51 protein-coding genes (2 of these 51 only partly in view) are annotated in these 55,864 nt (G+C 68.0%); 23 read left to right on the forward strand and 28 right to left on the reverse strand.

Going from position 1 to position 55,864, the window contains the following annotated elements; all coding sequences use genetic code 11:
- The 7 genes from argC to Hhyl6_RS08730 all read right to left on the reverse strand — a co-directional run.
- Window positions 1-636: the 5' portion of an N-acetyl-gamma-glutamyl-phosphate reductase gene (gene argC / locus Hhyl6_RS08700; protein WP_483738816.1), read on the reverse strand. The gene continues 402 nt to the left of window position 1, outside the view; the window shows 636 of its 1,038 coding nt (coding positions 1-636); its start codon is at window positions 634-636; its stop codon lies beyond the left edge, outside the window.
- Window positions 633-1,529 (reverse strand): lysine biosynthesis protein LysX, encoded by an 897-nt coding sequence (gene lysX / locus Hhyl6_RS08705; RefSeq protein WP_483738817.1) that lies wholly within the window; start codon window positions 1,527-1,529, stop codon window positions 633-635. The genes argC and lysX overlap by 4 nt, the downstream gene beginning before the upstream one ends.
- 84 nt (window positions 1,530-1,613) lie before the next feature.
- The gene (gene lysW, locus Hhyl6_RS08710; protein WP_483738818.1) at window positions 1,614-1,778 is read right to left on the reverse strand and encodes a lysine biosynthesis protein LysW; all 165 of its coding nucleotides are present in this window, start codon (window positions 1,776-1,778) and stop codon (window positions 1,614-1,616) included.
- Window positions 1,779-1,943: 165 nt separating this feature from the next.
- Window positions 1,944-3,440 carry an argininosuccinate lyase gene (gene argH / locus Hhyl6_RS08715; RefSeq protein WP_483738819.1) on the reverse strand — a complete coding sequence of 499 codons (1,497 nt, stop codon included), beginning with the start codon at window positions 3,438-3,440 and terminating at the stop codon, window positions 1,944-1,946.
- Between the two features lie 4 nt (window positions 3,441-3,444).
- Window positions 3,445-4,707, reverse strand: a complete 1,263-nt coding sequence (locus tag Hhyl6_RS08720; protein ID WP_483738820.1) for an argininosuccinate synthase — start codon at window positions 4,705-4,707, stop codon at window positions 3,445-3,447.
- Between the two features lie 353 nt (window positions 4,708-5,060).
- Window positions 5,061-5,864, reverse strand: a complete 804-nt coding sequence (locus Hhyl6_RS08725) for a DUF7096 domain-containing protein (protein ID WP_483738821.1) — start codon at window positions 5,862-5,864, stop codon at window positions 5,061-5,063.
- Between the two features lie 149 nt (window positions 5,865-6,013).
- Window positions 6,014-7,120: a DUF7345 domain-containing protein gene (locus tag Hhyl6_RS08730; protein WP_483738822.1), complete on the reverse strand. Its 1,107-nt coding sequence runs from the start codon at window positions 7,118-7,120 to the stop codon at window positions 6,014-6,016.
- Window positions 7,121-7,209: 89 nt separating this feature from the next.
- On the opposite strand from Hhyl6_RS08730, the gene Hhyl6_RS08735 reads away from it, so the two are divergent.
- The 5 genes from Hhyl6_RS08735 to Hhyl6_RS08755 all read left to right on the forward strand — a co-directional run bounded on the left by Hhyl6_RS08735 (window position 7,210) and on the right by Hhyl6_RS08755 (window position 12,363).
- Complete coding sequence (locus Hhyl6_RS08735) at window positions 7,210-7,398, forward strand: DUF7554 family protein (RefSeq protein WP_483739689.1); 189 nt, start codon at window positions 7,210-7,212, stop codon at window positions 7,396-7,398.
- A 46-nt stretch (window positions 7,399-7,444) separates the two neighbouring features.
- The gene (locus Hhyl6_RS08740) at window positions 7,445-7,954 is read left to right on the forward strand and encodes a 2'-5' RNA ligase family protein (protein WP_483738823.1); all 510 of its coding nucleotides are present in this window, start codon (window positions 7,445-7,447) and stop codon (window positions 7,952-7,954) included.
- A 57-nt stretch (window positions 7,955-8,011) separates the two neighbouring features.
- Window positions 8,012-8,434: a PPC domain-containing DNA-binding protein gene (locus Hhyl6_RS08745; RefSeq protein ID WP_483738824.1), complete on the forward strand. Its 423-nt coding sequence runs from the start codon at window positions 8,012-8,014 to the stop codon at window positions 8,432-8,434.
- A gap of 1 nt (window position 8,435) precedes the next feature.
- Complete coding sequence (locus Hhyl6_RS08750) at window positions 8,436-12,062, forward strand: DNA polymerase II large subunit (RefSeq protein ID WP_483738825.1); 3,627 nt, start codon at window positions 8,436-8,438, stop codon at window positions 12,060-12,062.
- A gap of 94 nt (window positions 12,063-12,156) precedes the next feature.
- Window positions 12,157-12,363: a hypothetical protein gene (locus Hhyl6_RS08755; RefSeq protein ID WP_483738826.1), complete on the forward strand. Its 207-nt coding sequence runs from the start codon at window positions 12,157-12,159 to the stop codon at window positions 12,361-12,363.
- Here Hhyl6_RS08755 and Hhyl6_RS08760 read toward each other — a convergent pair whose 3' ends face one another.
- From Hhyl6_RS08760 to serA, 3 genes are all read right to left on the reverse strand, one after another.
- Window positions 12,364-14,262, reverse strand: a complete 1,899-nt coding sequence (locus Hhyl6_RS08760; RefSeq protein ID WP_483738827.1) for a PAS domain-containing sensor histidine kinase — start codon at window positions 14,260-14,262, stop codon at window positions 12,364-12,366. It lies immediately after the preceding gene.
- A 22-nt stretch (window positions 14,263-14,284) separates the two neighbouring features.
- A complete protein-coding gene (locus Hhyl6_RS08765) occupies window positions 14,285-16,123 on the reverse strand; it encodes a sensor histidine kinase (protein ID WP_483738828.1) in 1,839 nt (612 codons plus the stop codon).
- 78 nt (window positions 16,124-16,201) lie between these two features.
- Window positions 16,202-17,788 carry a phosphoglycerate dehydrogenase gene (gene serA / locus Hhyl6_RS08770; RefSeq protein WP_483738829.1) on the reverse strand — a complete coding sequence of 529 codons (1,587 nt, stop codon included), beginning with the start codon at window positions 17,786-17,788 and terminating at the stop codon, window positions 16,202-16,204.
- Window positions 17,789-17,989: 201 nt separating this feature from the next.
- On the opposite strand from serA, the gene Hhyl6_RS08775 reads away from it, so the two are divergent.
- Window positions 17,990-21,301 carry an alpha-amylase family glycosyl hydrolase gene (locus Hhyl6_RS08775; protein WP_483738830.1) on the forward strand — a complete coding sequence of 1,104 codons (3,312 nt, stop codon included), beginning with the start codon at window positions 17,990-17,992 and terminating at the stop codon, window positions 21,299-21,301.
- Window positions 21,302-21,307: 6 nt separating this feature from the next.
- On the opposite strand, the gene Hhyl6_RS08780 is transcribed toward Hhyl6_RS08775, so the two are convergent.
- On the reverse strand, window positions 21,308-21,886 hold the full coding sequence (locus Hhyl6_RS08780; protein ID WP_483738831.1) for a hypothetical protein: 579 nt from the start codon (window positions 21,884-21,886) through the stop codon (window positions 21,308-21,310).
- A 134-nt stretch (window positions 21,887-22,020) separates the two neighbouring features.
- On the opposite strand from Hhyl6_RS08780, the gene Hhyl6_RS08785 reads away from it, so the two are divergent.
- A complete protein-coding gene (locus Hhyl6_RS08785; protein ID WP_483738832.1) occupies window positions 22,021-22,884 on the forward strand; it encodes an HFX_2341 family transcriptional regulator domain-containing protein in 864 nt (287 codons plus the stop codon).
- A 13-nt stretch (window positions 22,885-22,897) separates the two neighbouring features.
- Here the strand turns inward: Hhyl6_RS08785 and Hhyl6_RS08790 are convergent, their stop codons facing one another.
- A complete protein-coding gene (locus Hhyl6_RS08790) occupies window positions 22,898-23,065 on the reverse strand; it encodes a DUF7556 family protein (RefSeq protein WP_483738833.1) in 168 nt (55 codons plus the stop codon).
- Window positions 23,066-23,449: 384 nt separating this feature from the next.
- Here Hhyl6_RS08790 and Hhyl6_RS08795 point away from each other — a divergent pair, with 384 nt between their 5' ends.
- Genes Hhyl6_RS08795 through Hhyl6_RS08805 form a run of 3 tightly spaced genes read left to right on the forward strand, consistent with a single transcriptional unit; the run spans window position 23,450 to window position 26,611 of the window.
- Window positions 23,450-24,295 (forward strand): CBS domain-containing protein, encoded by an 846-nt coding sequence (locus Hhyl6_RS08795; protein ID WP_483738834.1) that lies wholly within the window; start codon window positions 23,450-23,452, stop codon window positions 24,293-24,295.
- A complete protein-coding gene (gene glyS / locus Hhyl6_RS08800; protein ID WP_483738835.1) occupies window positions 24,292-26,028 on the forward strand; it encodes a glycine--tRNA ligase in 1,737 nt (578 codons plus the stop codon). Before Hhyl6_RS08795 ends, glyS begins: the two co-directional genes overlap by 4 nt.
- 1 nt (window position 26,029) lies before the next feature.
- Window positions 26,030-26,611 carry a dolichol kinase gene (locus Hhyl6_RS08805; RefSeq protein WP_483738836.1) on the forward strand — a complete coding sequence of 194 codons (582 nt, stop codon included), beginning with the start codon at window positions 26,030-26,032 and terminating at the stop codon, window positions 26,609-26,611.
- Here the strand turns inward: Hhyl6_RS08805 and Hhyl6_RS08810 are convergent.
- Both Hhyl6_RS08810 and Hhyl6_RS08815 read right to left on the reverse strand, forming a co-directional pair.
- The gene (locus Hhyl6_RS08810) at window positions 26,608-27,486 is read right to left on the reverse strand and encodes a UbiA family prenyltransferase (protein ID WP_483738837.1); all 879 of its coding nucleotides are present in this window, start codon (window positions 27,484-27,486) and stop codon (window positions 26,608-26,610) included. The two genes, Hhyl6_RS08805 and Hhyl6_RS08810, sit on opposite strands and share 4 nt — an antisense overlap.
- 58 nt (window positions 27,487-27,544) lie before the next feature.
- Window positions 27,545-29,224, reverse strand: coding sequence for a histidine kinase N-terminal 7TM domain-containing protein (locus Hhyl6_RS08815; protein WP_483738838.1), 1,680 nt, complete (start codon window positions 29,222-29,224; stop codon window positions 27,545-27,547).
- 104 nt (window positions 29,225-29,328) lie between these two features.
- Here Hhyl6_RS08815 and Hhyl6_RS08820 point away from each other — a divergent pair, with 104 nt between their 5' ends.
- Together Hhyl6_RS08820 and Hhyl6_RS08825 are read left to right on the forward strand one after the other, a co-directional pair.
- Window positions 29,329-31,821 carry a DEAD/DEAH box helicase gene (locus Hhyl6_RS08820; protein WP_483738839.1) on the forward strand — a complete coding sequence of 831 codons (2,493 nt, stop codon included), beginning with the start codon at window positions 29,329-29,331 and terminating at the stop codon, window positions 31,819-31,821.
- A gap of 91 nt (window positions 31,822-31,912) precedes the next feature.
- Window positions 31,913-32,473, forward strand: a complete 561-nt coding sequence (locus Hhyl6_RS08825) for a redoxin domain-containing protein (RefSeq protein WP_483738840.1) — start codon at window positions 31,913-31,915, stop codon at window positions 32,471-32,473.
- Between the two features lie 3 nt (window positions 32,474-32,476).
- On the opposite strand, the gene Hhyl6_RS08830 is transcribed toward Hhyl6_RS08825, so the two are convergent.
- On the reverse strand, window positions 32,477-33,283 hold the full coding sequence (locus tag Hhyl6_RS08830; RefSeq protein ID WP_483738841.1) for an Sjogren's syndrome/scleroderma autoantigen 1 family protein: 807 nt from the start codon (window positions 33,281-33,283) through the stop codon (window positions 32,477-32,479).
- Window positions 33,284-33,401: 118 nt separating this feature from the next.
- Here Hhyl6_RS08830 and mdh point away from each other — a divergent pair, with 118 nt between their 5' ends.
- Entirely contained in the window at window positions 33,402-34,313 is a 912-nt protein-coding gene (gene mdh / locus Hhyl6_RS08835; RefSeq protein ID WP_483738842.1) for a malate dehydrogenase, read from the forward strand.
- A 36-nt stretch (window positions 34,314-34,349) separates the two neighbouring features.
- Here the strand turns inward: mdh and Hhyl6_RS08840 are convergent, their stop codons facing one another.
- From Hhyl6_RS08840 to Hhyl6_RS08855, 4 genes are all read right to left on the reverse strand, one after another.
- Window positions 34,350-34,484, reverse strand: a complete 135-nt coding sequence (locus Hhyl6_RS08840; protein WP_483738843.1) for a hypothetical protein — start codon at window positions 34,482-34,484, stop codon at window positions 34,350-34,352.
- Window positions 34,485-34,554: 70 nt separating this feature from the next.
- Window positions 34,555-35,256 (reverse strand): OapC/ArvC family zinc-ribbon domain-containing protein, encoded by a 702-nt coding sequence (locus tag Hhyl6_RS08845; protein ID WP_483738844.1) that lies wholly within the window; start codon window positions 35,254-35,256, stop codon window positions 34,555-34,557.
- On the reverse strand, window positions 35,256-35,639 hold the full coding sequence (locus Hhyl6_RS08850; protein WP_483738845.1) for a DUF2073 domain-containing protein: 384 nt from the start codon (window positions 35,637-35,639) through the stop codon (window positions 35,256-35,258). The genes Hhyl6_RS08845 and Hhyl6_RS08850 overlap by 1 nt, the downstream gene beginning before the upstream one ends.
- A gap of 6 nt (window positions 35,640-35,645) precedes the next feature.
- The gene (locus tag Hhyl6_RS08855; RefSeq protein WP_262179172.1) at window positions 35,646-36,287 is read right to left on the reverse strand and encodes an Era-like GTP-binding protein; all 642 of its coding nucleotides are present in this window, start codon (window positions 36,285-36,287) and stop codon (window positions 35,646-35,648) included.
- A 1,128-nt stretch (window positions 36,288-37,415) separates the two neighbouring features.
- On the opposite strand from Hhyl6_RS08855, the gene Hhyl6_RS08860 reads away from it, so the two are divergent.
- Entirely contained in the window at window positions 37,416-38,966 is a 1,551-nt protein-coding gene (locus Hhyl6_RS08860) for a Cdc6/Cdc18 family protein (RefSeq protein ID WP_483738846.1), read from the forward strand.
- 61 nt (window positions 38,967-39,027) lie between these two features.
- Here the strand turns inward: Hhyl6_RS08860 and Hhyl6_RS08865 are convergent, their stop codons facing one another.
- Both Hhyl6_RS08865 and Hhyl6_RS08870 read right to left on the reverse strand, forming a co-directional pair.
- The gene (locus Hhyl6_RS08865; RefSeq protein ID WP_483738847.1) at window positions 39,028-39,711 is read right to left on the reverse strand and encodes a S26 family signal peptidase; all 684 of its coding nucleotides are present in this window, start codon (window positions 39,709-39,711) and stop codon (window positions 39,028-39,030) included.
- 50 nt (window positions 39,712-39,761) lie between these two features.
- Window positions 39,762-40,454, reverse strand: coding sequence for a S26 family signal peptidase (locus Hhyl6_RS08870; RefSeq protein WP_483738848.1), 693 nt, complete (start codon window positions 40,452-40,454; stop codon window positions 39,762-39,764).
- Between the two features lie 97 nt (window positions 40,455-40,551).
- Between Hhyl6_RS08870 and Hhyl6_RS08875 the strand changes: the two genes are divergently transcribed.
- Window positions 40,552-42,120, forward strand: a complete 1,569-nt coding sequence (locus Hhyl6_RS08875; protein WP_483738849.1) for a DNA-directed DNA polymerase II small subunit — start codon at window positions 40,552-40,554, stop codon at window positions 42,118-42,120.
- A gap of 275 nt (window positions 42,121-42,395) precedes the next feature.
- Complete coding sequence (locus Hhyl6_RS08880; protein ID WP_483738850.1) at window positions 42,396-42,866, forward strand: pyridoxamine 5'-phosphate oxidase family protein; 471 nt, start codon at window positions 42,396-42,398, stop codon at window positions 42,864-42,866.
- Here Hhyl6_RS08880 and Hhyl6_RS08885 read toward each other — a convergent pair.
- The gene (locus tag Hhyl6_RS08885) at window positions 42,858-44,738 is read right to left on the reverse strand and encodes a PAS domain S-box protein (RefSeq protein WP_483738851.1); all 1,881 of its coding nucleotides are present in this window, start codon (window positions 44,736-44,738) and stop codon (window positions 42,858-42,860) included. The genes Hhyl6_RS08880 and Hhyl6_RS08885 overlap by 9 nt on opposite strands.
- Before the next feature lie 168 nt (window positions 44,739-44,906).
- Between Hhyl6_RS08885 and Hhyl6_RS08890 the strand changes: the two genes are divergently transcribed.
- The 3 genes from Hhyl6_RS08890 (at window position 44,907) to Hhyl6_RS08900 (ending at window position 47,333) form a co-directional block, all read left to right on the forward strand.
- On the forward strand, window positions 44,907-46,202 hold the full coding sequence (locus tag Hhyl6_RS08890; protein WP_483738852.1) for an O-acetylhomoserine aminocarboxypropyltransferase/cysteine synthase family protein: 1,296 nt from the start codon (window positions 44,907-44,909) through the stop codon (window positions 46,200-46,202).
- Between the two features lie 167 nt (window positions 46,203-46,369).
- The gene (locus Hhyl6_RS08895; protein ID WP_483738853.1) at window positions 46,370-46,945 is read left to right on the forward strand and encodes a DoxX family membrane protein; all 576 of its coding nucleotides are present in this window, start codon (window positions 46,370-46,372) and stop codon (window positions 46,943-46,945) included.
- 82 nt (window positions 46,946-47,027) lie between these two features.
- Entirely contained in the window at window positions 47,028-47,333 is a 306-nt protein-coding gene (locus Hhyl6_RS08900) for a DUF7521 family protein (RefSeq protein ID WP_483738854.1), read from the forward strand.
- 1 nt (window position 47,334) lies between these two features.
- Here the strand turns inward: Hhyl6_RS08900 and serB are convergent, their stop codons facing one another.
- From serB to Hhyl6_RS08915, 3 genes are read right to left on the reverse strand one after another with little or no spacing between them, the layout of a single operon-like run.
- A complete protein-coding gene (gene serB, locus Hhyl6_RS08905) occupies window positions 47,335-47,967 on the reverse strand; it encodes a phosphoserine phosphatase SerB (RefSeq protein WP_483738855.1) in 633 nt (210 codons plus the stop codon).
- Between the two features lie 50 nt (window positions 47,968-48,017).
- Window positions 48,018-48,650, reverse strand: a complete 633-nt coding sequence (locus Hhyl6_RS08910) for an HD domain-containing protein (protein WP_483738856.1) — start codon at window positions 48,648-48,650, stop codon at window positions 48,018-48,020.
- 40 nt (window positions 48,651-48,690) lie between these two features.
- Window positions 48,691-50,895: an ATP-dependent DNA helicase gene (locus tag Hhyl6_RS08915; protein WP_483738857.1), complete on the reverse strand. Its 2,205-nt coding sequence runs from the start codon at window positions 50,893-50,895 to the stop codon at window positions 48,691-48,693.
- Between the two features lie 77 nt (window positions 50,896-50,972).
- Between Hhyl6_RS08915 and Hhyl6_RS08920 the strand changes: the two genes are divergently transcribed.
- Window positions 50,973-51,716 (forward strand): hypothetical protein, encoded by a 744-nt coding sequence (locus Hhyl6_RS08920; protein ID WP_483738858.1) that lies wholly within the window; start codon window positions 50,973-50,975, stop codon window positions 51,714-51,716.
- Between the two features lies 1 nt (window position 51,717).
- Here the strand turns inward: Hhyl6_RS08920 and Hhyl6_RS08925 are convergent, their stop codons facing one another.
- Entirely contained in the window at window positions 51,718-52,692 is a 975-nt protein-coding gene (locus tag Hhyl6_RS08925) for a cation diffusion facilitator family transporter (RefSeq protein ID WP_483738859.1), read from the reverse strand.
- A gap of 66 nt (window positions 52,693-52,758) precedes the next feature.
- Between Hhyl6_RS08925 and Hhyl6_RS08930 the strand changes: the two genes are divergently transcribed.
- Window positions 52,759-53,268 (forward strand): metallophosphoesterase, encoded by a 510-nt coding sequence (locus Hhyl6_RS08930; protein WP_483738860.1) that lies wholly within the window; start codon window positions 52,759-52,761, stop codon window positions 53,266-53,268.
- 152 nt (window positions 53,269-53,420) lie between these two features.
- Here the strand turns inward: Hhyl6_RS08930 and Hhyl6_RS08935 are convergent, their stop codons facing one another.
- Window positions 53,421-54,098: an ArsR/SmtB family transcription factor gene (locus Hhyl6_RS08935; protein ID WP_483738861.1), complete on the reverse strand. Its 678-nt coding sequence runs from the start codon at window positions 54,096-54,098 to the stop codon at window positions 53,421-53,423.
- A gap of 160 nt (window positions 54,099-54,258) precedes the next feature.
- Between Hhyl6_RS08935 and Hhyl6_RS08940 the strand changes: the two genes are divergently transcribed.
- Window positions 54,259-54,384, forward strand: coding sequence for a DUF7859 family protein (locus tag Hhyl6_RS08940; RefSeq protein WP_483738862.1), 126 nt, complete (start codon window positions 54,259-54,261; stop codon window positions 54,382-54,384).
- 43 nt (window positions 54,385-54,427) lie between these two features.
- Window positions 54,428-55,519, forward strand: a complete 1,092-nt coding sequence (locus Hhyl6_RS08945) for an aminopeptidase (RefSeq protein WP_483738863.1) — start codon at window positions 54,428-54,430, stop codon at window positions 55,517-55,519.
- A 48-nt stretch (window positions 55,520-55,567) separates the two neighbouring features.
- On the opposite strand, the gene Hhyl6_RS08950 is transcribed toward Hhyl6_RS08945, so the two are convergent.
- On the reverse strand, window positions 55,568-55,864 hold the 3' end of the coding sequence (locus tag Hhyl6_RS08950; protein WP_483738864.1) for a class I SAM-dependent methyltransferase. The gene runs 432 nt beyond the window's last position; 297 of the gene's 729 nt are visible here — the last part of the coding sequence; its start codon lies off the right edge, out of view; it ends in the stop codon at window positions 55,568-55,570.

A 55,864-nucleotide genomic window follows, 5' to 3' on the forward strand; every position in this document is an offset into this window, starting at 1 on the left:
AATCTCGGCCTCGTGACGGTGGCCCGTCGGGGCGTAGGGGCGGACGACGCCCGAACGCTCGGGATGCGAGGAGGCCTCGCCGCCGCCGGCCCCGCCCTCGCTGGACCCGACCTTCACGTCGACGACGATTTGCTCGTCGCCCGAGAGTACGCCGTGTTCGAACAGCGGGAGCAACCCCAGAATCGTCGCCGTGGCGTTACAGCCGCCCGAAGCGACGAGGTCCGCGCCTTCGAGGTTGTCGCGGTTGAGTTCGGGCAGGGCGTACTCCGACTCGGCGAGCAGTTCGGGGCGCGTGTGGCCGTCGTACCACTCGTCGTACTGTTCCTCGGTGTCCAGACGGAAGTCCGCCGAGAGGTCGACGACCGTCCCGGCGGCGTCCTGGAACTGGTCTATCTGCTCCATCGAGACGCCGTGGGGCGTCGCGGCGAACAGCACGTCCACCGACTCCAGTTCCTCCGGCGAGGAGAAGCGCAGGTCCGAGTGGCGGAGGTTGGGGTGCTGGTGGCCGACGGTCTTGTTCTCCTTCGACCGGCTCGTGGCCTGTTCGAGTGCGAACTCGGGGTGGCCGTCGAGGAGGCGCAGGAGTTCGCCGCCGGTGAACCCGGACCCGCCGACGACCGATGCGGAGTACGTCATGCGGTGACCTCCGCGTCCGTCTCGCTCGCTGCCTTCGATTCCAGCCAGTCGACGACCTTCGCGGGCACGTCGACGTCGCTGACCTCGTTCAGCGCCTTGAACTCGACGGTGTGGTTGACCTCGTGGACCGTGTAGTCCGCGAACTCGCCGGTCTCCTCGTCGACGCCGACCTCCATCAGGTCGATGCCGAGCAAGCCGCCGCCGACGGCGTCGGAGGCCTTCTCGACCAGTTCGAGCGCGCGGTCGTCCAGTTCGAAGGTGTTCGTCTCGGCGCCCTTCGCCGCGTTGGTGAGCCAGTGGTCCGAGGAGCGGACCATCGCCGCGATGGGTTCGCCGTCGACGGCCAGCACGCGGATGTCGCGGCCGGGCTTGTCGACGAACTCCTGGACGTAGAATATCTTGTGCTCGTAGTGGCCGAGCGTCTCCTTGTGTTCGAGGATGGCTTCGGCCGCCGACCGGGAGTCTATCTTGGCCATCAGGCGGCCCCACGACCCGACGACGGGTTTCAGCACGCAGGGGTAGCCGAAGTCCTCGATGGACTCTAAGGCGGCGTCCTTCGTGAACGCGACGTCGGTGTCGGGCGTCGGGACGCCCGCCTCGACCAACGCGAGGCTGTTCTTGACCTTGTCCGAACAGACCTCCGCCACGTCGGGGCCGTTGACGACCGGCACGTCGTAGGCCGCGGCGAACTTCGTCGCGTAGACGCTCCGAGAGGTCGCCAGACAGCGGTCGATAACGATGTCGAGGTCCTGGAACGCCTCGGGGGCCTCGCTGATGTTGAACTGCTGTTTGCGGACGTCTATCTTCTCTATCTCGTGGTCACGGTCGCGCAACTCCGAGAGCAGGAGCTTCTCGTCCCGGCGGATGCGCGAGTAGAGCATTCCGACCTTCATGCTGTGGCCTCCGTGTGTTCGCGGGTCGCGGCGTCACGGGTCACAGTCGTACACGACGCAACGCGCCGCGCCACCGCGAACACCTCACTCACCCCAGTCCTCTTCGAGCTCGGGTGCGCTGTCGAGCTCGACGGGGTCCGTGCCGACGACTTCGAGTTCGGCACCGCAGGTGGAACAGTCGACTATCTCTCCGACTTCGAGGTTGTCGTGCAGGGTCACGTCGGCCCCGCACTCGATGCAGTCTGCCATTGTACCTCTGTCTCGCGCACGTACCCACTTAAAGCCTTCGAACTTATCAGAATAGAATAGTAAGCTACACTACCGTCTAACGGCGTCTTGAAGCGAATTAGCGCACGTGTCCGAAACCCGTATCAGATTTATGGTATAATCACCCCTCGCGGGGCTGGTCGTCGGTCACACATAGCGGTCCACCTCCGTGAGACGGCGGTCGTGTGCCCGCTCGACGGCGTCGGCGGCCGCCTCGACCGCCTCGGCGTGGCCCGCGAGCACCTCTTCGGCGACCGACAGTTGGTCCGCGACGGCCTCTGGGGCCGGTCCCCCCCGGGAGTCGCGCGTGGCGACGCTCTCGGTGGGGTCCAGTGCCCCCTCGACGGCCTCGCGGTCGACGTACTCGGAGAGGGGGTCCCCGAGGACGTCCTCGGCGACGGCCGAGATGGCTTCGTAGTCCGGCGCGTCCTCGTCGGCGTCGAGGCCGGCCGCCGCTTCGGCCACGACTTCGTGGGCCGTGCGGAACGGCACCCCGGCCATCGCCAACAGGTCGGCGACGCCCGTCGCGGTGGCGAACCCCTCGGTGGCCGCCGCCTCCAGCGTCTCGGCGGGCCAATCCGCCGTCGCCACCGCGCCCGCGGCGACTTCGACGCTCTCGGTGACGCTGTCGATGGCGTCCCACGCGTGCCGGCCCGCCCGTTGCAGGTCGCGGTTGTACGCGCGGGGTTGGCCCTTCAGGTTCGTCAGCAGGCCGTTCAGCCCCGCCGTCGCGTCGCCGGTGCGACCCCGCACCAGTTCCAGCGTGTCGGGGTTCTTCTTCTGGGGCATTATCGAGGAGGTGGAGGCGTAGTCGTCGTCGAGTTCGACGTGGCCCTTGCTGGCCATCACGACGACGTCCTCGGCCAGACCGGAGAGCGTCGTCGCCAGCGTCGCGACAGCGCTCGTGACCTCCACGAGGAAGTCCCGGGTGGCGGAGGCGTCCATCGAGTTCTCCGCCACCGAGTCGAACCCGAGCAGTTCCGCGGTGCGCTCGCGGTCCACGTCGAACGGCGTGCCCGCGAACGCGGCCGACCCAAGCGGGTTCTGGTTGACGCGCTCGTAGGCGTCGAGCAGACGCGCGGTGTCGCGCTGGAGCGCCTGCTCGTAGGACAGCACCCAGTGAGCCACCGTCGTCGGCTGTGCCGGCTGGAGGTGCGTGTAGCCGGGCATCACCGTCTCGCGCTCCGCGCGAGCCACGTCGAGCAACTGCTCGCGGGCGCCGACGACCGTCTCGAGGAGTTCGAGGACGTCCTCGCGCAGGCGGTAGCGGATGCATGCGGCCACCTCGTCGTTGCGCGAGCGGGCGGTGTGCATCTTCCCGCCGTCGGGGCCGACGCGGTCGATGACCGCGCTCTCGATGGCCTCGTGGACGTCCTCGCCGTCCGGCAGTTCGGCGTGCCCGGCGTCCTCCACGTCGTCCAGCGCCGCCAGAATCTCTCCGACCGTCTCGCGCTCGACGATGCCCTGTTCGGCGAGCATCACGACGTGGGCCCGGTCGACGGCGAGGTCCGCCGCGAAGATGCGCTCGTCGTCAGCGAGCGAGGAGAGGAACGACCGCGCGGGGCCGCCCGCGAAACGGTCGCGGCGGACGACCGTCTCGTCGTCGGCGTCTGCGCCGTCGGCGTGGTCCTCCCCGTCGCTCATCGGATTACTCCTCCGAGGCCTCCCCCTGGTCGTCCTCGCCGCTCCCGTCGGGGACGGCCGTTCCCTTCCTCGCGTTCTCTAAGATGCCGTTGGCGAGGCGGGACTGGAAGCCGTGGTACTTCGCGACGCCGGTGGCGTCCTGCTGGGTGATGCCGCCGGTGACGTCCTCCTCGTCGAAGGAGGCCGCGGACTCGCTGTAGACGGCGTAGTCCGACTCGCGGGAGACCGGACGGGCGTGCCCGCCTTCGAGTTTCACGGTGACGGTGCCGGTGACGCGCTCGTTCGTGTCGTCGATGAACGCTTCGAGTGCGCTCACGAGCGGCGCGTCGACGAGGCCCTCGTAGGCCTTCTGGGACCACTGCTGGTCGACCTGCGCCTTGAACGCGCGCTCCTCCTGGGTGAGGACGAGGCCCTCCAGCGCCTCGTGGGCCGTCAGGAGCACCGTCGCCGCGGGGTGCTCGTAGTTCTCGCGGACCTTCAGGCCGAGCATGCGGTCCTCCATCATGTCCGTGCGGCCGATGCCGTGGGCGCCGGCCTGCTCGTTGAGTTGCTCGACGAGTTCGACCGCGCCGAGGTCCTCGCCGTCGACGGCGACCGGTTCGCCCTCGTCGAACGTTATCTCGACGAGTTCGGCGTCCTTGCCGGAGGGGTTCTCGGTCCACTTGTAGATGTCGTCCTCCGGGATTGTCGAGGGGTCTTCGAGTTCCGAGCCCTCGATGGAACGGCTCCAGAGGTTCGTGTCGATGGAGTAGCGGCCGCCGTCCCCGCCCTCGACGGGCAGGCCCTTCTCGGCGGCGTACTCGTTCTCCCACTCGCGGGTCAGGCCGAGTTCGCGCACGGGGGCGATGACCTCCATGTCGGAGTCGCGCCAGATGGCCTCGAAGCGGAGTTGGTCGTTCCCTTTGCCGGTACAGCCGTGGGCGATGCCGTTACAGCCCTGCTCCTCGGCAACGGAGAGGATGGCCTTCGCGATGACCGGGCGCGCGAGCGCCGTGCCCAGCGGGTACCCCTGATAGTCGGCGTTGGCCTTCACGGCCGTGAGACAGAGGTCCGCGAACTCCTCCTTGGCGTCGACGACGTACTGCTCGACGCCGAGCGCCTCGGCCGTCTCCTCGGCCTCCTCGAACTCGTAGTCGGGTTGGCCGACGTCGACGGTGACGCCGATGACCTCGTCGTAGCCGTACTCCTCTTTCAGCAGCGATACGCAGACTGTCGTGTCGAGCCCCCCGGAGAAGGCGAGCGCGACGGTTCCGTTTCCTTCTGGCATAGTTGTGTGCTCTGTGGGTTCCGTGGTGTGACTGTCGGTTTGGACTGACGCGCCGGACAGTCGGCCGGCGGTGCTTGGGGTCGAAACGAACCGTGAAACGGAGTGAGGATAGTAGTGGGCCTAGCAGAGGCCCGGTCGTCGTCGTCGGCTCGGCGTGCGAGCCGACTGCTCGTCGGACGGGGTCCGACGCTGTCGTCGCGGAGAGAAGCGGACGGACCGCTCGTCGGCGGCGGCGAACGCGTCTGCGACGAGAGTCCGCGTCATGTACTTGCGTCTACCGTAGGTCCCGTACTAATACTTTCCGTGTTCGAGAAGGCGTGTGCGACAGTCCCACGGGAACCCGTCTCGGGGCGTCAGTTCTCGCCGTCGGGCGACGGGACGGTCTCGTTGGTGGATGACGCGTTCCCGTCGGGCAGGTCGCCGGTCTCGACCTCGACGGTCGTGTCGACCGTCGCGTCCGTCGCCGTGCCGTTCGTCTCGGCCTCGACCGTCGCGTCGGCGTCTCCGGCCGTCCCGTTCTCGCTCGCGTTCTGTCCGCGAGCGCCGGGATTCGCGCGGTCCTCGGCCGGACCGACCCGCTCACCGGCGTCCCCACCGGCGATGCCGCGGGCGATTTCAGCCACTTCGGGGCCGGTCAGGGCCTCGCTCCGCTCGGCCAGCGCGCGGATGGCCGAGACGTCGACGCCGTTCGCTTCGAGCGTCTCGGCGGAGAGGCCGCTCGCCGTCTCGTTCGTCCGGGCCGCGAGCCGCTCGACCGTCCGGGTCTCGGCGTGGAGGCGAGCCATCCGGGCGCGGTACTCGCCCTCGCTCATCGACCCGTTCTCGCGGGCCTGTGCGAGCGCGGCCTTGCGCTGTTCGAGTTCGTCGAGGCGGGTCTGCAGGTCGTCGGTCTCCGCGCTGACGACGGCCGCCCGAGCGTTCTCAGAGTTGGCCTCGGCGACGCGGATGCCGTAGGCGCGGGCCTCGACCTCGCCGTCGAGTTCCGCGCCCTGCACGCCGACCGCGCCCGCGAACTGCGCGCCGGGGGCGACGGTCGCGTTCTCGTTCGCCTGTTCGTCGCTGGTCGTCGTCTCCTGTGCCATCGTGGCCGCTGGCACCGCGGCGAGTGCGCTCGCCACGAGCAACAGGGCCGCGAGTACCGGGGTCGCTCGTCTCATCGTACCCACTCGTTGGCCCCCTATCCACGTATAAACCCCACACGTTCAGCCCGGTTCGCCGCCGATTAATCCGAATTAAACCGCACGACTGCACCCGTATTGCGTCGACGAGCGACGTTAACCGTCGGAACGTTTATCACGGGGAATCGTCACCCCTCGTCGTCGCTTCCGCCCACGTCCGTCACGTCCCTGTCGGGGAGCGTCACGACGTTCTCGCGCCCGATGCGGAACGTCTCCAGTTCTTCCTCGTCCCGGAGGCCGCCGATGACCTGACTGGTCTTGGCGTCGGTCCAGTCCAGTCGACTCGCCACCTCCTGCTGTTTGATGCGCCCGCCGTTCTCGCGGAGGAGCTTCAGCACCTGTTCCTCGTTGCTGAGGAGTTCTTCGGGGGGCTCTGACGGCGTGTCCGCCGCCGGGCCGCTGTCCTCGGACCCGCCCGCGGTGTCGCTCCTCGAGGGCTGGCTCGCCCCGTCCTCGGCCGCTCCGGCCACCGCCTGCGCGGTGTCCTCGTCACCGCCGTCGCCGAACAGCCCCGAGCGGCGGCCCCAGTAGGCCGCGCCGGCGACGACGAGGACGGCCAGCACCATCCCACCGACGAAGGCGGTGCTGAGGCCGCCACCGTCACCGCCGCCCGACTGCGCGAGGACGACCCGTGGCTCGTCGGTGCCGAACTGCTGTTGGCCCCGCCACGTCGCCGACGTGTTCGAGCGCTCGTCCGGTTGCGGCGTGACCGTCTCGGCGCTGTACCCCGTCGGCCACGCTATCGTCAGCGACGTCTCGCCGTCGAGGAACAGGCCCGAGAGCGCGTCGCCGGCCTCGATGCGACCGCTCTCCGTCGCCGCGAAGTTCGTCCAGCGGAACCGGTAGGTGACGACGCCGTAGGCCTGTCCGAACGTCTCCTGTCTCGCCGTCACGGTGACGTTCTCGACGGCCATCTCCCGGCCGGTGGCGTTCTCGGCGGTGCGGGCGGTGCGGGCCATCCGGTCGCCGAACCGGTCCGTGTACGCCGACTCGTTGGCCCTGATGTCGGCCTGTAACTCCTCGAACGCCTGCGTGGCGTTGTCGTCGTCCAGCCGAATCCGGTAGGCGACGGCCCACGCGGCGTCCCCGTCTGCCTGTACGTCCGCGGTCATGACGACCACGTCGGGGTCGACGGACTGCTGGGAGAGGCCGCCGAAGGCCGCGCCCGCCGCAGTCGGCGTCAGCGCGGCCGTCACGAACAATGTGGCTACCAGTAGACAACCGATTCGTCGCATTCTGTCGGCAGTTTGCGTTCGTCGGCAATATGGTTTGTTGCCGAGCGGTGGCCACAATCGGTTTGGGCCGTGAGCGGCTATCGAGCGGCATGAACCGCGGGAAGATAGACGTCGACACCCTGCTGAAAGTACTGCTCGTCCTCGTCATCGTCTGGATAGGGCTGGAGGTAGTCGAGGGGGTGCTGGACATCCTCGGGTGGTTGCTCGGCCCCCTCCAACCGCTACTGGGCGTCGCGCTCGTCGCCCTCATCGTCCTCTACCTGACCGACCGCCTGTAGCGGCCGGACCGCGCCGCTTTTCTCGGCCGCACCACTCGTACTCACCGTGTACAGCCTGAACGTGTCGCTCCCGTCGCGGGTGACGTCGCTGGCGGGTCGCCTCGCCCGTGACCTCCCGCAGGCCCGGCCCCGCCCGCGCGGGGAACACACCCTCGTCGCCAAGCGGTTGGGGGGCGGCGACCACGCCGCCTACGCCCGCATCGAGGCGCGCGCCCGAGACGCTCTCCGCGGGACGGCCCCCTTCACCGTCCGAGTCGTCGGGGTCGAACAGTTCGAGACGGCCGTGACCGGCCCCTCCCCCGTCGTCTACCTCGCCGTCGAGAGCCCCGGTCTACGGGCGCTCCACGAGCGTCTCTGTGCCGAGTTCGACCCTGTCGAGGGGATGGAAGGCGACGCCTACGTCCCGCACGTCACCGTCGCGCGGGGCGGGGACCCGGCGGCGGCCGAGCGACTGGTCGACCGGGCGATAGACCCTATCGAGTGGACCGTCGATGACCTCGTCTTCCACGACGCCGACCGCGGACAGTGCGCCTCCCGGGTGTCCCTGCCGGCGTAAGGTCGTCCGCGAGTCAGGGCGGTACGTTTTTGCCGCCGCCTACCGTCCCGTTCGTGTATGGATTATCGGGAGGTCGACACCGCCTCGGAGTTCGTCTGCCGACTGGACCACGGCGCCGACTGGCGAGAACAGATAGAGTCGTTCGCCGACGACGAGGACGTCGACGCCGCCTTCTTCTACGGCCTCGGCGCGGTGCAGGACGCGGAAATCTGGTTCTACGACCAGGAGCGCACGGAGTACGACGCCGTCACCTTCGACGAACCGCTGGAGGTGGCCGCGTGCGTGGGCAACGTCTCGTGGCTGGATGGGGAGCGGTTCGCCCACACCCACGCCGTCCTCTCGCGCCCGGACGGCGAGGCCGTCGCCGGCCACCTGAACGCCGGCACCGTCTGGGCGGGGGAACTGTACGTCCGCGCGTTCGACACCCACCTCGAACGCGAACACGACGAACCGACGGACCTCGACCTCTGGGACCTCTGAGATGCGAGAGGCCGACGAACAGTACTTCGAGACACTCGAGACGGAACTCGAGACGGCGATGGACGTCGCAAAACGCGCCCGAGAGCGCGGCGGCGACCCCAAGCCCGAGGTGGAGATTCCGACCGCGCGGGACATGGCCGACCGGGTGGAGAACATCCTCGGCATCGAGGGCGTCGCCGAACGGGTCCGCGAGTTGGAGGGCCAGATGTCCCGCGAGGAGGCCGCCCTCGAACTCGTCGACGACTTCGTGGAGGGGACCGTCGGGGACTACGACACCCGCGAGGGGAAAGTCGAGGGGGCCGTCCGGACGGCCGTCGCCCTGCTGACCGAGGGCGTGGTCGCCGCCCCCATCGAGGGCATCGACCGCGTGGAACTCTTGGAGAACGACGACGGGACGGAGTTCATCAACGTCTACTACGCCGGCCCCATCCGCTCGGCGGGCGGGACCGCACAGGCCCTCTCCGTCCTCGTCGCCGACTACGCCCGCGCACTGCTGGGCATCGACCAGTACAAGGCCCGCGAGGAGGAAATCGGCCGCTACGCCGAGGAGATAGACCTCTACGACAAGGACACCGGCCTCCAGTACTCGCCGAAGGAGAAGGAGACGAAGTTCATCGCCGAGCACATGCCCATCATGCTGGACGGCGAGGCCACCGGCGACGAGGAGGTCTCGGGGTACCGGGACCTCGAACGGGTGGACTCGAACTCCGCCCGCGGCGGGATGTGTCTCGTCCTCGCGGAGGGCATCGCGCTGAAGGCCCCGAAGATTCAGCGCTACACCAGAAATCTGGACGAGGTCGACTGGCCGTGGTTGCAGGACCTCATCGACGGCACTATCGGGGAGAGCGAGGGGAGCGACGACGCCGACGACGCCACGGATGACGACGACGGCGGCGAGGGGGACGACGACGCCGAGGACGACGAGGAGAGCGATGAGCAGGCTGGCCCGCCGCGAGTCGAACCCGCGAAGAAGTACCTCCGGGACCTCATCGCCGGCCGACCGGTGTTCTCACACCCCTCGAAGTCCGGGGGCTTCCGCCTGCGATACGGCCGGGCGCGCAACCACGGGTTCGCGACGGCGGGCGTCCACCCCGCGACGATGCATCTGGTCGACGACTTCCTCGCCACCGGGACGCAGATAAAGACCGAACGGCCCGGGAAGGCGGCGGGCGTGGTCCCCGTCGACAGCATCGAGGGGCCGACGGTCCGCCTCGCCAACGGCGACGTCCGGCGCATCGACGACGCCGAGGAGGCGCTGGAAGTGCGCAACGGCGTCGAGAAGATACTCGACCTCGGCGAGTATCTGGTCAACTACGGCGAGTTCGTCGAGAACAACCACCCGCTGGCCCCGGCCTCCTACACCGTCGAGTGGTGGGAGCAGGACTTCGAGGCCGCGGGCGCGGACGTGCAGGCGATGCGTGACAGTCCGACCGTGGACCGCGCCGACCCCAGCGCCGAGGAGGCCTTGGAGTGGGCCACCGAGTACGACGCGCCGCTCCACCCGAAGTACACCTACCTCTGGCACGACGTGAGCGTCGAGCAGATGGGAGCGTTGGCCGACGCCATCGACGAGGGGCAGGTCGCGCACACGGACGGAGCAGTCGTCGAGGGACCGGGGAGTGCCGCCGACGGCGACCTCGTCCTCCCGCGGACCGACGGCGCACAGGCCGCCCTCGAACGGTTGCTGGTGGAACACGTCCAGGAGGAAGAGCGTCTGGTCGTCAGCGACTGGGTGCCACTGGTCCGCACGCTCGGGTTCACCCGGTCGCTCGAACGGGACTGGGCGCTCTCGGACCTCTCGGAGCGAGCGACGACCTACGGCGAGGGGGAGGCCGTCGACGCTATCGGCTACGAGGAGAGCGAGGACGACGGCGACGGTCAGAACGCCGTCCTCGCCGTCAACGAGGTGTCGCCCTTCGAGATACGGGAGCGCGCTCCCACCCGCATCGGCAACCGGATGGGCCGCCCCGAGAAGTCAGAGCGCCGGGACCTGTCGCCGGCGGTCCACACGCTCTTTCCCATCGGCGAGGCCGGCGGGTCCCAGCGCAGCGTCGCCGACGCGACCAAGCACGCCGACTCGATGAGCGAGACGCCGGGCCGCGTCGACGTGGAGGTGGCCCGGCGGCGCTGTCCCGACTGCGGCACGGAGACCCACGAGGCCCGCTGTCCGGAGTGTGACGCCGTCGCCGAGACGGTGTACGTCTGCCCGGACTGCGAGATGGAGGTCGAACCCGACGAGTCCGGCCGGGCGGAGTGTGACCGGTGTGAGGCGCTGGCCTCGCCGACCCAGTACGCGGAACTGGACCTCCGGGAGATATACCGGGACGCCCTCCAGAGCGTGGGCGAACGCGAGACGGCGTTCGACACGCTGAAAGCGGTCAAGGGACTCACCTCCGAGGAGAAACTGCCCGAGCCGATGGAGAAGGGCGTCCTGCGGGCGAAACACGACGTCTCGGCGTTCAAGGACGGCACCGTCCGCTACGACATGACCGACCTGCCGGTGACGGCCGTTCGACCCGCCGAACTCGACGTGGAACCCGACCGCCTGCGCCATCTCGGCTACGAGACGGACATCCACGGCGACCCGCTGACCCGCGCCGACCAACTGGTCGAACTGAAGGTACAGGACATCGTCCTCTCGGACGGCGCGGCCGAACACATGCTCAAGACCGCGGCGTTCGTCGACGACCTCTTGGAGCAGTACTACGACCTCGAACCGTACTACGAGTTCGACGACCGCGAGGATTTGGTGGGCGAACTCGTCTTCGGGATGGCCCCGCACACCTCCGCGGCGACTGTCGGGCGGGTCGTCGGGTTCACCTCGGCGGCCGTCGGCTACGCCCACCCGTACTTCCACGCCGCGAAACGGCGGAACTGCGACGGTGACGAGGACTGTGTGATGCTCCTGATGGACGGCCTGCTCAACTTCAGTAAGTCCTACCTGCCGGACAAGCGCGGCGGCCAGATGGACGCACCGCTGGTGATGTCCTCGCGCATCGACCCCAGCGAAATCGACGACGAGGCCCACAACATGGATATCATGGACCGCTACCCGCGGGAGTTCTACGAGGCCACCCGCGAACTCACCGACCCCGCGGAGGTCGAGGACGTCATGAAGATAGCCGAGGAGACGCTCGGCACCGACCGGGAGTACACCGACTTCCGGCACACCCACGACACGACGAACATCGCCGCCGGGCCGGACCTCTCGGCGTACAAGACGCTCGGGTCGATGGAGGACAAGATGGACGCCCAGTTGTCCATCTCGCGGAAACTCCGCGCCGTCGTGGAGTCCGACGTGGCCGAGCGCATCATCGAGTACCACTTCCTGCCGGACCTCATCGGCAACCTGCGGGCCTTCTCCAGACAGGAGGTGCGCTGTCTGGACTGCGGGGAGTCCTACCGGCGGATGCCCCTGAGCGGCGACTGCCGGGAGTGTGGCGGCCGCGTGAACCTCACCGTCCACGAGGGGTCGGTCAACAAGTACATCGACACGGCCATCCGCGTCGCCGACGAGTTCGGCGCCCGCGACTACACCAAACAGCGCCTGAAGATTCTCGAGCGCTCCATCGAGTCGGTGTTCGAGAACGACCACAACAAGCAGTCGGGCATCGCCGATTTCATGTGACCGCGCCTGAGTGGGCAGGCCGCTGACGGCCGTCACACGCGCGTCGTGCGGTCGTCCGATGGGTGCTTTTGCCGGTGGGGACCAACCCTACCGTGTGACCATCCGACACACCCACGCGACGCCCGAGAGGGGGGCGGACGTCGAGACCACCACGGCCGGGCGGACGCCCACCCGCATCGCCCAGTTCGAACTGGCCGTCCTGCAGTGTCGCATCGCCGCGCTGGAGACGGCGCTGCAGTGCGAGCGAGAGCGCCGGAAGGCGGTCGTCGAGCGGTACGAGCGACTGCTCGACGAGCGGTAGTCAGCGGACGGCGACGTCGGTGACCTCGAATCGAGCGCCGCCCGTCTCGCTCTCGGTGACCCGCATCGACCACCCGTGGGCCTCCGCTATCGTCTTGACGATGTAGAGGCCGTACCCGGTGCCGTCCTCGCTGTCCGTGTAGCCCATCTCGAACACCCTCTCGCGGTCCGCCGCCGGGATGCCGGGCCCGTCGTCGGCCACGTAGAACCCCTCGCCGTCGGGGAGCATCCCGACGGTGACGGTCACGCCGTCCGCACCCGCGGACCCCGCCGCGGCGTCGTCGCCCTGCGTCCGCGCGGTCGCGGTGCAGTGCTCGACGGCGTTCCGGAGCAGGTTCTCCAGCAGTTCGACCAGTCTGCTGTCGTCGGCCTCGACGGTGCCCAGCGACTCGGTTCGAACGGTCAGGCACCCGTCACCGACTGACTCCAGCGCGGTCTCGACCGCACCGCCCAACTCGACGGCCGTCGTCTCCCCGACGGTCTGGCCCTTCTTCGCGAGGGTCAGCAGTTCGTCGGTCAACTGGGCCATCCGGTCCAGCGCGTCGTCCACCTTCTCCAGGTACGCCACCTGCGGGTCGTCCTTCGCGATGTCGAGGTAGGCGTTGGCGACGCTGAGGGGGTTGCGCAGGTCGTGGCTCACGATGCTCGCGAACTCCTCCAACCGTTCGTTCTGCCGTTCGAGTTCGCGTTCGCGCTCGGCCCGGTCCAGCGCCGCCTCGACGTTGGCCGCGAGGATGTTCACGAGGTCCAGCGTGAACTCGTCGACGCTCCCCTCCCCCGTCGTGACGCCGAAGACGCCGTGGTCGCCCACCGGGATGAGAGCGGCCGCGGGTCGCTCGACGGCGTCCCAGTCGGCGACTGCGTCGGCCCCGTCGTCGACGACGAACAGGGGGTCGCCCCGCTCGTAGGCCCGGTCGTACCACTCGGCGTAGCGGTCGTAGACGCGGCGCTCGTCCCCGGGGTCGACCGGGCGGAGCGCTCCGTCGTCGGCGTCCACGAGGGCGACCTGCACCCGCGGGAGCGCCGGGATGTCCCGCGCGATGGCGACGGTCACCTCGCCGATTTCGGTCCGGTCGCCGGCCCGCACGAGGTCACGGCTGGCCTCGTGGACCGCCCGGACCATGTGCTCCTGTCGCTTCTCGTCGGTGACGTCGCGGGTGCTGCCGACGATGCCGATTGGGTCGCCGTCGGCGTCGTATCGGGGTGCCTTTGCGGTGTTGACCCACCTGCTCCGCCCCTCGGCGTCGACGTAGTGTTCGACCTTGTTCAGCATCGGTTCGCCGGCGTCCATGATGCGCTGTTCCTCCTCGTACAACTCGTCGGCAAGCGCGTGGGGCATGAGTTCGTAGTCGGTCAGTCCCACGAGTTCCGACCGGTCGAAGTCGTACTCGCTGGCCGTGACCGAACTGGCCTCGGCGAACCGCCCCACGTCGTCCTTGACGAACAGTTGGTGGGGGAACGAGTCCAACAGCGAGTCCAGCAGTTCGGGTTCGGACTGGAAGTGCGCCTCCCGCCCGGCGACCTGCTTGACGCGTCTGACGACGAGGTCCGAGCGTCCCGCGTCCATCGTCATTGCGGCGGCCCCCATCTCCTGTGTCCGGTGGGTGAACGCCCGCGTCGTCGTGGTCATCAACCCGACGTCGTGCCCGTAGACGGCCACCGGCAGGTCCGGACGGGCCTCGCGGAGGGCCTCCAACTGGTCGAACCCGTCCACCCGAGCGAGCGAGTCGGTCGCCGGGGCGTGCAACAGGACACAGCACGCCGCCGTCTCGGGGACCTCGGCGACGTCCTCGACGACCGTGACCGACACGCCGTCGGCGGCCCGGAGCGCCGCGACGACGCGGGCGAGTCGCCCGTCGGGGTCGACGCAGGTGACCGCGAAGGGAGCGGCGTCACTCATCGGCGACCTCCCGGCGTGCGTCTCATCGTCCCTCCAGCCCGGTTATCTCGAAGCGGATGTGTTCGCCCTCGGTCTCCGCGGCGGTCACGTCCCACCCGTACGCCTCCGCGATGGTCGAGACGATGTATCGACCGTACTGCGTCCAGTCGGCCGTATCGAGCGAGCGCGTCGGGGGGTCGCCGTCGTCCGCCGACCCGTCGGCGTGTTCGATGCAGACGCCGCCGCTCCCGAGGGCGCTCACGCGGACGGTCGGCGCGTCCCCCGACCGGTCCAGCAACACCCAGAAGAGGTTCTCGAACAGTTCCCGGAGGCGGTCACGGTCGGCGACGACGGTGCCGGGGTCGTCGAGGGTCAGCGTCGCCTCGTCGGTGTCGACCGCGCCCCACGCCGCGCCAGCGAGCGACGCGACCTCCACGGGGACGCGGTTCCCGACGATTTCGCCCTGTCGGGCCAGCGTCAGCAGTTCGTCCACGAGGCGGTCCATCTGGTTCAGCGCCGTGTAGATGCGCTCTACGTGTTCGGACTCCGCGTCCAGCATGTCCGTCGCACCGAGAGCGACCTGCAGGGGGTTGCGCAGGTCGTGACTGACCATCGTGGTGAACGCCTCCAGCCGCTGGTTCTGCGTCTCTAGCTCGCGTTCGTGCTCCCGCAGGGTGCGTTCACGCTCCGCCCTGTCGAGCGACGCCTCGACGGTGGCCGCGAGGACGTTCGCGAGGTCCAGCGTGAACTCGTCGAGGGGGTCGTCGGGGGCGAGGCCGAGGACGCCGTGGTCGCCGAGGGGAAACACGGCGACGTCGATGTCGCCGGGGTCGGCCCCGTCCGTCCTGCTCGTTCGACCGTCGGCGTCCGTCGTGACGTACTGTGGGTCGCCCGTCTCGAACGCGCGCCAGAACCACCGCTCGTGGCCGTCGAGCAGCGTCGGCCCCGGGTGTCCGTCGTCGGCCGGGGCGAGGTTGTCGTCGGCGTAGAGGACGACCTGTACCGACGGGAGCGCGGCGATGTCGTCGGCGATGGCCGTGGTCAGGCGACAGATGGCCGTCGTCGTCTCGGCGCGCATCAGGTCCCGACTCCACTCGTTGAGCGCCGCGACCAGTTGCTCGCGCCGGCGTAACTGGGTCACGTCGCGGGTCCCGCCGACGATGCCGGTCACCCGGCCGTCCTCGTCGTACCGGGGGACCTTCGTCGAGGAGACCCAGCGGTCCTCGCCGTCCTCGACGTAGTGTTCGACGACGTCGACCTGCGGGTCGTCCTGTTCGCGGATGCGCTGTTCCTGTTCGTACAGGGCGTCCGCGAGGTCCGGGTGGAACAGTTCGTAGTCCGTCAACCCGACGAGTTGGTCGCGGTCGTACCCCTGCGGGCGGGTCGTCTCGTGACTCCCGACGGCGATGCGGGAACTGTCGTCCTTGATGTAGACGTCCTCGGGGTAGTGCTGGAAGAAGTCCTCCAGCAACTGTTCGGGCGGGTCGAACGACGTCCCCTCGGCCGTCGCACAGCGAAATCGCTCGACGAGTAGCGACTCGCGTTCGGGCGGGACGTACACCGCGTCGGCGGCCCCCGCGTCGAGGGCGGCGACGGCGACGTCCGCGCCCGGGAACCCTACGGCGTACAGCACGACCGGGCAGTCGACGGCCCCCACCGCGGTCTCGACGCCCGCCACGCCGTCGTGTTCCGGCGTCGTCGTCTCGTCGTGAGCCACCACGACGAGGTCGAACCCGCCGGTGTCGGTGTCGGCGAGCGACGCGGGGCTATCGACGGACTCGACGGCGAACCCGTGGCCGACGAGGACGGTCCGGACCGCCTCGAGTCGGTCACCAGACTCTGCAAAGAGGAGACGCCGCGCTCGGTTGTCAGTTACTCCCATGCCACCACTCCGTTACTCGACTGTGACCAGCCCCCCAGATAACGGTTCCCCCCGGAGAATCACTCCCGAGAACGGGCGTTACTCGTCGCCGAGTGCGACGTACGTGGTCTCGATGATGCGGCCGTCCTCGGCCAGTCGGTCGAACACCTCGGCCGTCGGCGGTTCGTCGAGGTTGTACACCGACAGGGCCTCCCCGCCGATGGTCTCGCGGCCGTTGAACATCCCCGCGATGTTGATGTTCGCCTCGCCCAGCACGGTGCCGATGAAGCCGATGGTGCCGGGTTCGTCCTTGTTGCGCACCACGAGCATGTGGCCGTGCGGGACCGCCTCGATGCGGTGGTCGTCGATACGGACGATGCGGGACTCCTCGCCGCCGAACTGGGTCCCACAGACCGAGACGGATTCGGCCCCGTCGGAGACGGTGACGGTGATGAGGCTCTGGTAGTCCTCGGCGGAACTCGTCTTGGACTCGGTGACGTCGATACCGCGTTCCTCGGCGACCTGCGGGGCGTTGACGGCGTTGACCTGGATGTCCGAGGGCGCGAAGACCCCCTCGAGGGCGCTGGCGGTGACGTACTCGACGTCCTCGTCGGCGATGTCGCCCGCGTAGGTGACCTCCACCGTGCTCATGTGGCCGTCGAACAGTTGGACGGCGATGCGGCCGGCCGTGCTGGCCAGTTCGAGGTACGGTTCGACCTTGTCGAAGGTCGCCCGGTCGAGCGACGGTGCGTTCAGCGCGTTCGCGACGGGTTCGTTGTTGAACGCGGCGATAATCTGGTCGGCCGTCGAGGTGGCGACGTTCTCCTGTGCGGCCTCCGTCGACGCCCCGAGGTGGGGCGTGACGATGACGTCCTCGACGTCCAGCAGCGGCGAGTCCGCCGGGAGCGGTTCCTCGCCGAAGACGTCCAGCGCAGCGCCCTTGAGGACGCCGTCCTCGACGGCCTCCGCGAGGGCGGATTCGTCGACGATGCCGCCGCGGGCGCAGTTGACGACGTAGCCGCCCTCGAGCTGGGCGAGTTCCTCCTCGCCGATCATGTTCTCCGTCTCGGGGGTCAGCGGCGTGTGGATGGTGACGAAGTCCGCCTTCTCCAGGCACTCGTCGAGTTCGTCGACGAGTTCGGCCCCGAACTGCTTGGCGCGTTCCTCGCTGATGTAGGGGTCGAACGTGACGATGTCCATGCCGAGGCTGCCGAGTCGCTTGGCGACCTCCTGGCCGACGCGGCCGAAGCCGACGACGCCCAGCGTCTTGTTGTTGACCTCGGTGCCGAGGAAGGCGCCCTTCGCCCACTCGCCGCGCTTCAGGCGGTCGTGGGCCTGCGGGATGGAGCGCGCGGTGGCGAACGCCATGGCGACGCTGTGTTCGGCGGCGGCCCGGACGTTGCCCTCGGGGGCGTTGGCGACGATGACGCCGTGTTCGGTGGCGGCGTCGATGTCGATGTTGTCGACGCCGATGCCGGCCCGGCCGACGATGACGAGTTCGGACGCGGCCGAGAGCACTTCCTCGGTGACCTCGGTGCCGGACCGCACGATGAGTCCGTTCGCGTCGGACACCGCGTCGAGGAGCGCGTCGCCCTCGACGTCGTAGGCTGTCTCCACCTCGTGGCCCGCCTCGCGTAGCCGTTCGAGGCCGGCGTCGGCGATGGGGTCCGTGACGAGTACTTTCATATCGAGAGGAACCGAGTCAGCGTGTATAACATTTGTTTTCTCGTCCCGGAGACGAGGCGGCCGCCGGGCCACGAGCTTATAAACACCTGTAGCATCGAACACGTCCGTTCTTGTCGGGACGCCCTGACCGGTAGCCGACGCCTGTTACATGTATGTTGTAAAACCTCAACGTTTATTCAACCAGTCCCCCAACACCGGGCCATGACAGGCGACCGCACGGAGCTGAGCAGACGCCGACTCCTGCTCTCGGCGGCGATGGGTGGACTGGCGGGATGTCCGAGCGGTGGCCCCGCCGAGGGTCCGACGCCCGCGGAGACCCGCGAGACGACCGACGGCGGGACGCCCACCGACGACCCCCCGAGCGTCGCCGACGCCCCGCAGGCCGCCGTCCGCGGCCCACACGCGCCGGGGCCGCCGGTGTTCACGAGCGTCGGCGAGACGATTCGCGCGCCGGAGTTCGCCGGCACCGAGAGCAACCTCGCGCCGCGGAACCCCGACCGCGAGGGTTCCTACGCGTGGTCGGTCGCCGACGCGCCCGAAGGGAGCGAGGCGACGGTCGGCGACGGGGCCGCCGTCGAGTTCGAACCCGACGAACCGGGCGCCTACACGCTGGAGTTGGACGCGCCCGACGGCACCCATCCGCTCACGGTGCGGGCGTTTCCCCGGCGGACCGCCGGCGAACCGCGACCGACGCTCACGCTTTCCGGGGACGCCGACGGCGACGAGGTGGTTCTCCGGGCGGACGCCCGCGGACCCGCGGGGACCGACGAGACCGACGCGGACCTCGCCGTCGAGTTTCTGGCCGACGACAGGGACCGAGACGCGTTCTCGGGGTCGCTCTCCGTCGAGGGGCGCGAGGCCCGCCTCCCGGTGTCGGCGCTCTCGGGACCGGTCCGCGTTCACGCGGCCGCCGCGGGACAGACCGGCCGGAGCGTCGCCGACACCGTCCTGATAGACCCGGACGGGACGGTGAGTCATCCGACCGAACCGCCGGCGTGGGCCGAGGACGCCGTCGTCTACGAGATATTCGTCCGGCGGTTCGGTGCCGACGTCGACTTCCAGTTCCTCGAATCGAAGGTCGACTACCTCGAGTCGATGGGTGCCGACGCGGTGTGGCTGACGCCGATACTCGACGCCCACAGCCACCGCGACGAGACCCAACCCGGTGGCCCCCACGGCTACGACGTCGTCGACTACTTCGAGACGGCCGACGCGCTGGGGTCCCGCGAGTCCTTCGAGTCGTTCGTCGACGCGTGCCACGAGCGAGACGTCAAGGTGATATTCGACCTCGTGGTGAACCACACCGCCCGCGAACACCCCTACTTCCAGTCCGCGGCGGCCGGAGAAGACGCTCCCTTCCGGAAGTGGTACCGCTGGGAGGGCGACGAGGCCCAGTACTACTTCGGGTGGCGGGGCATCCCCATCCTCGACTTCGACGAACCGGCCGTCCGGTCGTGGGTGCTGGCCGTCGCCGAGGAGTGGGCCGAGGTGGTCGACGGCTTCCGCTGTGACGTGGCGTGGGGGGTTCCACACAGCTTCTGGAAGGAGTTCCGCGACCGCATCAAATCGGCGCACCCCGACTTTCTCCTGCTTGGCGAGTGCGTCCCGTGGCAGGACGACTACGCCGACTTCGCCGAGGACGAGTTCGGTCTCCACTACGGCGAGGGCCTGTTCGAGACGCTCGGAGCGATAGGGGCCGGCGAGGAACCGGCCGCCGCTCTTCACGACGTGCGGGAGTGGCGCCGCGACGCCGGCTACCCCGACCACGTCGCCCTCCTGAACTACGTCGAGAACCACGACACGGACCGCTACCTCGCCGGCGCGAGTCGAGGGGCGCAGATGGCCGCCGGCGCCGCGACGTTCACCCTCCCCGGCGCGCCGATGCTGTACTACGGACAGGAGACCGGACTGACCGAGCCACGGGGGACGATGAACTGGGACCGTGCCGACGAGGACCTGCGGGCGTTCTATCGGAATCTGGCCGCCGTGCGCCACGACGAACCGGCGCTCCGGTCGGACGCCGACGTGGTGCCCCTCTCCGTCGCGCCCGGGAACGACCGGGTGACCGGGTACGCCCGCGAGGCCGACGGGCGACGGGTCCACGTCCTCCTGAACTTCGGCGAGGACCCCGTCTCGGTCGAGCAACACCCCGCCGTCTCCCGGACCGACCGCGTCGCCGGCGCGGACGTGGGGAGCGACGACGGAGCCGTCACCGTCGATTCCGCCGTCGTCCTGCGGGCCGACGCGCTCTCCGGCCGGGGGGCACCGCTGGCGACGTTCGGCGACCCGGCGGGCGACGCCACCGCGGCCGAGACCGTTCCCGACGCGGCGCTGGACCTCCGGTCGCTCGACGTCTACGAGGGCGACGACGCCCACCAGTTCGTCTGGTCGTTCGCCGACCTGCCGGAGGGTGGGGCCGACCAGCACCTCCAGTTGTACCTCCGTGACCCCGACGCCGACGGCGAGACGACTGACACCGGACGGGGCATCGACGCGTCGCTGGCCGAACCCGCACAGCACCGCGTCGTCCGCACGCCCGACGCGGCCGTCCTGGAGACGGCCGAGGGCGACCGAATCGCCACCCTCGACGCCCGCGTCGTCGGCAGTGAGATACGGGTCGACGTGCCGACGGCGTACCTCCCGGACGACCCGCAAACCCTCCGCGTGACCGCGCTCGTGGCCGGCTACGACCCCGACGCACCCGGCGAAGTGGCCCGAGTCGGAGGGTCCAACGTCGCGGACCTGCTCGTCGGCCCCCTGACCGACGAGGAGACGGTGCGCTCGGGCGCGGGTGCGACCCTCCCTCTCGTCTCGCTCTCGACCGGCGTCGGGAACCGCCTGCTCGGTGCGGACCTCGCGGCCGCGTGGGAGGACCCGACCGGCGACGACCACGGACCGGGCACCTACACCTACCCCGACTCCTCGCGGTGGCCCGACGGGGCGCTCGACCTCACCCGGTTCGCCGTCTTCGAGGGCGAGGAGCGCTACCGCCTCCAGTTCGCGTTCCGCGGCCCCGTGGAGACGGACGGCCCCGGCAGTCGACCCCAGCACCTCCAGTTGTACCTCCGTGACCCCGACGCCGACGGCGGGACGACGGCGGCCCGCGAGGGGGTCGACGCGACCCTCGCCGCACCCTACCACAGGCGGGTCGTCGCCAGCGAGACGACGACGGCCGTCGAGCGACCCGACGGGTCGGTCGTCACCGACGACGTGTCCGTCGAGACCGTCGACGGTCTCCGGGGGCTCTGGCTGTCGGTGCCGAAAAGCGCGGTCGGCGACCTCGAAGCGACGGCGCTGGTCCCGCTGGTGCTGGGGAACTCGTTGACCGGCGACGGCGGCGTGGCCCGTATCGAGCGCGAACGCGACGTCCGGGACTTCGGCGGCCGCGAGTCCGCGTCCCAGTCCAACGTCGTCGACGTGCTGACGCCCGAGGGCGTCACGCAGGCGGAGGCGCTGGCCGCCGACGGCGAACCGGCGGCGATACCCCTCCTCGACTTCGAGAGCGGGACCTGAGAGCGGTCAGGGGAGCGTCGCGTCCGTCTCGGCGACCAGCCTCTGTGCGCGGTCCTCGAACGCCGCGGCCACGTCCCGGTCGGCGTCCGCTCGCAGGTCGTAGCCGAGGTCCGGTACCTCGCCGTCGACGATTTCCGGGAGGAGCGTCTCCATCTCGTACCGGCGGAGCCGCACGTCCGACTCGTGGACCACGTCCCACTCGGTCGTCGAGGGAGCGGGGAGCGAGAAGGCCTCCCACACGGCGTCGAGGATGCCCGCTTCCAGTTCCCGGTAGCCGCCGAGGTGCTGTTTCACCGGCGAGACGAGGTCCGAGACGTACGCTTCGGGGGCGTCGTGGAGCAGGCCGTACAGCTGGACGCGCGGGCTCGCATCCCGCTCGCGGAGGTCACGGCTCACGTACAGCGAGTGGAGACCGACGCTGTAGAACTCCCGCGTCTGGCCGGAACACCGGCAGATGTGCGAGAGGCCGTGCGCGACGTCCGAGAGCGAGACGTCCCCCGGCCTCGGGTCGAACGGTCTGAACTCCCGGCCGCTGACCGTGTTCATCACGGCCGACTGCGGCTCGAATCCTTGGTCTGTGGTCATGGCGTCTCTCTCGCGTGGGAGAGTGGTTAAAATTTGTGGACCATCGTGCAGTAGTGTGCAAAGTATATTGCACACAGGCCGGTGCCGAGCGACGATGGGGAACCGATTTGAGGGGCGGCCCCCACCGTCCGGGAGTGAGCGAGACGGTCCACCTCATCCCGGTCGGCATCGACGTCGAGCGACTGTTTTTGCCCATCACGCAGGGCGACCTCACGGCCGACTCGGTGGTGCTGTACCGCGCCCGCCGGCACAGCGACGACCGGGAGGTCGCCGACCTCGCAGAGCGGATGTTCCACCGGTTGGAGTACACGTTCGAGCGAGTGCTCGGCGCCGACGTGGAGACGGCGTTCATCGAGAGCGTCCACGACTACGAGAACGCCTACAAGACGGCCTACCGGGCGGTCCGGGAGCGAGTCCCCGACGACGAGGTGTGGATAAACATCTCCTCGATGCCCCGCACCGTCTCCTTCGCCTTCGCGACGGCGGCCAACACCATCGTCAACGAACGCCCCGAGTTCCGGGACCGCGTCCACGTCTACTACGTTCCGCCGGAGGCGTACCTGACGACGAGCATGCTCCGGGAACTGGAGTCGGAACTGTCCTTCCTCCGGGAGGCGGGCGGCGACGTCGAGGCGCGCGCGGCCGACATCGAGGCCCTACTGGAGACGGTCAGGGAGCGCGGCATCACGACCGGCGCGCGCGCGATAGACGGCCAGCGGTACGTGGAACTGCCGCCGGCACCGCTGGCGGAACTCCGGGCGTTCGAGCGAGAACTGCTCGGCGTCCTCGGCGAGACGGGCGCGACACGGTCGACGTCGGCGCTGGCCCGCGAACTGGCCGACCGACGCGGCGAGACGGCCGACGAGTCCCTCCGGAGCAAGGTGCAGTACAACGTCCGGCAGTTAGAGGAGAAGGGGTTCCTCCGGCGCGACGACGTCGGCGGGAGCTACGAGACGCGCCTGTCGAAAATGGGGAGACTCTGGGTCGAGACGCACTGACCCGGTCCGCGCGTTACCGCCATTCGGGCAGCGAGGCGGCGTCTACCAGCGGGAGTGTCATGTACGCCTCGTCGGTCGAGACGTCCGCGATGATGAACGTTTCAGTCGTACCTTCCTCGACGGAAGCCATAACCTCCGCTTCCTCAGCAACCTCCGCTGGGGCAACCGTGTCCGGCTCCATGCATGACAATATGTAACACCCACATATAAACGTAGCGGAATCCCCGGACGGAATGGCTGTCAATGTCAGCCACCTGTCTGACAACATCTAGCAACGCTAGGCGCGTTTATACACGTCCGCACCGGGATTACATCGCCGCCGTCTATCGGTTTCGTCACGCGTCGTGTCGTTCGGTCGCCAGTACGCCCGTCCTACCCACGACGTCGGGTAACGGATGTGAACGTACCGGCGCGCGAGGACGTTGTAGGGTCCGAGGGGAGTCGAGAGTTCCCACGACGGGAGCGACGCCGCCTCCCCGCGACCCTCGGCGGCGGCGGGGTGGCGGCCAGCGGAAAACGGTGGATGTTAAGGACTTAGTAGATGCGGAGAGGAACATTTGGCAGTATGAACGTCGCAGACGCTATGACGCCGCGCTCGGAGGTCGTCACGGTCGAGATTCCGGGCACCCGTGACGACGTGCTGGAGTACCTCCAGGAGCGGGCGTTCTCGTCCGTCCCCGTCATCAAAGAGACCGACGACGGCGAGGAGTTCCGCGGACTCATCTCCCGGGACGCCCTCATCGACCAACCCGACGAGGACCAACTCGCCCTCCTCGTCGAGGAAGTACCGACAATCACCGCCGACGCCACTATCGAGGCGGCCGCCCACCAGATGGTCGAAGAAGGGGAGCGCCGCCTCCCCGTCGTGGACGGGCACCTCGAAGGTATCCTCACCGTCACCGACGTCGTCCACGCCATCGCGAACGGCGACGTCGACGGCGACACCGAGGTCGGCGGCCTCGCCCGTAGCGACATCAACTGTATCTACGTCGAGACGCCCCTGACAGTCGCCGAACGCGAACTCTCACACGCGGAGGTCCCCTACGGCGTCGTGTTGGACGACCACGGCGACATGACCGGGATGCTCACCGAAGTCGACATCATCGAGGTGGCCCGCGTCGTCGAGGGCGAGGACGACACGGGCGAGTCCATCGCCAACGAGGACGACGAGTGGGCCTGGGAGGGCATCAAGGCCGTCGGCGGGCGCTACATGCCGACTCGGAACGTCGAGATTCCCGCCGAACCGGTCCGCGAGTTCATGACGGACGACGTCGTGACCGTGAGCAAGCGGTTCGAGGCCCGCGAGGCGGCGCAGTTGATGATAGAACACGACATCGAGCAGATTCCGCTCGTCGCGGGCGACGAACTCGCCGGCATCGTCCGCGACGTGGACCTCCTGGAGGGCCTATGAGCGAGGGCGAGCGACTGACGGAACTCGCCAAGCGCCGCGGGTTCTACTTCCCGGCGGCGGGTGCCTACGGCGGTGCCTCCGGGTTCTGGACGTACGGCCCGCAGGGCGCGGCGCTGAAGTCGAACGTCGAGGACGCGTGGCGCGACCGCTTCGTCTTACAGGAGGGTCATCAGGAGATTTCGGCCCCGGACGTGATGCCCGAACCCGTCTTCGAGGCGTCGGGCCATCTGGACGGCTTCGACGACATGATAATCGAGTGCGCCGAGTGCGGCGCGACCCACCGGGCCGACCACGTCGTCGAGGACAACACCGACATCGAGGAGGCCGAGTCCCTGCCCAACGAGGAGGTCATGGACATCATCGCCGAACACGACATCGAGTGCCCCTCCTGTGGCGCCTCGCTGGCGGGCGAACCGGTCGACAACTTCAACCTGATGTTCCGGACGAACATCGGGCCGGGCACCTCCTCGCCGGGCTACCTCCGCCCGGAGACGGCACAGGGCATCTTCGTGGAGTTCCCGCAACTGTCGGAGTACGCCCGCAACCAACTCCCCTTCGGCGTCGCCCAAATCGGCAAGGCCTACCGCAACGAGATTTCCCCGCGGAAGTCGCTGGTGCGCGTCCGCGAGTTCACGCAGGCCGAACTCGAACACTTCGTCGACCCCGAGGAGGACGACCCGCCGCTCTCGGAGGTCGAGGACGTCACCCTCCCGCTCTACTCGGGCGAGAGCCAACAGGCCGAGGACGGCGGCGTCGAAGCGATGACCGTCGGCGACGCCGTCGCCGAGAACGTCGTCACGAGCGACTGGGTGGCGTACTATCTGGGCGTCGCCAAGGGCTGGTACGAACGCATCGGCGTCGACATGGACCGGTTCCGGTTCCGCCAGCACCTCCCGGGCGAACTCGCCCACTACGCCTCGGACTGCTGGGACGCGGAGGCCGAGATAGACGGCGACTGGATAGAGATTACCGGCTTCGCCTACCGGGGCGACTACGACCTCTCGAAGCACGCCGACCACTCTGGGGAGGACTACACCGTCTTCAAGCAGTACGACGAACCCGTCACGGTCGAGCGACCGACCGTCGACCCGGACATGAGCTACCTCGGTCCCGAGTTCGGCGGCGACGCACAGGCGGTGGCCGACGCGCTCGAAGCGCTGGCCGAGCGCAACCCCGACGCCTTCGACGGCGACGAGGTGACCGTCGAGATAGACGGCGACTCGTTCACCGTCCCCGTCGCGGAGGCGAACTTCAGCGTCGAGGAGGTCACCGAGAACGGCGAACACGTCCGGCCCCACGTCGTCGAACCCTCCTTCGGCGTCGGCCGACTCATCTACACGGTGTTGGCCCACGCCTACACCGAGGACGAGGTGGACGGCGAGGCCCGGACGTACCTCGACCTCCCGGCCGAACAGGCCCCGACTACCGTCGGCGTCTTCCCGCTGATGGACAAGGACGGGATGGACGACTACGCCCACGAGATAGCCGGAGCGCTCCGGGCCGCCGGCCACTCGGTCACCTACGACGACTCCGGCGCTATCGGTCGTCGGTACCGCCGACAGGACGAAATCGGCACCCCCTACTGCGTGACCGTCGACTACGAGTCCCTAGAGGAGGACACCGTCACGCTCCGCGAGCGTGACAGCACCGACCAGAAGCGGGTCTCCATCGACGGACTCGCGGAGACCCTCGACGCCCTCGTCGAGGGCGAGACGACCTTCGACGCCCTGTAAGATGGCCGACGAGGTCGCGCGGCGACTCGTCCACGTCACCGGGTCGGCCGTCCCGCTCTCGCACCTACTCGCCCCGGACCTCGTCACGTGGCGCGTCGTACAGGCGTTTCTGGCGGTCTGTCTGGTCGCCGTCGTCGTCTTGGAGTACCTGCGCCTCTCGGTCGGTCTCGACTGGGCCATCTACGACCGCCTCACCCGGTCGTACGAACAGCACAACCCCGCGGGGTACGCGCTGTACATCGTCGGGATGGCCGTCGTCGCCGGGGCCGTCGCGGTGGGCCTCCCCACGGCCGTCGCCGTCCCCGCGATGCTGATGCTGGCCATCGGCGACCCCATCAGCGGCCTCCTCGGGTCCGCGGACGCCAGCAACGTCAAGCAGGCGTGGGTGCTGCTCGTGATGTTCGGCGTCTGTACCCTGCTCGCGGCCCCGTTCGTCTCGACGCCCGCGGCGGTGTTCGGCGGCGTCGCCGCGACGTTCGCCGACGGCGTGAAACCGACCGTGGCGGGCTACGTCGTCGACGACAACTTCTCGATTCCCGTCCTCTCGGCCGCCGCGATGTGGGTCGCCGTCGCCGCCCTCTAGACGACGTGGAGCGCAATCAGGCCGAGCAGGAGGTACTCCCCGTCCTTGGCGAGACACAGGGTGTCCGTCGCGTTCGTCTGCCCGAGGAACCACGTGAGCGACAGCGAGTAGCTCACGACCGGGAGCGCGAACACCGCGGGCAGGGCCGCGTGCGGGACGGCGGTGAGTGCGACCAGCACCGCGAGCGAACAGCCGTCGAGCACCGCCAGTAGCTGACGGGTCCGACCAACGCCGAGGACGACCGGGAGCGTCTCGACTCCCGTGGCCCCGTCGCCGACCACGTCCCGGACGTTGAACACTTCGACGGAGACGAACGAGCGGAGGACGAAGAGCAGACAGACCGCCACCGCGACCGGACCGACGGGCTGACCCGCCACCGCCAGCGGGAGCAGGGTCACCGTCAGCGCCCACGCCGAGGCCACGAGCGCGGTGTTCGCCACGAACACGTCCTTCAGCCGCCGCCAGCCGGGTGCAAGCGGGACGCTGTAGAGGACGCTGGCGACGACGGGGAGCAGGGCGACGGCGAACGCGTCCGGACCACCCGCGAAGAGCGCGATGCCCGCGCCGAGTCCGAGCGCGGCCACGGCGACGCCGGCGACCAGCACCGGGTGGGCCGCGACGAGCGACGCCCGCTCCGGACAGTTGACGGCGTCCTCCTCGACGTCGGCGAGGTCGTTGGCCGTGTAGACGGCGAAGGAGACGAGGCCGACCACGACCGGTGCGCTCGGTGTCACGACGCCGAGCAACACCGCCGCGAACGCCGTCTTGGCGGCGGCGACCACGCCCTGCAGGACGCTGAGTTGCTGGACCCACCAGAGCGAGTGGGTCAGGGCCTGCCAGACCTGTCCGGACGCCGTTCGGCTGTGATACCTCATAGTGGTACACACGCGGCGGGACGGGGTGATTGCTTCCCCCGACCGCCCCCGGCACCGGTCATCCGTCCAGTTCCGGGAGCGCACGGTCCAACGCGAAGGACACTTCGCTCCCGCCCCCGGGCCGGTACTCGAACGTGAGGTCGTACCCCGACTGCTCGACGAAGCAGTAGACGAGCCACAACCCGACGCCGGAACTGTGCTGGAGCGGCGTCTCCCCCTGTTCGAGGATGCGCCGTTCCGTCTCGGGGATGCCCGGTCCCTCGTCGGCGACGCTGACGTGGACGCGGTGGTCCGCGACGGTGACGTCGACGGTCACTGACGGGTTCGGGCCCGGGTCGTGTTCGATGCCGTTCTCCACGAGGTTCTCGATGGCGGCCTGCAGACCGACCGTACAGCGGACGAACGCGGTGTCGGGACAGGACGCCGTCACCGTCGCGTCCGGGTGACGCCGCGAGTACCGGGCGACGACGGCCTCGACGGTACTGGCGACGTCGGTGCGCTCTCTGGCCCGGTCGCTGGTGACGATGCGCTGAATCGTCCGGAGTTTCGCGCTCGTGGCCATGATGGAGGTGGCACTGTCGTCGATGGCCCGCAGGTGCGTGCGCCCGCCCTCGTCGACGAACTCTTCGAGCACCTCCGCGTGGCCCATGATGGTGTTGATGCGGTTGGCCATGTTGTGACGGAGGACCCGCGAGACGAGGTGGAGGTGGCGCTGTCGGCGCTGTTGGTCGGTGACGTCCGAGAGGACCACGGTCCAGCCGAGGTGGTGCGGGCCGTCCGTTATCGGGGAGGTCTGAACCGAGAGGTACGGGCCCGTCTCACTCCGCGGTTCGAACTCGACGCGGCCGGTCTCGGCACAGTCGAACCACGACTCCGCCTCCTCGGCGACCGTGTCGATGGGTTCGTTGCGGTGTTCCCGCAGCGCCGGCAGGAACTCCGCGGCGGTGGGGTTGAAGTCGCGGATGCGCCGTTCGGAGTCGAGGATGACCATCCCCTCGCTGCTCTGTTCGACGGCGGTGTCGCGGGCCAGCGGGACGATGTCGAAGAAGTCCAACTGGATGGACCACGTCGTCGCGATGCCGAACAGCACCAGTCCGATAGGCGTGTAGTCCAGTCCCGGAATCGGGGCGCTATCGAGGACCGAAACGACGTTGACGAGCAGGGGCAGTGCGCTCCCGAACGCGACGAGCACCACCGACGTCGTGCTGTACCTGCTCCGGAGGTGGATGTCCAACAGCGCGTACACCGCGAAGCAGTACAGTCCGTAGGCGATGAAGACGTAGAGGAAGTACGCGGGCCCGAGGCCGGCGTGGACGAGGTGGGGGAACACCGCCGTCGAGAGTTCGATACCCGTCCAGAACAGGTGGTGCAACGGGTTCGTGAGGATTCCGAGACCGAGTAGCACCAGCGCGACGGCCACCCCGCCGACGAACACCGGCCGTCGGTGCCAATCTCGCCCGGTGTACTGGGACGCGAAGACGAAGAAGACGGTCACGAACAGCACGCCGAGGGGGAGTTCGAGGGCGACGAGTGCGGTCTCGACCACCCGCGGCAGGACGAGTTTCGTCGCGGCGCTGAACGACCACACCGACATCAGCGCCAACAGCGCCGTGAACGAGCGCATACCGCGTATCCCGTGTGGGTACGACCGGAGGTACCACGTCAGTCCGGCGAGTGCCAGACCCGCGAGAGCGAAGAACCCCACGAGTGCGACTTCGACCGGACCGGAGATACCCATGCCCGAGTATTATCAGAAGATGAAATAAGACCTTCGTCGGAGAGAGTTTCACTTCCACCGCGCTACCTGAACCCTTAACCGGCGGCGCGAACAACTCCTCGCCAATGGCGACCACCGACGCCGAGTCCGGTGGCGAGTACGTCACGGAACCGCTGGTCACCGACGCGTTGCTGGAGAACCGGCGGTATCAGGTCGAACTCGCCGACACCGCCACCGACGACCACACCCTCGTCTGTCTCCCCACGGGTCTCGGCAAGACGACCGTCTCCCTGCTGGTGACCGCCCGGCGTCTGCACGCCGTCGGCGGCAAATCCCTCCTGCTGGCTCCGACGAAACCGCTGGTCCAGCAACACGCCGAGTTCTACCGCGAGGCACTGACCGTCCCGGACGACGAAATCGTCGTGTTCACCGGGGAGGTCAGACCCGACGACCGGGCCGAACTGTTCGAGAGCGCCCGCGTCGTCATCGCGACGCCGCAGGTCGTCGAGAACGACCTCGTCGGCAACCGAATCGACCTCTCGGGGGTCACGCACTGCACGTTCGACGAGTGCCACCGGGCGACCGGCGACTACGCCTACAACTACATCGCCGACCGCTACCACGCCGACGCCGACGGCCCCCTCGTCACCGGGATGAGCGCCTCGCCGGGCGACGACGAGGAGGCCATCCTCGACGTATGCGAGAACCTCGGCCTCTCGGAGGTGGCGGTGATGACCGAAGACGACGCCGACGTGGCGGAGTACACCCACGACACGAGCGTCGAGTGGAAGCGCATCGAACTCCCCGACGTCGTCGTCGAGATACGCGACGCCGTCAACGAGGTGGTCGCCGACCGCCTCGAACAGTTGAAGGAACTGGGCGTCACCAACAAGTCCTCGCCGGACCTCTCCGAGCGCGAGATTCAGGGGATGCAGGCCGAGTTGCGGAAACTCATGGACAACGACCAGAGCGAGGGGTATCAGGGGATGAGCCTGCTCGCGGAGATTCGGAAGTTGCGGACGGCGGTCACCTACGTCGAGACCCAGAGCGTCGAGTCCCTGCGGCGGTACTTCGAGCGCCTGAAGGAGGCCGCCCGCTCTTCGGGGGCGTCGAAGGCCGACCAGCGACTCGTCAGCGAACCCAAGATTCGGGAGGCGATGCGCAAGGCCCGCGCGTACGACGACCTGCACCCGAAGTTCCGGCAGACGCGGATGTTGCTGGCCGAGACGCTCGGCATCGAGAACGGCGAGCGAGTCATCGTCTTCACCGAGTCCCGGGACACCGCCGAGACGCTGGTCGACTTCCTCTCGGACCACTTCCAGACCGAGAAGTTCGTCGGACAGAGCGACACCGACGGCAGCGAGGGGATGACACAGAAAGAGCAACAGGAGACCTTGGACCGCTTCCGGAGCGGCGAGTTCGAAGTGCTCGTGTCTACGTCCGTCGCCGAGGAGGGACTGGACGTCCCGGAGGTCGACCTCGTGATGTTCTACGAACCCGTGCCGACGGCCATCCGCGCCATCCAGCGCAAGGGGCGAACGGGGCGACAGGCCGAGGGCCGCGTCGTCGTCTTGCTGGCCGAGGACACCCGGGACGAGGCGTACTTCTGGAAGGCCCGCAACGACCAGAAGCGGATGAAACACGAGTTGCAGAACCTCAAGAGCGTCGCCGGCGAGTTGGAGGCCGAACTCGGCCAGACGGGACTCGACGAGTACGAGGACGCCGAGGGCGACGGGGCCGAGAGCGAGACTGTGAGCGACGCCGCGACGGACGACGCAGAGTCGGGGACCGCTCCCGCCGAACACGGGGGCGACAACGGTGAGGGCGGTGCCGGGGGCGGCGACGCTGGGCGCGACGGGCAGGCCGGACTCGACGCGTTCGCCGGGAAGGACGTGGCCGACGTCGGGGACGACGCCGACGCAGACGAACTGGAGGGGACCGTCGCGACGGTCGACGGCGACGCGGAGACGATAGAGATAGTCGCCGACCAGCGCGAACTCGACTCGACCATCGCTCGTGACCTCTCGACCCGGGACGGCGTCGAGACGCGACTGGAGACCCTGGCCGTCGGTGACTACGTCCTCTCGGACCGCGTCGTCGTCGAGCGCAAGACCGTCGAGGACTTCATGGACACCCTGACCGGCGGGGACCGCTCGATGTTCGAACAGGTGGGCGACGCCACCCGACACTACGCCCGCCCGGTCGTCGTCGTCGAGGGCGAGGACCTCTACGGGGCCCGGAACGTCCACCACAAGGCCATCAACGGCGCGCTGGCCTCGCTCGCGGTGGACTTCGGCGCCAGCGTGATGCGCACCGCCGACGAGAGCGAGACGGCGGACCTGTTGGAGGTCATCGCCGGTCGCGAACAGGACGAGGGCGACCGGGAGGTGAGCGTCCACGGCGAGAAACAGTCCAAGACCCTCGCCGAACAACAGGAGTACGTCGTCGCCGCCGTCGCGGAGGTGGGACCGGTGACCGCCCGGAACCTGCTGGACCACTTCGAGAGCGTCGAGGCGGTGATGACCGCCACGGCCGACGACCTCATGGCCGTCGAAGGCATCGGCGAAGTGACCGCCGAGCGCATCCGGTCCGTGGTCGGCGGCGACTACGCCCCCTGAACCCGCCGCCCCGACTCTGTTTCACGGTTCGGCACACGTATAGAAACGTTGAAGCAGTTGTACTTCACAGTTATTTCAGGGGGAGTTACTGGTGACAGATTCGACGACCTACGGTGACCGCGACTTCGACTTCGAACTCCACAACGTCGGGGCCGGTAGCGAGACGCTGACCGCCGCGGCGCTCGCGGCCGACCACGAGTACGTCCTCGCAGTCTTACTTCGGAACCACTACTGTCCGCTCTGTCGCCGCCTCGTCAGCGACGTGGCCGACAGGTACGACGAGTTCGCCGGCCGGGACACCGCCGTCGTGCCCGTCCTGCCCGACATCCGTGAACGAGCGCTGGTCTGGCACCGGCGCTACGAACTGCCGTTCCCGATGCTCGCCGACCCGAGCGAGAACCGCCGTTCGACCGACGGGCGAGACGGCGCGCCCGACGAGTTCGACGCGTTCGGTCGGTTCCAGCGAACGATTCCACGCCTCCCCGGCGTCGTCCTCTTCGAGTGCGTCGGCGACGGACTGCGCATCGTCTCCAGACACGGCGGCCCCACCCCGCAGGACGTCCCCACTCCCGACTGGCTCCTCGACCGTATCGACGCGGCGCGGGACGGCGAGCGAGTGGACGCCGCCAACGGCGTCCGCGCGGACACCTGAGCCTCAGAACCGCGCCGCGTCCAGCGCCTCGGCGGCCTCGCGGGCGGCCGCGAGGTGTTCCCGCGCCTCCCGTGGGTCCTCTGCCGCCGCCGCGCGTTCGGCGAACCGTCTGACCGTCTCCGCCAGCAGGGACTCGGCCGCAGTGAGGTCCGCGCGGACGTCACCGCCCGAGTCGTCGACGGCGGCCCTTCGAGACGACAGGTCGGGAGTCCGTTCGGGTCCGGAGAACTCGTCTCCGCTCGCAGACGTACGCACGCCCGCACTCGCACCGCGGCCGGCGTCGTGTCTCTCGTCCGCGTCCCGGCCGGCCCCCGCTTCGTCTGGAGTCCGCGCGGGGTCGGCCGACGGGACGTCCCGTCGGTGCGCCGCTTCGGACTCGGTCGGTCGGTCTGCCGTCGGTTCGCCAGGCGTCTCGGCCGACTCGCCTGCGCTCTCCGGTTGCTGGTCAGTCGCGCCGTCGGCCGACGACTGCTCGGCGTCGGCACCGTCGCCGCCGAACTGGACGCGGGCCTCGTCGCTCGGGTTCGCCACCTCGATCTGGTCGCCGCCCTCGGACTGACCGCCGTCGTCGGCCCCGTCCTCGGCCGTCTCGCCCTGCTCCCGTGTGATGGGTTTCTGGCAGGTGGGACAGAACTCCTGTCCGTCGTAGCGGAAGATAGGGTCGCCACAGTCCGAACAGTGGGCGTTCGTCATCGTCGCGCCCTTCAACAGGAGTTCGCTCATCTGTTCGGTGGCCGCGCGCTGTTCCTCCTCCTTCTCGAACTTCTCGCGCAACTTCTCGCGTTCGGCTTCCTTGTCGAAGTCGCTCATACCCGTATCAACGCCGCGGCGCTGAAAACCGTTTTCGGGTCCGTCACCCGCCAATCGGGGACCCGTGGAGGGGGGTTTCGACACGTTTAACGTTCGCGCGGGTGGCGTTTCGAATGGTATGACAAAGGTAAGCGTAGTCGGCGCGGCCGGGACGGTCGGCGCCGCGGCAGGGTACAACATCGCGCTCCGCGACATCGCGGACGAAGTCGTCTTCGTCGACATCCCCGACAAGGAGGAAGACACCATCGGGCAGGCGGCCGACACCAACCACGGCATCGCCTACGACTCGAACACGACGGTCCGACAGGGCGGCTACGAGGACACCGCCGGGTCGGACGTCGTCGTCATCACGGCCGGCATCCCGCGCCAGCCCGGCCAGACCCGTATCGACCTCGCGGGCGACAACGCCCCCATCATGGAGGACATCCAGTCCTCGCTGGACGAGCACAACGACGACTACGTCTCGCTGACCACGTCGAACCCCGTCGACCTGCTGAACCGCCACCTCTACGAGGCCGGCGACCGCTCGCGCGAACAGGTCATCGGCTTCGGCGGCCGACTCGACTCCGCGCGGTTCCGCTACGTCCTCTCCGAGCGCTTCGACTCCCCCGTCCAGAACGTCGAGGCGACCATCCTCGGCGAACACGGCGACGCGCAGGTCCCCGTGTTCTCGAAGGTCCGCGTCGACGGCACCGACCCCGACTTCGAGGGCGAGAAAGAGGAGATTCTCGGCGACCTGCAGGAGTCGGCGATGGACGTCATCGAACGCAAGGGCGCGACCGAGTGGGGCCCGGCCCGCGGCGTCGCCCACATGGTCGAAGCCATCGTCCGCGACACCGGCGAAGTCCTGCCCGCATCCGTCAAACTGCAGGGCGAGTTCGGCCACGAGGACACCGCCTTCGGCGTCCCCGTCCGACTCGGGTCGGACGGCGTCGAGGAGATTGTCGAGTGGGACCTGGACGACTACGAACAGGACCTGATGGCCGAGGCCGCCGAGAAACTCTCGGAGCAGTACGCCAAAATCGAGTAACGTCTACGACCGCTCGCCGCGTCTCTCTTTTCGTCTCTACACGTGTTCGGACTGCTCGTCCAGCCAGTCGGCCTCCTCGCCACAGTCGCCCGACTCCTCGGCGATGTCCGCACCGAGGAGCGACGCCCACTCGTCTAGGTGTGACTCCGATGCGTAGTCTCGGTGTGACATGGCTGTGAGCGAATCATCTCCGCGGCGTTATATAACGATTGTGCCGGTCAGCACCCGAAAATGAGGGGCGTTACTCTCGGAGCGTCTCCGGGACCTGAATGGAGTAGCGGCCGTCCTCCTGCAACGCGACGATGTACTCCTCGCGGTCGTACAGTTCCATCAGGTTCAGTTCGTACTGCCCGGGTTCGAGCACCTTGATGGACTCGAACTGGTCGTTCAGTTCCTCGCGGAGTTCCTGCAGGTCCGGGCGGTCCTGCTGTTCGGCCTCCGCCGGCGAGTCCGTCTCGGCGTCGGCCGGTTGGAACCGGTGTTCCTCCTCCGAGTCCGCCTGCGGTTCCGAGGGGAGTTCGTCCGGTGTCACGACGTCCGCGCGGGCGCTCGCCTGCGCGGCGTCTTCGGTGTCGGCCCGCTTCGCGTCGACGCCGTCGGCGGCGGCGCTCGCGGGTCGCTCGCTCGTCGAGGACGACTCGGCAGTGCCAGCGGTTCCAGTCGAACCGGCGGCCTCGGGGTCGGCGCCGACACCGGGGTCGTCGCCGCTCCCGCCGACGATGTCCCGCACCGTCGCCGCCGTCTTGCCGACCGTGCGCGCGACGGTGCTGTCGGCACCCGGTGGCTCCGGCGGTTCCGGGGGTTCCGCGTCCGGGGGGGCGTCGCCGTCGACGCCGTCCGGTCGGAACTGGAACTTGTTGCCGCCGCAGTTCGGACACCCCGACAGCATCTCCTTGGAGCCGTCGTCGAACGTGCGGCCGCAGTTCGTGCACTGGTGGGGCATTATTTCCGGGAGACGAGCGCGCTGATGAGGGTTTCGTCCTTGTGGAGCGTCTCGATTTGGTTGGCCGGTCCGATGACCGTCAGTTTCTTCGTCGACTGCTTGCCCATGATGCGGTCGAGGATGCTCGCGTCCGACGTCTCGGACTTGGGGTAGGTCTCTATCTCGATGCCGTTGAACTCGTCGGGGCTGATTTCGGTCATGGTGACCTCGATGAGCCGTGACTCCTCGTCGGGGGAGAGCCCCTCTTCGAGGATGACGATGTTGCCGTCCCGCACCCCGTCGAGAATCATCCGTATCTTCTCCATCGAGGCCATCCCGTCCATCCGCTCGCCGCTGATGAGGTCTATCTGGACGCCGTCGTCCTGTCCTTTGATTTCTGCCATCCTAGTTCACCCGAAGTACTCCGCTATCTTGTCGTAGACCTCGTCCATGTTGTCGCCCTCTAGTGCCGAGAGCGGGATGGTCTCGTGTTGTGGGTACGCGTTGCGAATCCGCTGTACCGACGAGTCTTCGAGGTCTATCTTGTTGGCGAGAATCAACACTGGGAGGTCCTGACTCTCGATGATGCCGATGAGCATCGTGTTGACCTGCGTGAACGGGTCCGTCGCGGAGTCCAACACGTAGATGACGCCGTCGACGTCCTCGCGAAGCCAGTGCATCGCTTCCGCGACCCCTTCCGTGGCTTCCCGAGAACGACGAACGGCGTCGTCCTTCTCCATGTCGTGTTCGAGGAACTCGGTGTAGTCGACCTTCGTCGTCACGCCCGGCGTGTCGACGATGTCGATGGTCACCTTCTTCCCGTCCCGTTCTATCTCTACGTTCTCCTTTCGACGCGCGCGCCGCGTCTCGTGTGGCACGTGGCTCTCCGGGCCGACGGCGTCGCCGGTCCAGTCACGCGCGATGCGGTTCGCCAGCGTCGTCTTGCCCGCGTTCGGCGGACCGTATATCCCGATGCGTTTCGGGTCTTCTTCGGAGAACAGCGTCGATGCTGCCCGTGAAATGCTATCTTTGAGGTTTGTTAGCAGTCCCATCCTATCCTCCCGCCGCTCCGGACTCGCCGGTTTGGCGGCTTCTGCCCGTAGAAGAAAGGCGAATTCACTTAAGGCTACGTCAGACAACCATCAGAAGATAGATACGAGTTGGTGTCGGAACCGACAGGTCGGCCGTTTGGACCCGAAGCGGAACCCCTCGGCGACGCGAGAAGCGGATGGTCGACGCACTCGAAGCGACGGGACGTCCGTCCGCCGTGCCGCCCATCGGTGGGACGAGCGATGCGAACCCGCTTCTTGGACGCGGGACGGATGGAAAGGACCACGATAGGGTCGGGGTTCCCGTCCAACCGAAGCCACGCGAGGACGACGCCCGACCACGAGAGTGGGTAGCGTTGCGGACGGGAAACGGTGGGGTGGGGAGGATGCCCCCCACCCCTTCGTTTCAGGTGGAACGGGGAACCACCCCGGCGTCGACCCCGTCAGGAGCCGGTCGGACGAGGGTTCGAGCATCTTGCGCGAACGGCGGAACTAGGAATTTCTCGACCGAGAAGGCGTTAGACACTAGACTAGAACAGCTGTAACTATCTAGACGGTTGTTTTTCTCTAGTACGGGTTAGGTTTATTTGTATCTGTATTAAATCTTTCCTAGACTAGATGGGAGACCTGCTACCGCTCACGCCCCCACCTCTCCTTGTGGCCGTTCCACCCGAAACGAAGGGGTGGGGGGGTCCACTCGATACGAGGGAGCACGCAGTCGACGGGTGGTGGCGTGTAGTCGGTATGCGACTCCTACTCGCGTCCGGCCACCGCCGACGCTCGTCGGCTCCAGCTTCACGACCACCCCCTAGTTCGCGTGCAACCCCGATGGAAACCACTGTCAGATTCGAAAACGTGTCCTATCTCGATTAATCCGTGATTAGACGCGTCCACTGCTGTCGCCCGGCAAACGCCCCCTCTGTATCACGGGTCCCTCCTTTTCGGGTGGACTCGAAGTCGCGATTCGACCGAAATATTTAATATCGAATCAGCCACGGGTTCATGTGGTTCAACTGGACGCACCGGTGAGCGTCGACACCCGCCAGCGCTGGCACACACGCAGTCTTCACGTCCGCTCTCCCGGTGCGTCCGTTGCTTTCCACTCGAAACAAGGGGGTTTCGCTCTCCAGTATGACTGACGCAAGCGACGATTCGGACACCGAGCCTGACACGTCGGAGGACGGGGAGTACTCGCTCTCGGCCGAGGAGACGGTCGAGGGCCAGTCGTCGACGCCCGACCTCGACGACGTCGTCCTCGACAACCTAGACACGCCCGACGGTGGTGAGTCCGACGAGGCGTCCCGCGGCCTGTTCGACGACTTGCTCGAGGGCGAACCCATCTTCGAGAACAAGGAGGTGCTCCGTCCCTCCTACACTCCGCACAAACTGCCCCACCGCGAGGAGCAGATAAACAACATGGCGACCATCCTCGTGACCGCGCTCCGGGGTGACACCCCGTCGAACATCCTCATCTACGGGAAGACGGGGACGGGGAAGACGGCAAGCGCCAAGTTCGTCAGCGAGGAGCTGGAGACGACCTCACAGAAGTACGAGGTCCCCTGCGAGGTGGAGTACATCAACTGCGAGGTGACCGACACCCAGTACCGGGTGCTCGCCCAACTCGCCAACAAGTTCATCAACAAGAACGTCGAGGTCATCGACGACCGCATCGAGTCGCTAGAGGACCTCTCGTCTCGCGCACGCGAGGACGCGGCTGCACTCGAAGACACCGAGTTCGACGACGTCGAGTCTGTCGAAGCGGAAATCGACGACCTCACCGCGGACAAGGAGGGGTTCGAGGAGGTGCCTATGACCGGGTGGCCGACCGACCGGGTGTACTCCTCGTTCTTCGACGCGGTCGACTACCACGAACGCGTGGTCGTCATCATGCTCGACGAAATCGACAAACTCGTCGAGAAATCGGGCGACGACACTCTCTACAACCTCTCTCGGATGAACTCCGAACTGGAGAACTCGCGCGTCTCCATCATGGGCATCTCCAACGACCTGAAGTTCACCGACTTCCTCGACCCCCGCGTCAAATCGAGCCTCGGCGAGGAGGAAATCGTCTTCCCGCCCTACGACGCCAACCAACTGCGGGACATCTTGCAGGCCCGGGCGGACGTGGCGTTCAAAGGGAGCGCCCTCTCGGACGACGTCATCCCCCTGTGTGCGGCCTTCGCCGCGCAGGAACACGGGGACGCCCGCCGCGCGCTCGACCTCCTCCGGACCGCCGGCGAACTCGCCGAACGCGACCAGACCGACCAAGTCGAGGAGGACCACGTCCGACAGGCCCAGGAGAAGATAGAACTCGACCGGGTCGTCGAAGTGGTCAGGACGCTCCCGACCCAGTCGAAAATCGTCCTCTTCGCCATCATCCTCTTGGAGAAGAACGGCGTCCGCAACATCAACACCGGCGAGGTGTTCAACATCTACAAGAACCTCTGCGAGGAGATAGACGCCGACGTGTTGACCCAGCGCCGGGTCACCGACCTCATCTCGGAGTTGGACATGCTCGGCATCGTCAACGCCGTCGTCGTCTCGAAGGGCAGGTACGGCCGCACGAAGGAAATCTCGCTGTCCGTACCGACCGAGGAGACCGAGGCGGTGCTCCTCTCGGACTCGCGACTCGGCGACATCGACGACGTGCAACCGTTCGTGCAGGCCCGGTTCGACAACTGAGCGCTCGGACCGACTCTCGGAGCGGCGACTGAATCTCCGGACCGACGAGCGAAACCGGGAACTACGCCCCGGCGACCGTCCCGTTCTCTGCGCTCGCCGACGCGTCGAGGGCCGTCGCCCGTGCCGCCTGATTCCACCCGAGTCGAATCTCGCCCAGCAGCGGTACCCGCCACTCGGCGGTACCGATGACCCACCCCGGTCTGACGGGGTCGCTGATGGGGCTGGACCCGACTTGGTCGTAGCGGCGGTTGTTGTCGCCCTTCGTGACGAACCCGCCGTGCGGGGCCGGGCAGTTCGCGAGTTGCTCGCAGTTGGCGGCCCCGCCGACGGCCGTCGGGTCGGCGCGGTCGTACCAGTTCTCCCCGTCCTCGACGTAGAACATGGCCCGGTGGATGATGGGCGTGGTCCCGTTGTCCCCGTCGGGCGCGTAGACGATGACGTCGCCGGGTTGGCTGAACCGGACGTAGTGCTGGCCCTGCGCCGCGGTCACGACGCCGTACTGCGCGTTCTGCCCGGCGAAGCGGTGCTCCTCCATGACGAAGACGAGGTCACCCTTCTCGATGTGGGGGTCCATGCTGGGGCTCTCGATGGCGACCAGCGGGGGCCAGACGCCGCTGACGGCGAACAGCAACAACCCCACCAGCAGGACGGCGCCAGCGCTCCCGACGACGTCGGTCACGTACACCAGTACTCCCGGGTCGTCCTCGCCGTCGTCGGTCCCCGACAGACGGTCGTCGCCGGACATTCCTACCGGGTGTACCGGGAGACGGGCAATCAACGTTCCGTTGTTCGACGTCAGACCGGGACGGGGGCCGGACGCAGCAGGACGGCCCCCGAGCGCAGGCGGACCCAACCGAGACCGGGGACGCGGACCTCGGCGGTGCCGACGACCCACTCCGGCCGGACGACGGTACTGGTCCGGGTCGCTTGGTCGTAGGCGTCGTTGAAATCGCCCTTCGTGACGAACCCGTCGTGGGGGGCCGGACAGTTTCGGAGGCCCTCGCAGTCGTCGGCCCCGGCGACGGCCTCGGGGTCGGCGCGGTCGTACCAGTTCTCGCCCCGCTCGACGTAGAGCATCGCCCGGTGGATGATGGGCGTCCGCTGGTCGTCGCCGTTCGGTTCGAAGACGATGACGTCGCCGGGCCGGCCGAACATCACGTAGTCAGACTCCGCTCCGGTCTGGGCGGTGACGACGCCGTAGCGAGCGTCGGGGCCGGCGAACCGGTCTTCGTCCATGATGAACACCATGTCCCCGGTGTCGATGTTGGGCGTCATGCTGGGGCTCTCGATGGCGACCAGCGGGGGCCACACGCCCGCGACGGCGAACAGCAACAACCCCACCAGCAGGACGGCGCCGACGCTCGTGGCGACGTCCCGAACGTAGACGGCGAGTGGGGCGTTCTCGCTGTCGCTGGAATCGGAGGCGGCGGTTTCGGCACCGCGAGCACCGTCGGCGTCGGTGGGAGGGTCGTCGGCCTCGGGGTCCATCCGTACCTCGGGTTGTCAACACCGCGATATCAATGTTGTGTCGCCTCGCGTTCTGCTGGTCCGCTATACTTTTGCCCGCCGACGCGGAGTACCGAACGTGCCGCTGTCGACGCCCGCCCGTATCGTCAGCGAACTCGCCAGCCGCGGCTACAACGCCGAGCGCGCGGCGGTGACTCGACTGGCCGACGCGCCGGACCCGGAGGCCGCCCTCGAACGCGCACTGGAAACGATGCCCGAGGACGCGCTGAAACTCACCGCCGACCACGTCTCGGACGCGCTCGACCGGACGGAATCGAGAGCAGACGCGACGGCGGCGGCCGGAACGGCACCCGAGCCGACAGCGTCGACGGCCGCGACCGAAGACCCCTCTGTTTCGACTGGAAACCACTCCCACACGTCGCCGGACGACGGTGGGGACGTTCCACCTGAAACGAGGGGGTCTCGGGACGTGGACCTCTCGAAGCGCGCCATCGAGGTGGCCAACGACATGACCGGCCACTCGACGGGGACCGGCGAGTACAGCGACTTCGTCACGGTGTTCCGCGACCGCTACGAGAAACTCGCGAGCAAACTCCGGGGCCGGGTGAACCACCGGCCGACCGACGCCATCGAGAACATGGCCGGCGGGAGCGAGGCCGCGCTCATCGGGATGGTCTCGGACATCCGCTCGACGGCCAGCGGGCACTGGCTCGTCGAACTGGAGGACACGAACGGCACCTTCCCCTGTCTCGTGATGAAGGACCGGCCCATCGCCGATTTGGTCCAGCAACTCCTCTTGGACGAGGTCATCGCCGTCGACGGGACGCTCGCCGACGACGCGGGCATCCTGTTCGTGGATTCGCTGCACTTCCCCGACGTGCCTCGGACCCACTCGCCGTCGACGGCCGACCGTCACGTACAGGCGGCGCTCATCTCCGACGTCCACGTCGGCAGCCAGGAGTTCATGGCCGACGCGTGGCACCGCTTTACCGACTGGTTGCACACCCCCGAAGCCGAACACGTCGAGTATCTCCTCATCGCCGGTGACATGGTCGAGGGCGTCGGCATCTACCCGGAACAGGACAAAGAACTCGACATCATCGACATCTACGAGCAGTACGAGGCGTTCTCGGAGTACCTCAAGGAGGTGCCCGGCGACATGGAGATACGGATGATTCCGGGGAACCACGACGCCGTCCGGTTGGCGGAGCCCCAACCCGCCTTCGACGAGGAGTTACGCGACATCATGACCGCCCACGACGCACAGGTCCACTCGAACCCCGCCCTCGTCACGGTGGAGGGCGTCACCGTCCTGATGTACCACGGCGTCTCGCTGGACGAGGTCATCGCCGAACTCCCCGACGAGGAGGCCAGTTACGACGAACCCCACAAGGCGATGTACCAACTCCTGAAGAAGCGCCACGTCGCCCCGCAGTACGGCGGCCACACCCGCCTCGCCCCGGAGGACCGGGACTACCTCGTGATGGAGGAGGTCCCCGACGTGTTCCACACCGGCCACGTCCACAAACTCGGGTGGGGGAAGTACCACAACGTCCTCGCGCTGAACTCCGGATGCTGGCAGGCCCAGACGGACTTCCAGAAGTCCGTCAACATCGACCCCGACTCGGGGTTCGCTCCGATTCTGGACCTCGACACGCTGGACATGACGGTTCGGAAGTTCGCCTGAACCTTCTCGCAAAAGGGCAGAAAACGAGTCCAGCGGCCTCGATTTCGGGGGAAACAGGTCGTCGATGGCGACCGGTACGCTCGCCGCAAGCCACCCCTCCCCCGTCTTCGCGAGCGAAAGCGAACGAGGGCTCGATGGGCCGGTGCTCTGACGGCGGGTCGCGACGCGAGGCCGCTCCGGTCGCGGCTCTACTCCTCACGTACGATGCAGATACGCACCAGTTCGCCCCTCGTTTCCACTCGAACCTATTTCCGTCGGGGGGCCGACGCTCCTCCATGCACGTCGTCGAGAACACCCTCGACACTTCGCTGGACGACTTTCTGGCCCGCCCGCTGTTCTGCTTTTTCGCCCAGTCTTCGGAGTCGGGACCCCGCGTCTCGCCCCTGTGGTTCCACTGGAACGGGGACCGAGTGTGGCTCATCGCGATGGCGGACGGCCGGTCGTACCCCGACCGGGTTCGTCAGTTTCCGGAGTCCGCGCTCGCCGTCGTCGACTTCGACCCGAAATCGGGGCGCGTCGAACACGTCGGGATGCGTGGGGTGGCGACGCTCGAACCGTTCGACGCCGACCGGGCGGAGCGACTGCTCACGAAGTATCTCGGGCCGGACCGCGAGGCGTGGGACGACCGGTTCCGGGGCCTCGACGGCGACGGCTACGGGCTCGTTCGGTTCGACCCGGCGTCGGTCGTCGCCCGCGACCAGTCCTACTCCGGGTCTCTCGACCGCCGACGCCCGGAGTCACGGTGATTCGACGTCCATGAACTCGAAGCGAGCACCGCCGTCGGTGCTCTCGCCCACCTCGACGATCCACCCGTGGCCGTCGGCGATGGTCTTGACGATGGCGAGGCCGAACCCACCGTCGTCGCTCGCGCTCGGCCGCTCGAACATCGCGTGTCGCTCGTCCGGAGGGACGCCTGGCCCGTCGTCGGCCACGTAGAACCCGTCGCCGTCCGAGAGCGACCCGACGGTGACGCTGACCGGCGCGCCCTCGCCCGCCTCCGCACCTCTCGATCGTTCCGCGTCCGGATTCGACGCCGTCTCCGACCGCTCTCGTTCGGGCCCGCTCTCGGCCGTCGCGGCCCGACTGGAATCGGTCGCGTGTTCGACGGCGTTCCGGAACAGGTTCTCGAACACCTGTCGCAACCGCGTCTCGTCGGCGAAGACGGTCCCGGCGTCGTCGTGGATGTGCACCTCGGCGTCGGCCGTCTCGGTCGTCTGCCACGCGGCCCGAGCGACGGCGGCCACCTCCACGGGGTTCGTCTCCCCGACGATTTTCCCGTCCCGGGCCAACCCAAGTACGTTCTCGACGAGCGCTTCGGCACGTTCGAGGGCCTCCTGTGCGGTCGCGAGGTGCGTGCTCTCCCGGTGGTCGGCGGCGAGTTCGACGTGAGCGGACGCTATCGCCAGCGGGTTCCGGATGTCGTGGGTGACGACGCTCGCGAACTCCTCCAACCGCTCGTTCTGGCGCTCCAGTTCGGCCTCGTACTCCGTGCGCTCTGTCACCTCCCGGAACGCCGTCACCGTGCCGGCAAAGGAGCCGTCGTCGAGCGGTAACAGACCGATGTGGGTGTCGAAGATGCGCTGTTCGCCGTCGGCCGTCTGGACGGGCACGCCGTCGATGGTGGCGGTCTCGGCGTCCGTTTTCGAACTCAGCAGGCGGCGGACGATGTCGTCGTAGGCGTCGGGAATCCACTCGGGGACGTGTCCCTCCTCGACGAACGTCATGTAGTCGCTCCCGACGACGGCTTCGGGGGTCGTCCCCATCGTCTCCGCGAACTCCTCGTTGACCCAGACGAACGTCCCATCCTCGTCGACGACGTGGACTCCGATGGGAACCGTCTGGACGATTCGCTCGTACAGTTCCAGTTCGGCCTTCCGCTCCTCCCGTTCGGTGACGTCTCGGGAGTTGATGACGATGGCCTCCAGATTGGGGTCGTCCAACCGGTTGCGACCGAGCGATTCGAGGGTCCGGTACCCCCCGTCGGCGGTCCGGAACCGGTAGGTCGTTCGCCGGGTTTCGCCCGGGGCGGACCGCAGGTCGTCGAAGAAGTCGGCGATTCGGTCCCGGTCCTCCGGGTGAACCTTGTCTATCGGGTCCTCGCCGACGACGTCGGCCGGGTCGTACCCCAGCGTGTCCGTGACGGACTCGTTGACGTAGCTCGGTCGGCCCTCGGAGTCGTACGTCGCGATGATGTCCGAGGAGTACTCGACGAGTCTCTCGTGGTGGTCCATCGACGCGGTCCCGGACGCGGCGTCGAGGACGTCGGACACCGTGTCTGCGACGGTGTCGGCCGCCGCCGCCGGGTCGTCCGCGGGGACGTACCGGTCGGCACCGGCGGCCACGGCGTCGGCCGCATCGGCCTCGCTACCGTCGAAAGCCACGAGGACGAAGGGGCCGTCGGCAGCAGCGTCGTCGCGGTTTCGGAGCAGGTCGAGACCGCTCCCGTCCGGGAGGTCCAGGGTGCTGACGACGCAGTCGACCGCGTCGTGGAGGGGGGCGGCGGCCGCTGTCTCTACCTCCTCGACAGCCACCGCCGACGCCGCTCGAAGCGACCGACCGACCTCGGACGCCGAGGGCGGTCGAACCAGGAGGACAGTCGTCTCCCGGGACGTAGCCATACCTATCGTAACGGGATGCTGATTGATAACTCTTTGACTAATTACTGGTATCAAACGGTACGTGAACCGGTTCGGTCAGGCCCACAAATTCGCCGGTATCCCGGATTGGAGGGGCGCCTCGCCGGGGTAGACGGGACTTAAGGGGTTCGGGGGTGACGTCTCCGGTGTATGAGCGACAACGACCGCGGATTCGAGACAGACGCCCTCCACGTCGGACAGGAGGAACCGGACGCCGAGGCCCGCGCCCGGGCACCGCCGCTGTACCAGACGACCTCGTACGTCTTCGAGGACGCCGAGGACGCCGCGAAGCAGTTCGCCCTCGAAAAGCCGGGGCACATCTACTCGCGCCTCATGAACCCCACCGTATCGATGCTGCAGGAACGACTGGCCGCACTCGAAGGCGGGGTCGGGGCCGTCGCCACCGCCTCGGGGATGGCGTCGCTGAACCTCGCGACGTTCCTCTTGGCCGACGTCGGCGACAACGTCGTCACCGCCTCCTCGCTGTACGGCGGGACCTACACCTACTACACTCACACCGCCCCGCGTAACGGCGTCGAGACCCGCTTCGTCGACACGCTGGACTACGACGCCTACGAGGAGGCCATCGACGAGAACACGGCCTACGTCCACTGCGAGACCATCGGTAACCCCGCCTTGGTCACCCCGGACTTCGAGCGACTGGCCGACATCGCCCACGACAACGGCGTCCCCTTCTTCGTGGACAACACGTTCGCGACGCCGTACCTGTGCAACCCCATCGAACACGGCGCGGACCTCGTCTGGAACTCCACGACGAAGTGGATCCACGGCCACGGCACCACCGTCGGCGGCGTCCTCGTCGACGGCGGGTCGTTCCCGTGGGACGAGTACGAGGACAAGTACCCCGAAATCGCCGGCGACAACCCCGCTTACCACGGCGTCAACTTCCGCGACCGGTTCGGCGACGCCGCCTTCACCTACGCCGCCATCGCCCGCGGCCTGCGTGACTTGGGCTGTCAGCAGTCCCCGTTCGACGCGTGGCAGACCATGCAGGGACTGGAGACCCTGCCGACCCGGATGGACCGCCACTGCGAGAACGCGATGGCCGTCGCGGAGTTCTTGGACGACCACCCCGAGGTGTCGTGGGTCACCTACCCCGGTCTCGAAGGCCACGAGACGCACGACATGGCGACGAAGTACCTCGACGGCGGTTACGGCGGCATGATAACGTTCGGTCTCGCGGAGGGCTACGACGCCGCCCGGACCACCGTCGAGTCGACAGAAATCGCCAGCCTCCTGGCGAACGTCGGCGACGCGAAGACGCTGGTCATCCACCCCGCGTCCACGACCCACCAGCAACTCACTGACGAGGAGAAGGACGCCGCCGGCGTCACCGACGACATGGTGCGCCTCTCCGTCGGGACGGAATCGGTCGACGACATCGTGGCCGACCTCGACCAGGCTATCGCGCAGGCGACCGAGTAACGTCGCCCGGTCGTTCCGAACAACGCCCCCTTTCGGTTCACTGGACCCCTTTCCCGCCCGGTGGAAACGGCGAGGCACCCGAACGTATTCGCTTCTCAATACTTGAGAACTGTACTCCCGCTTCATGCCCTCTCGACACCGAGTAGTACCTGTAGAGGAACCCAAACATGTCCACCGAAACCCGACACCTCGACGTTGAACTGTTCGGCCGGGAGACCGACTTCGCGTACTCCGAACACTGGATAGGCTACGCCATCCTGTCCCTCCGCCTCACGATGGGCTGGGTCCTGTTGCAGGGCGGCCTCACGAAACTCGTCACCTACCTCGACGCAACCGCCGAGAACAACTGGACGGCGGCCGGCTACCTCGCCAACGCCATCCCCGAGGGCAACCCCTTCACCGGGATGTTCGCCGCCATGGCAGGGAGCCCGCTCGTCGACATGCTCGTGATGTGGGGGCTCACCCTCACCGGCATCGGCCTCATCGTCGGCGCGTTCGTCCGCTGGAACGCGTTCTGGGGCGCCGTCATGATGATGATGTTCTGGGCTGCGAGCCTTCAGGGCGGCCTCATGGCCGGCCTCCCGCTGGCCCACGGCTGGGTCGTCGACGACCACGTCGTCTACGCGGCGCTCCTGTTCGGCCTCGGGGCCATCGGCGCCGGCCGCATCCTCGGCCTCGACGCCTACCTCGAACAGCTAGACGTCGTGCAGAACAACGCGTGGCTCCGCGCCATCCTCGGGTGAGGCACACGGGCCTGCCACCACTCGACGGTCCGGGTTCGGTGGCTTCGGCATCGAATCAGCGTTTCAGTACACGGAGAGACAGATGGATACGACACTCCTGACGATGGTCACGGTGCTCGCGAGCGCCGTGGTCCTCGTCCTCGGCTGCGTGATTACCCACCTCGCCTACCGGGCGGCCCGCCGGAACGGGTCGCCGGTGATGCGCCGCTTCGCCGCGGGGTTCGGCCTCGTGACGCTCGGTCTCCTGTTGGGCGGTGGCGTCCACCAACTGCTCGGGTGGAGTTTCCTCGGCGGCGTCCTCCTCCAGCGGTCGGTGACGGCGCTCGGGTTCGGCCTGCTCGTCTACTCGCTGTACGGCCACGTGGACACGGAGAGGGCGCGGGCCTGACTTAGAGAATCCCCTTCTCTTCGAAGAGGTCGTACAGCTCGTCCATCGTCGAGACGGTCACGTCACACGCCGGTTCGACGGCCGATTTCGGTTCGAACCCGACCGCGAGGCCGGCGACTTCCAGCATCGGCAGGTCGTTCGCGCCGTCGCCGACGGCGACGGTCCGGTCGCGGTCCTCGCCGACGATGGCCGTCGCCACCTCCAGCGCGTCGTCTTTCGTCCCCTCGATGAGCGGCCCCTCGACGGCCCCCGTAAGCTTCCCGTCCGCGACGGGGAGGCGGTTGGCGACGATGGCGTCGACTTCGGCGCCCTCCTTCGCGAGTGCGGCCTCGACGCCCCGTTCGAACCCGCCGGTGAGGATGGCGACGTAGTGGCCCGCCTCGCGCAGGGCGGCGATGACGTCGGCCGCCCCGGGCCGGAGTTCCACCTCGTCGAAGGCCGCTTGGGCCCGTTCGTCCGGCAGGTCCTCCAACAGCGCACAGCGCTGGCGCAGGCTCTCGGCGTACTCGATTTCGTCGTTCATCGCACGCTCCGTGATGTCGGCCATGTCGTCGGCGGTGCCGTTCTGGCTCCCCAGCAGGACCGTCATCTCCGAGTCCGAGAGCGTCCCGTCGAAGTCGAACGCGACTAGCATTGCCCGGGGATAACACAGCGGGGGTTTCAAACTATCCGGTTTCCCTCGCGTCAGCGCTCGCCGGCCACCTCGGCGTCGAACTGGTCGAGGAACCGCTCGACGACGGCCCGACGCTCCTCGGCCAGACGCCGGCCGGCGTCGGTGTACATCCGCTCGGGGAGGGCCAGCAGTTTCTTCTGGACGTGGTTGTACTGGGTCTGCCCCGCCGCCGTCTCGTCGCGCTCCGGCGGCAGTTCGGGGTCGTGGATGACCTCCCCGAACTCCCCGCCGTAGGTGAAACACCGGGCGATGCCCACCGCGCCCAGCGCGTCCAGATTGTCGGCGTCACAGAGCACCTCGGCCTCGCGGGTCGCCGGTTCGACGGCGTTGGAGTAGCGGTGGGCGCGGATGGCCTGTGTCACCGTCTCGATTCGGGTCTCGGGGACGTCACGCTCGGCGAGCAACCGTTCGCTCTCCGCCGCGCCCCACGTCGCGTGGTCGGCTATCTCACCGGCGTCCTCCTTCGCCCGCCCGACGTCGTGGAGGAGGACCGCCAGTTCGACCGCTCGCTCGTCGACGTCGTACTCGGCGGCGAGGCGGTCGGCGAGGGCTTCCACCCGCTGGACGTGGTGCCAGTCGTGGGCGGGACTCATCGTCGATTCGAAGTACGACCGCGCGACCGCTCGGAGGGACTGCTCGGGCATCAGCACGGAGTCTCACGGGCACGGCTCAAAGAGATGCCGCCTACGGCTTCGGCGGCGGCCCGTCGTACGCGCCCATGTCCTGATAGAAGTTCAACAGCGCGAACTTCAGTTTCTCGGGGCCGATGTCGACCATCTCGCGGCGCTCCTCGGGCGGGAACGTCCCCCGGACTGCGTAGTCGTGCATCTCCATCTCGGCCCGTTCGGTGTAGCGCTTGTCCAGCAGGACCCGCGCGCCGAAGTCGTCGGGCGAACGGACCACCCGACCGAGGGCCTGTCTGGTCTTCCGGACGGTGGGAATCTCGACGGCGTAGCGCCACCCGGCCTCGTCGTCGTTCGAGGACTCCCGATGGTCGTCCTCGCTGTCCCCGAACGCCGTGGCGTAGGCGTCCTGTACCGCCTCCATCCGGTCGTCCAGATGCGGGTAGGGGACGCCCAGCACCACGACGGTGCGGGCGTCGTCGCCGTCGTAGCTCACCCCCTCGGCGAGCGTGCCCCACAGCGAGGTAAAGAGGACGCCGCCGTCGTCGTCGGTGAACGCCTCGCGGAGGTCACGCGCCTGCGTGCCGGGTTCGTCCAGATAGCGGGTGCCGCTGACGGCGACCATGTCGTGGTACCGCTTCGCCTCGCTGTAGGAGGGGCAGAACACGAGCGTGTTCCCCGGCGTGAAGCGGATGACGTCCTCCAGCGTGCGGGCGATGGTCTGCTGGGTCTCGGGGTTGTCCCGTTCGCTCGAAAAGAGCGCGGGCCCGTCGACGGCGTAGGTCCGCCGGCGCTCCTCGGGGAACTGTTCGCCGTAGGCCATCGTCACCGGGTCCGCCAGCCCCACCACGTCCTCGGTCACCTCGAACGGTCGCAGGGTGGCGCTCATCAGGATGGCCGCGTGCAGGTCGTCGAACAGGCCACGGGTCACCTGTTCGGGGATGCAGGTGTACAGTTCCGCGCGGCCGTAGACGTCGCCGCTGCCCTCGTCCCGGCGGACGCTCACCACGGGGTACTGGCCGGCGGCGTCGGACTCGGCCAGCCAATCGGAGAGGAAGGCAGCGGCCTGCAGGGTCTGACACTCCTTGCGGGTGTCGAGTTCGCCCTCCTTGAACTGCTCCTCGTAGGTCGCGTCGAGTTCCCGGCCCAGTTCGACGGCGTTGTCGACCTCCTCGTGGAAGCCGGGGCCGGTGTACCGCTGGAAGAAGGCGAGCGTCAGGTCGTCTTTCCTGTCGTCGTTGGCGACGGTGACGTCGTCCCAGTGCTCGTCGACGGCCTCCCGGTCGCCGAAGCCGAACGAGTCCTCGTACGTCTCCACGAGGGCGTCCCGGAACGTCTCCAGCACGTTCGCCGCCCCATCCGCGCGGGCGTCGTCGCTCCCGTCGAGTTCGTCCAGCGCCTGGTCCAGCGTGTTCTCTGTGAGGGTTCGCCGGGCGTGGTCGCGGGCCGCCGACTCGACGTTGTGGGCCTCGTCGAAGACGGCGACGACGTCCTCGGGTTCCCGGCCCAGCCACCGGAAGAACTGCTCGCGGATGGTCGGGTCCAGCAGGTGGTGGTAGTTACATACCACGAGGTCGACGCCGTCCATCCCCTCTTTCAGCAGTTCGTAGCCGCACATCCCGCGCTCGCCGGCGTACTCGTAGACGTCGTCGGGCGTGCGCACGTCGTCGTAGAGCCACGCGTAGAAGTCGGTGGTGTCGACGGTGAGGTTCCGGTAGTAGTGGTCACAGGTCGACCGCTCGGACTCCAGTTCGTCGCGTTGCTCCTGTAAGTCCCGCAGTTCCTCGACGACGGCGCTTCGTGCTTCCATGGCCTCGCCGTCGCCGGACTGGCCCGCTTCGAGCAGTTCCCCCTCGCGCCGCTCGAGGTCGGCGATGTCGCCCTCGACGTCGACCAGTTCCCGAGTGGTGTCGCGCAGGGCCTGACACTCCTCGTAGTCGACGTCGATGTGACACATCGACCCCTTGCCGCGGAAGACGACCGCCCGCAGGTCCTCGTGGTCGGTGATGGCGCGGGCGTCCTCGACGAATTGGCGCATCTGCTGGTGGACGTTCGTCGTGATGACGACCGTCTTGTCCGTCTCGCGGGCGTGTTCCAGCGCCGGGACGAGCGAGGCCAGCGTCTTGCCGGTGCCACAGGCACCCTCGAAGAGGACGTCCCGCCCCTCGTCGAGGGCGTCGTAGATGGTGGCCATCGCCTCGCGCTGGTGGTCGTACGGCTCCTCGTAGGGGAAAAAGCGGAGGTAGCCGTCGTCTGTCGTCGCCACGGGGATTCGTTGGCCGCTCTCGGGCAAAAGCGTTCGGCCCCAGCAGCTACTTCCCGCCGCCACCCCTCTGTGTGACCATGTGGCGTCCGCTCGTCCTCGCCGCCGTCGTCGCGCTCGCGGGGTGTTCGGGCCTGCTGGCGAACGGCGAGACGGACGCCGGGGAGCGCACACTCACGCCCGCGCCGGTGCCCGAGACGACGACGCAGACGGTCGCCCTCCCCCGGGAGAACGGGAGCGTCGACCTCGACCGGGTGCTGGACCGGCACGAGGCCGCGCTCGCCGAGCGGAGCTTCCACCGCCACGTCGAACGCGAGGGGCCGCAGAACACCCGGGACGTGTGGGTCGACCGGGAGAACGGGGTAACCCGCGTCCGGCGGACGTTCGGCCCGCTGACAGACGACGCCATCGTCGCCGACGGAACGGTGTACCGGAACGTCAGGGACGACCCGGACACCGACTACGTCGCCGAACCCAGTGACGGCCGGACACCGTACGTCCCGTCGGCGTCCGGCGCCGCCAGACTCCGCGTGGTGCTCGACGCGGAGGGCTACGACCGCCTCGGGACGGTCCGGCGTGACGGTCGGGCACTCGCCGTCGTCGGGTCGAACGACACGGGGGCCCCGGTCAGCGGCGCCGACCCGGACCCGGTCGTCGCGGTCCGGTCGCGCATCTACGTCGACCGGACGGGTATCGTCCGGTACGTCGACCACTGGATGCGACGGTCCAACGGCACGGTGTTCGTCGTCCGGATGCGGATCACGACTGGCCTCGACCGCGTGCCGGTGCCGTGGTGGGCCGACGAAATCGGGCTGTACGAGTGAGTCAGGCCGTCTCCGGTTCGATGTACACCTTCCGGATGTCGCCGTTGAGCGCCTTCAGCGACTCCTCGATAGCCGTGATGGCGTCGTCTATCTCCGAGGTCTCGAGACCCTCGTCGAACACCACGTCGGCGGAGACGATGACCTCGTTCGGCCCGAAGTACACCGTCCGGAAGTCGACGATTTCGGTGACGTGTTCGTGGTCGGTGACGGCCGCGCGGAGCTCTCGGCCCACGTCCGCCGGCAGGCTCTCGCCGAGGATGAGGCGCTTGTTCTCCCACGCCAGCGCCAGCGCGAAGCCCATCAGCATGATTCCGATGAGCACCGCGGAAACTTGGTCGTACACCGGGTTGCCGGTCTGCTGTTCGAGGAAGAGGCCGACGAGCGCGATGACGATGCCCGCGAGGGCGATGGTGTCCTCGGTCAGGGCGGTCAGCGTCGTCACGTCGCTGGTCTTGCGGAACGCTTCGCGATAACTACCCCAGTCGTTGCGCTTCATCTGCCGTCGCATCTCGGCGCGGGCCTTGACCAGCGCGTACGTCTCGAAGGCGAACGCGCCCAGCAGGACGGTGTAGTTGACCCAGAGCGGGTCGAGCCACGCGGGCGGCGTGAAACTGATGAAGAGGAACTCGACGGTCCCGTGAGCGGCTTCGCCCCCGTGACCGCCGGCGGCGGTGAGTTGGCTGTACCCGTGTTTCAGGCTCTCCCACCCGGCGATACCGAACAGGAAGACGGAGACGAGGAAACTGTAGAAGAACTGTGCCTTGCCGTAGCCGAAGGGGTGCTGTCGGTCCGCCTCCCGGCCGGAGAAGCGGATGCCGATGAGGAGGAACACCTGATTGCCGGTGTCGGAGATGCTGTGGTACGTCTCCGACAGCATCGCGGCGCTCCCGGTCAGCAGGAACCCGAAGAACTTCAGGACCGCGATGGCCCCGTTGGCGACGAGGGCGGCGAGGACGACTGATTTACTGCCTGCCATGCCCGTCCTCTCACGAGGCTGGCGGAAAGTGGTTCTGGATTTACGGCTGGAGCCGTAACTGGGGGTATGCTCACCGTCATCTCCGATACGCACGGTACCGACGGCCACCGACTGGAGGGGGCCACGCTCGACGCCGTCAGGGCGTCCGACCACGTCGTCCACGCGGGCGATTTCACGACCGAACGCGTCCTCGACGCCGTCGAGCGGGAAGCAACCGCTCTCACCGCCGTCTACGGGAACAACGACCCGCCGGCGGTCCGGACGCGACTCACCGACGCGGCGACGCTGACGTGGGCCGGCCGCACGGTGCTGGTCGTCCACGGCCACGAGCACTCCGAGACGGCGCTGGGGATGCTCGCCCGACAGGAAGACGCCGACGTGGTGGTCGTGGGCCACTCCCACCGGCCCGAAATCGGCGACGTCGACGGTCGGCTACTCGTGAATCCGGGGAGTTACGCGGACCCGCGGCGCTACCGACCGGCCCACGCAGAACTGACCGTCGACGGCGACGTGCTCAGCGTCGAACTCCGGTCGCCGAAAGGAGAAGTCCTCTCGGCGGCGACCCACGGCCGCTGAGAGGGCGACGGAATGCCAGTCGTGCCGTCGTCGTGTCGGAATGCCAAACCGAGTGTCGAGTGCGGGTCGTGACGCGCCGAGCCGTCGGCGCGTGCCGTGTGTTCACACCCCTAAACTAAGGAGCTACTGGTGAGTGAAAGGCCCGTTTGACACTAGTGACGGACGTACCACGCCGCGCCGAGTATCGCGAGGACGAACGCGCCGCCCGCGAAGAAGGCCAGTCCCGGCGGCAACGCACCGAACAGGTCGGCACCGCCCTGTGCCGCTGTCTCCGTGGTCCGCGCGGCTATCTCCGTTCCGCCGTCGGCGATGGTGCCGTTCTCGATGTAGAAACTCGGGTCGGGGTCGGCGGTGTCCGCGCTCCCGCTTCGGACCGTCGGCCCGAACAGCGTCCCCAACCCGCGGCCGAACACCTGCTGGACGAGTAGACTCGCCAGACCGACGATAGCGAGGCCGCCGAGCAGGTTCGACAGCGCCGCCCGGAGGCCCGACGTCTCCTGTTCGTCGCCGGCACAGATGACCAGCGGTTGGTTCGCCGGCGCGAACACGTCCATCTCGCGCCCCTTCTCCGAGTAGGCCGTGTCGACGACTTCGACGGCGCCGGCGTTCTGGAGTTTCTTGAGGTGGTACTGTGCGTTCTGGAGCGAGGTGTCGACCCGGTCGGCGAGTTCGGCGGGCGGTGCCGGGTCGCGGTTGAGTGCCGCCAGCAACTCACGGGCAGTCTCCGAGGAGAGCGCCGAGAGGACGTCGTCCGCGTCCTCGCTGTCGACCCCGATGACCCGTGGTTCCGCGTCGGGAACTGCCGGGTCCCGAGAGGGCAGCAGCGACATGGATTCAGGTATGTACTATGGTGTTATGAGTCTTCCCCAAGGTACGGCGCTCGTTGCACATATCGCTCAAACGTCGATTTCACTCTTCGAAATCGAGGGTTTCGGGGCCGCTATCCGGGGGCGGCGAAACCTCTTTGTCGGACGGCCGTTAACCGCGGGTATGGAGAACCTCTTCATCTACGCACTGCTGGCCGCGGTGCTGGGTTTCTTTTTCTTCATGTACCTGATGCTCCGCCGGACCTTCCAGGGGTTCAGAGAGGGGTTCCAGCAGAGCAAGGAGAAGTGACCGACGGCGAAAGTGGTTTGGGGCCGTCGCCGGACGGTCCAGTATGGACCCGCGAATCCGTGAACACGCAGAAGTCGTCGTCGACCACTCCATCGACCTGAGCGAGGGCGACGACGTCGTCATCGACGCCCACCCCGTCGCAGAGGACCTCGTCGTCGCGTTGCACGAACTGGCCGCCGACCGAGGCGCGAACCCGCTGGTGGTACAGGAGCGACTCGGCGAACGGTTCAACCGGGCCTTCCTCCGCAACCGCGACGAGTTCGAGACGCCGGGTCACGTCGAGGCCCTCTACGAGGCGATGGACGCCTACATCGCCATCCGCGGGAACGCCAACGTCACCGAGGCCAGCGACGTCGACCCCGAGACCACCGCCGCCTACCAGCAGGCCCAGCAACCCCTGCTGGAGGAGCGCCTCTCGAAGACGTGGTGTCTCACGCAGTACCCTGCACCGGCCAACGCGCAACTGGCCCAGATGTCCACCGAGGGCTACGAGAACTTCGTCTGGGACGCCGTCAACAAGGACTGGGACGCCGTGCGCGAACACCAGTCCCAGATGGTCGAGATTCTCGACCCGGCCGACGAGGTACGCATCGTCTCCGGCGACACCACCGACGTCACCATGTCGGTCGCCGGCAACGTGACGCTGAACGACTACGGCGAGAAGAACCTCCCCGGCGGCGAGGTGTTCACCGCGCCCGTCGCCGACAGCGTCGAGGGCGAGGTGCTGTTCGACAAACCGCTGTACCATCAGGGGCGGGAAGTCACCGACGTCTTCCTCCGCTTCGAGGGCGGCGAGGTGGTCGACCACAGCGCCGAGAAGAACGAGGACCTACTGACCGAGGTGCTGGAGACGGACGAGGGCGCGAGTCGTCTCGGCGAACTCGGCATCGGGATGAACCGTGACATCGACGAGTTCACGTACAACATGCTGTTCGACGAGAAGATGGGCGACACCGTCCACATGGCCGTCGGCCGCGCCTACGACGAGACGGTCGGCGAGGACAACGAGCAGAACGACTCGGCCGTCCACGTCGACATGATTGTCGACATGAGCGAGGATTCGCGTATCGAGGTGGACGGGGAAGTGGTCCAGCGGGACGGGACGTTCCGGTTCGAGGACGGGTTCGAGGCGTAGAGAGCGTACAGGTCGTCTCACACCGCACAGAGTGAAACCGGACGGCGCTCACCTCTTCCGGAGTTTCGCCACGTAGTGAGGGCCCTGCTGTTCGACGTCGGTGACCGCCCAGACCGTCTCGTCGACCAGTTCGCGCATCGTCTCGGGCGCGACGTGGAGGTAGTCGTGCCACTCGCCGACGTATCGCCGGTAGCGGGTACGGATGCGGACCCGACCCGGGAGTCTGCCTCGCTCGCGGTTCCGCTCGTGGTAGTCGAGATGGACCTGTTCGTCGGTCATCGTCGGGTCCATGCTCGACGCGACGAGCGCGGCGTCGGCCGTCGTCGCGTCGGCCAGCGCGCCGAG

Source organism: Haloarcula sp. H-hyl6 (genome assembly GCF_056934455.1).

Bases quoted from the DNA above. Each gene is read 5' to 3' on its own strand.
- lysX (WP_483738817.1), bottom strand. From the start codon at position 1,529: ATGAAGGTCGGAATGCTCTACTCGCGCATCCGCCGGGACGAGAAGCTC.
- lysW (WP_483738818.1), bottom strand. From the start codon at position 1,778: ATGGCAGACTGCATCGAGTGCGGGGCCGACGTGACCCTGCACGACAAC.
- argH (WP_483738819.1), bottom strand. From the start codon at position 3,440: ATGAGCGACGGGGAGGACCACGCCGACGGCGCAGACGCCGACGACGAG.
- Hhyl6_RS08720 (WP_483738820.1), bottom strand. From the start codon at position 4,707: ATGCCAGAAGGAAACGGAACCGTCGCGCTCGCCTTCTCCGGGGGGCTC.
- Hhyl6_RS08725 (WP_483738821.1), bottom strand. From the start codon at position 5,864: ATGAGACGAGCGACCCCGGTACTCGCGGCCCTGTTGCTCGTGGCGAGC.
- Hhyl6_RS08730 (WP_483738822.1), bottom strand. From the start codon at position 7,120: ATGCGACGAATCGGTTGTCTACTGGTAGCCACATTGTTCGTGACGGCC.
- Hhyl6_RS08735 (WP_483739689.1), top strand. From the start codon at position 7,210: ATGAACCGCGGGAAGATAGACGTCGACACCCTGCTGAAAGTACTGCTC.
- Hhyl6_RS08745 (WP_483738824.1), top strand. From the start codon at position 8,012: ATGGATTATCGGGAGGTCGACACCGCCTCGGAGTTCGTCTGCCGACTG.
- Hhyl6_RS08750 (WP_483738825.1), top strand. From the start codon at position 8,436: ATGCGAGAGGCCGACGAACAGTACTTCGAGACACTCGAGACGGAACTC.
- Hhyl6_RS08760 (WP_483738827.1), bottom strand. From the start codon at position 14,262: ATGAGTGACGCCGCTCCCTTCGCGGTCACCTGCGTCGACCCCGACGGG.
- Hhyl6_RS08765 (WP_483738828.1), bottom strand. From the start codon at position 16,123: ATGGGAGTAACTGACAACCGAGCGCGGCGTCTCCTCTTTGCAGAGTCT.
- serA (WP_483738829.1), bottom strand. From the start codon at position 17,788: ATGAAAGTACTCGTCACGGACCCCATCGCCGACGCCGGCCTCGAACGG.
- Hhyl6_RS08775 (WP_483738830.1), top strand. From the start codon at position 17,990: ATGACAGGCGACCGCACGGAGCTGAGCAGACGCCGACTCCTGCTCTCG.
- Hhyl6_RS08780 (WP_483738831.1), bottom strand. From the start codon at position 21,886: ATGACCACAGACCAAGGATTCGAGCCGCAGTCGGCCGTGATGAACACG.
- Hhyl6_RS08790 (WP_483738833.1), bottom strand. From the start codon at position 23,065: ATGGAGCCGGACACGGTTGCCCCAGCGGAGGTTGCTGAGGAAGCGGAG.
- Hhyl6_RS08795 (WP_483738834.1), top strand. From the start codon at position 23,450: ATGAACGTCGCAGACGCTATGACGCCGCGCTCGGAGGTCGTCACGGTC.
- glyS (WP_483738835.1), top strand. From the start codon at position 24,292: ATGAGCGAGGGCGAGCGACTGACGGAACTCGCCAAGCGCCGCGGGTTC.
- Hhyl6_RS08805 (WP_483738836.1), top strand. From the start codon at position 26,030: ATGGCCGACGAGGTCGCGCGGCGACTCGTCCACGTCACCGGGTCGGCC.
- Hhyl6_RS08810 (WP_483738837.1), bottom strand. From the start codon at position 27,486: ATGAGGTATCACAGCCGAACGGCGTCCGGACAGGTCTGGCAGGCCCTG.
- Hhyl6_RS08815 (WP_483738838.1), bottom strand. From the start codon at position 29,224: ATGGGTATCTCCGGTCCGGTCGAAGTCGCACTCGTGGGGTTCTTCGCT.
- Hhyl6_RS08820 (WP_483738839.1), top strand. From the start codon at position 29,329: ATGGCGACCACCGACGCCGAGTCCGGTGGCGAGTACGTCACGGAACCG.
- Hhyl6_RS08830 (WP_483738841.1), bottom strand. From the start codon at position 33,283: ATGAGCGACTTCGACAAGGAAGCCGAACGCGAGAAGTTGCGCGAGAAG.
- mdh (WP_483738842.1), top strand. From the start codon at position 33,402: ATGACAAAGGTAAGCGTAGTCGGCGCGGCCGGGACGGTCGGCGCCGCG.
- Hhyl6_RS08840 (WP_483738843.1), bottom strand. From the start codon at position 34,484: ATGTCACACCGAGACTACGCATCGGAGTCACACCTAGACGAGTGGGCG.
- Hhyl6_RS08845 (WP_483738844.1), bottom strand. From the start codon at position 35,256: ATGCCCCACCAGTGCACGAACTGCGGCCGCACGTTCGACGACGGCTCC.
- Hhyl6_RS08850 (WP_483738845.1), bottom strand. From the start codon at position 35,639: ATGGCAGAAATCAAAGGACAGGACGACGGCGTCCAGATAGACCTCATC.
- Hhyl6_RS08855 (WP_262179172.1), bottom strand. From the start codon at position 36,287: ATGGGACTGCTAACAAACCTCAAAGATAGCATTTCACGGGCAGCATCG.
- Hhyl6_RS08860 (WP_483738846.1), top strand. From the start codon at position 37,416: ATGACTGACGCAAGCGACGATTCGGACACCGAGCCTGACACGTCGGAG.
- Hhyl6_RS08865 (WP_483738847.1), bottom strand. From the start codon at position 39,711: ATGTCCGGCGACGACCGTCTGTCGGGGACCGACGACGGCGAGGACGAC.
- Hhyl6_RS08870 (WP_483738848.1), bottom strand. From the start codon at position 40,454: ATGGACCCCGAGGCCGACGACCCTCCCACCGACGCCGACGGTGCTCGC.
- Hhyl6_RS08880 (WP_483738850.1), top strand. From the start codon at position 42,396: ATGCACGTCGTCGAGAACACCCTCGACACTTCGCTGGACGACTTTCTG.
- Hhyl6_RS08885 (WP_483738851.1), bottom strand. From the start codon at position 44,738: ATGGCTACGTCCCGGGAGACGACTGTCCTCCTGGTTCGACCGCCCTCG.
- Hhyl6_RS08890 (WP_483738852.1), top strand. From the start codon at position 44,907: ATGAGCGACAACGACCGCGGATTCGAGACAGACGCCCTCCACGTCGGA.
- Hhyl6_RS08895 (WP_483738853.1), top strand. From the start codon at position 46,370: ATGTCCACCGAAACCCGACACCTCGACGTTGAACTGTTCGGCCGGGAG.
- Hhyl6_RS08900 (WP_483738854.1), top strand. From the start codon at position 47,028: ATGGATACGACACTCCTGACGATGGTCACGGTGCTCGCGAGCGCCGTG.
- serB (WP_483738855.1), bottom strand. From the start codon at position 47,967: ATGCTAGTCGCGTTCGACTTCGACGGGACGCTCTCGGACTCGGAGATG.
- Hhyl6_RS08910 (WP_483738856.1), bottom strand. From the start codon at position 48,650: ATGCCCGAGCAGTCCCTCCGAGCGGTCGCGCGGTCGTACTTCGAATCG.
- Hhyl6_RS08920 (WP_483738858.1), top strand. From the start codon at position 50,973: ATGTGGCGTCCGCTCGTCCTCGCCGCCGTCGTCGCGCTCGCGGGGTGT.
- Hhyl6_RS08925 (WP_483738859.1), bottom strand. From the start codon at position 52,692: ATGGCAGGCAGTAAATCAGTCGTCCTCGCCGCCCTCGTCGCCAACGGG.
- Hhyl6_RS08930 (WP_483738860.1), top strand. From the start codon at position 52,759: ATGCTCACCGTCATCTCCGATACGCACGGTACCGACGGCCACCGACTG.
- Hhyl6_RS08935 (WP_483738861.1), bottom strand. From the start codon at position 54,098: ATGTCGCTGCTGCCCTCTCGGGACCCGGCAGTTCCCGACGCGGAACCA.
- Hhyl6_RS08940 (WP_483738862.1), top strand. From the start codon at position 54,259: ATGGAGAACCTCTTCATCTACGCACTGCTGGCCGCGGTGCTGGGTTTC.
- Hhyl6_RS08945 (WP_483738863.1), top strand. From the start codon at position 54,428: ATGGACCCGCGAATCCGTGAACACGCAGAAGTCGTCGTCGACCACTCC.